Consider the following 41,849-nt stretch of genomic DNA (forward strand, 5'->3'; position numbering starts at 1 on the left):
ATTGCGTCGAAGCGTGCGCTTCTCGAGCATTCTCTCAGGGAAAATCGCGCTCTGCTTCGCGATTTTATTATCAGTGTGGTGTACGCCGATTTCGGTGAACGCAATTTCATTGGCAATTTGATCAAGGCGCTAAATCGTTCGAATCTCGTACTGCCATTTGAGCTTGATTTTCGTTGAGGCATTGCGTTTCGGCTACTTCGGGAATTGCGTAGTTCTGGTCAGCAGCGAAGCAGATTGCTCATCTCTGCCTTAGTGTCGAAGCGTTTGACGAGTTACCGCGCTTCCTGATTGGACTTTGAGTCGCAAGTCCCCACTTGCGGCAAGCTGCAAGCCCCTCCACGGAATCATGGGTAACGTCTATGTGAGATCTCCCCAGCAACGTGTATGCGACCTCATCAAGGAATTGCCTATGCGCCTGAAAGAACGCCAGCTGTTTGGCCGCAAAAGCCCCTAAAACCCAGTTTACCGCCGTGTTAATTCTGCGCTGAATGCGGGGCTTGTCATGGCAAAAAGGTATAATGACCTTGGAAAATACTAGGCGGTATGGAGGATTACCACATGGCTGGAAGCATGGATGTCATCGAGTTCGTGGCGCGTGAAGCGCTTACGAACGAGGACAAGTTCAAACGATTGGTCGCGCAGCTGGGCGACTCTTCGCGTCGTAATCGACAGAATGCTGCGGGATCGCTCGCGTACATTGCGAAGGTCAGCCCCGAGCTACTCGTTCCCTATGCATCCGATCTGATTGATGCCCTTAACCGCCCTGAGGCTCAAACCCGTTGGGAAAGCCTTGATGCGCTCACCGCGCTCGTTCCTGTGGAGTCGCGCTGCACGGATAAGGCGCTTGCCGGCGCCGAGAATGCGCTGTTCGACGAGGAGAACGGGTTCGTTCGTCTTGCCGCCATGCGCTTCTTCTGCGCGTACGGCGCAACCACCGAAAAGCGCAGCGAGCACGTATGGCCGCTTATCGATGAAGCTATCCAGTGCTATCACGGCGATGTCGAGTTCAACGACATGCTGAACGCTGTTGCGGAGTTCGCCACTGGCAAGCTCTCGGAGCACGTTAAGGAAGCACTTGTTGAACGTATGTCGTTTGATGCGCATAATGGCAGGGGTGCCTTGAAGCGCAAGGCGCAAACCATCATTGACAACGTTCAAGGCCAATAAGCTTGGAACCTCGGGCTGTGCCGCGTTGCGGTGCAGCCTGTTTCTTTCAACCCGTATGCGCCGCGGCGCAGGACAGAAGGAGTGGCAATGGCACAGCATACTGTAACCTTGATTCCGGGTGACGGCATCGGCTTGGAAACGTCTGCTGCGATGCAGCAAGTCGTGGAAGCCGCAGGTGCGGACATCATCTGGGAAGTCGCTGAGGCCGGTGCGGCATGCGCCGAGAAAACGGGCACTCCGCTGCCCGATGCAACCATCGAGGCCGTGAAGCGTAACAAGGTCGCTATCAAGGGTCCGTGCACCACTCCGGTTGGAACCGGTTTCCGCAGCGTCAACGTTGCGCTGCGCAAGACGCTTGACCTGTATGTGTGCCTGCGCCCGGTGCTGTCCATGCCCGGTGCCGGCGGTCGTTATGACGACGTCGACCTGGTCATCGTCCGTGAGAACTCCGAGGATCTGTACGCGGGCGTGGAATTCGAAGAGGGCTCCGAGGCTGCTTCGAAGCTCATCAAGTTCTGCGAGGACGAGGGTGCGGGCGTTATCCGTCCCGATTCCGGCATCTCCATCAAGCCCATCTCCATCACGGCTACCCAAAACATCGTGCGCTATGCCTTCGAGTATGCGCTGAAGCATGGCCGCAAAAAGGTCACCGCAGCTCATAAGGCCAATATCATGAAGTACTCCGACGGCCTGTTCCTGCGTACGGCGCGCGAGGTGGCGAAGGAATACGAGGGCCGCGTTGAGTTCGACGACCGCATCATCGACGCCTTCTGCATGAACATGGTCATCGACCCGGCGCAGTTCGATGTGGTGGTGTTCCCCAACCTGTACGGCGACATCGCCAGCGACCTGGCTGCGGGCCTGGTCGGCGGCTTGGGCATCGCCCCGGGTGCGAACATCGGCAAGGAGTACGCCGTGTTCGAGGCCGTGCACGGCTCCGCTCCCGACATTGCGGGACAGAACAAGGCGAACCCCACTGCGGAGATCATGTCCGCGGCCATGATGCTCGACCATCTTGGGGAGCTGGAAATCGCCGAGCGTATCCGTCGCGGCGTTCGTGCCGTGTACGCCGACGGTTCCGTGTTGACGGGCGATATCCGCAAGGCTACCGGCAGCAGCGCCCCCGCGGCTAGCTGCACTGAGTTTACCGAGGCGCTCATCGCTGCCATCAAGGCTCAGGCGTAATCGTGTGGTAATCGCCGGCCGGTAATCTGCGTGAAGCGGGATGCCGGCCGGCGCCGATTGTCGGGTTTGCTCCCGCCGACGAGCGCGACTACCGGCTGCCGGCGATTTTCGAGTAGGTTTCAACTGGCACGTATGGTTGCCGGTAGGCGCCGATTTGCGACAGGGCTTCTGCTGGTAAGCGCGACCGAAGGTTAATGCCTGCAACTAAGCGGGTTTCGGCCGGCGTATATTTGTTGTCGGTAGTTGCCGACTCCCGATAGAGCTTTTACCGGTAAGCACGATGACCGGTTGAATCATGTTCGGCAAGATCGATGTCAGGGTGCGACACGCACCAAGAGGGGACGATATGAAGAACGAGAAGTTCGCCGCTACCCTTTCCGTGGGCGACGCGGCTTATACCTACTATCCGGTTGAGCAGATCGAGGGCTCCGAGAAGCTTCCCTATGCGCTGAAGGTGCTGCTCGAAAACGTGCTGCGCAACGCTGAGAGCCCTGAGGCGGCTGCCGACCTGGCCAAACGCGTGATCGAGGCCGGTTGCGCGGGCGAAGTGGGCAGCGAGGTCGAGTTCAGCCCCGCGCGCGTGCTGTTCCAGGACTTCACGGGCGTGCCGGTGTTCGTGGACTTCGCCGTGATGCGCGAGGCCTGCGCGAACCTGGGTGGCGACCCGGCGAAGATCAACCCGCAGATCCCGTGCGACCTGGTCATCGACCATTCGGTCATCGCCGACGTGGCGGGCTGCTCTTGCGCCATGGAGAAGAACATGGAGCTGGAGTTCCAGCGTAACGGCGAGCGTTACAACTTCCTGAAGTGGGCGCAGGAGTCGTTTCAGAACGTGCGCATCGTCCCGCCGGGAGCGGGTATCTGCCATCAGCTGAACATCGAGCAGTTCGCGCAGGTCGCCATGACCTCCACGGCTGCCGGCGTGGAAACGCCTGAGGGCAAGAACCCCACGGTGTACTTCGACACGCTGGTGGGCACGGACAGCCATACGCCTACCGCCAACGGCATTGGCGTGCTGGGCTGGGGCGTCGGCGGCATCGAGGCCGAGGCGGCGGCACTGGGCCAGCCGATCACCACGCTGGTTCCCAAGGTCGTGGGCGTGCGTCTGACGGGCAAGTTGTCCGAGGGCGTGGCTGCCATGGATGTGGCGCTGACGTTCGCGAAGATGCTGCGCGAGAAGGGCGTCGTCGGCTGCTTCGTCGAGTGCTTCGGCCCCGGCCTGGACAGCCTGAACGCCACGCAGCGTACCTGCATCTCGAATATGACGCCGGAATACGGCAGCACCTGCACGCTGTTCCCCGTTGACGACCAGACGCTGGCGTACCTGCGTCTGACCGGTCGCAGCGAACAGCAGGTGGCGCTGGTCGAGCAGTATGCGAAGGCACAGGGCTTCTGGAACGATTCGCAGGCGCCTGAGCGCGTGTACGCCGACGTGGTCGAGCTTGATCTGGGCAGCGTGAAGTGCAGCATCGCCGGCCCGTCGCGCCCGCATGACCGCATCTTCCTTGAGCAGGCGCAGGAGCGCTTCCATGAGATTTGCGCCGATCGCGGCCTTGACCTGGGCAAGAAGGAAACGGTCGACGTGAACGGCCAGGCACGCGAGCTGGGTCACGGCGCGCTTGCCATCGCCGCGGTGACCAGCTGCACCACCGCCACCGATCCGTCCATGATGCTGACCGCCGGCTTGGTGGCCAAGAAGGCCGCAGAAGCAGGATTGAAGCCCAAGCCGTGGGTGAAGTGCATCCTGGCACCGGGCAGTCACGCCACCGAGCTGTTGCTTGAGCGTGCTGGCCTGATGGACGGCTTGCGTGACCTGGGATTTTGCACGTGCGGATTCGGCTGCATGAGCTGCATCGGCAACTCCGGCCCCATTATGCCGGCGCTGCATGACATCGCCGACGACCTGGAGCTTGCAAGCGTGCTTTCGGGCAACCGCAACTTCGAGGGCCGCATCTCGCCCGACGTGTCGCAGAACTACCTGGGTGCGCCGGCAACGGTGATCGCCTACTCGCTGGCAGGCACCATGGACGTGGACCTGCCCAACGCCGTGCTGGGCGAGCGCGCCGACGGCACGCCGGTTAAGCTTGCCGACATCTGGCCGACCGATGCCGAGGTGGCGGACCTGCTTGAGCGTTTCGCCACGAAGGAGCTCTACGAAGAGGGCTCGCGCGGCCTGTACGACGGCGATGCCGCCTGGCAACAGCTTGGCAGCGAGCCGTCCGACACGTTCGCGTGGGACGAAGCCTCCACGTACGTGCGCCGCGCGCCGTACTTCGACGGCATGGGCGCGCAGCCTGCGCCGGCCGAGCCCATCAAGGATGCGCGTGCGCTGGCGTTCCTGGGCGACTTCATCACCACCGACCACATCTCGCCCGCGGGCAGCATCGCGCTGGACTCCCCGGCGGCGAAGTACCTGGAGGAGCGCGGCGTCGGCCCGGCGGACTTCAACACCTACGGCGCCCGCCGCGGCAACCACGAGGTCATGATGCGCGGCACGTTCGCCAACGTGAAGCTGTCCAACAAGCTTGCGGAAGGCAAGAAGGGCGGCTGGACGCGCGACTTCATCAAGGACGAGATCGTCCCGCTGTTCGATGCGGCCATGGGCTACGAGCAGGCCGACGTGCCGCTGGTCGTGGTTGCCGGCAAGATGTACGGCAGCGGCAGCTCCCGTGACTGGGCGGCGAAGGGCCCCATGCTGCTGGGCATCCGCGCGGCGTTTGCGGAAAGCTTCGAGCGCATCCATCGCTCGAACCTCATCGGCATGGGCGTGATGCCGCTGCAGTTCGAAGAGGGCGAAAGCGCCGATAGCCTGGGCCTGGACGGCTCCGAGCAGTACACGGTCGGCGCTGTGGACTTCTCGAAGGGCCTGCCCGAGCCGCGCGTGGTGGACGTGACGGCGAAGAAGGCCGACGGAACCGAGATCGCCTTCAAGGCGACGGTCCGCGTGGATACGCCTACCGAGGGCAAGTACTTCGAGCACGGCGGCATCCTGCAGTACGTCCTTCGCCAGCTGGCGAAATAGGGGCGGTGGCCAAACGCGGAGCATCGCCAGGGGAGCGCCGCGCTTCCTGGAAGGGCGCGGCGTTGACCGGCCGTCATCGCAACGAATATCAAAGGTAACGGAACGCGTTCGGTTTCAAGGGAAGCTGGACGCGTTCCGCTACAATGTGGAACATCGTTCGTTTATCAATGGAGAAAGGGATGCCGTGAAACAGACATCCGGTTTTGAGTCGCTCATCGATGCCCTGAAGCAATCGGGCTTCGACATGGGCGCAGGTTTTGGGGGGCCCGCAGGCGGTGCCTCCGGCGAGGGGGGCGCCGGCAGTTCGTCGGGCAACGGCTCCGGCGGACAGGGTTCCGAAAACCCGTTCACCGCGTTCAGCGGCGGTCGCGGCAACAAGGGCGGCAACGGCGGGGGCATCCCCGAGTTCTCGTTCGGCGACAAGATGGGGCAGATGGGCAAGAAGGCGCTCATCATCGCCGCGGTGCTGGTGCTGCTGATCGTGGCGGCGGCCTACTGGTGGTTCCATCCGCCCATCAACATCCACAGCGTGGACACGTGGATGTTCGTGGTCGTGTTCATCCTGCTGCCGCTGTTCCTGCTGTGGAACGTGAAGTCGCGCACGTATGAGACGGGCAACAGCAAGGTGGATCCGAACCGCACGAAGGCGAAGGCGTTCAAGGTAGCGTCGTGGATTCCCGTGGCCATCACGCTGGTCGGCGTGCTGGGCGCCGTGGCATCGTTGTCGGTGTTCCCGGGCAACGCCGCCAAGTACGCCAGCGTGCTGGATACGCAGGACGCCGACTTCGCGCAGGACATCCAGCAGGTCGACTACTCCGAGATTCCCATCATCGACCGCGATTCGGCGGCGTTGCTGGGCAATCGCGCCATGGGCAACATACCCGAGTACGTCAGCCAGTTCGAGATTGCTAACACGTATAGCCAGATCAACTACCAGGGCACGCCCGTGCGCGTGAGCCCGCTGGGCTATGCCGACCTGTTCAAGTGGCTGACGAACCGTGCCGAGGGCATCCCGGCGTACGCGCTGGTGGACATGACCACGCAGGATGCGCAGATTGTGAAGCTGGGCGACCGCGCCATCTTCTATTCGCGCTCCGAGCCTTTGGCGCGCAACATCGACCGTTACGTGCAGCTGAAGTACCCCTTCTATATGTTCGATGAGAAGTCGTTCGAGATCGACGAGGACGGCCAGCCCTGGTGGATCTGCCCGGTGCAGACGCGTACCATCGGCCTGTTCGGCGGCACCACCATCGAGCGCGTGGTCATGGTGAACGCCACCACGGGCGAGTGCACGGACCTGGCCATCGGCGACGTGCCCCAGTGGGTCGACCGTGCCTATCCGGCCGAGCTGCTCATCCAGCAGTACAACTGGTCGGGCAAGTATCAGGACGGCTGGCTGAACAGCTGGTTGGGCCAGAAGAACGTGGTGCAGACCACGCCGGGCACTGATGGCAACGTGGGCTACAACTACATCGCCAAGGACGATGACGTGTGGGTGTACACGGGCGTGACGTCTGCCACGGCAGACAACTCCATCGTGGGCTTCGTGCTGGTGAACCAGCGCACGGCGGAATCCCATTACTATCCGGTGGCGGGCGCTACCGAGGAGTCGGCCATGCAGTCGGCCGAGGGCGCGGTGCAGAACCTGCGCTACTCCGCAACGTTCCCCATCTTGATCAACGTGTCCGAGCAGCCGACGTACTTCATGGCGCTGAAGGATAACGCGGGCACTGTGAAGAAGTTCGCGATGGTGGACATCCAGCATTACCAGAACGTGGCAACGGGCGACACGGTCGCGGAAACGCAGAAGTCCTACCAAGCCATGCTGGCAACCAGCGGAACGCTTTCCGGCGATGCCGCGGAGGCCAACACGCAGGAGCAGACGGGCGCGATCCGCAGCATGACGCAGGCGGTCCTGGACGGCAACTCCCACTTCTACGTGACGCTGGAAGGCGTTGACGGCATCTATGATTTCGCCTTGCCCGCGCAGCTCGGCATCGTGGGCTATAGGGAAGGCGATACCATCACCTTCAAGTACATCGTCGGCGATACCACGAATTCCGTCCAAGAACTTGTTGACACGCAGAATAAATCTGATACTATAGATAAGTCATCTTCTGAGCAGGCCGCAAAGACGGTTGAGCAAACCGCGGAAACGGCCGACCAGCAGAAGACGGAGCAACAACAATAGTTCCGCTGCCCGAGACAGCAGGCACCGAAAGGTTCAATCGCAAGTAATTGCGGCCCGCCGAGGTGGTTGTTAAGTATCGCACTTCAACGACCCCTGTGTCTTAGGACGGCAGGGGTCGTTCTTTTTCTCAAGCGCGACTCCACCCGCATGGGGCGGAACCCGAGTTTGAGAAGAAGGAGGTGTAACAATGCCGAACGCAAAGAACCAATCCATGCTGTCCGCGATCAAGGAAGATCTGGAGGGTGCGGGTGCTGTGTGGGTCGTCGACGCCTGCGGTCTGACCGTCAAGGAGGTCGAGGCTCTGCGCAACGCAGTCCGCGAGTCCGGTGCCTGCATGAAGGTGTACAAGAACACCGTTATGCGCATCGCTCTGTCCGAGTCCGAGCTGCCTACGCTGGATGACATGCTGCATGGCCCGAGCGCATTCGTGTTCGCCGGTTCCGATGTGGCTGCTGCCGCGAAGGCCGTCAAGGAATTCGCCAAGTCCAACGAGAACCTGCAGATCAAGGGTGGCTTGATGGAGGGTGCTGCAGTCAGCGCCGCAGAGGTGGAGGCCATTGCTTCCCTGCCCTCTCGCGAGGAGCTGTACGCTCACATCGCCGCTGCCATCAACGGTGTGGCTCAGGGTCTGGCAACCGCTATCAACGGTGTGCCGCGTGGCCTGGCACAGGTCGCAAAGGCCGTTGCCGATCAGAAGGTTGCGTAAGCAAGCTTCTTGCGGCATAAGACGTGCCGCGTAATACATTTGAAATTTCGGCTGGAACATAAGGATGGTCCAGCCCCTTTGAAAGGAAACTAACATGGCTGTTTCTCGCGAAGAGATCATCGAGGCTCTGAAGGAAATGTCCCTGCTCGAGGCTTCTGAGCTGGTCAAGGACATCGAGGAGACCTTTGGCGTGTCCGCTGCTGCTCCGGTTGCCGTTGCTGCTGCTCCGGCTGCTGGCGCTGCTGCCGCTGAGGAGAAGTCCGAGTTCGACGTCGTGCTCGAGGGCTTCGGCGACAACAAGATCGCTGTCATCAAGGCTGTCCGTGAGATCACCGGCCAGGGCCTGAAGGAAGCTAAGGAGACCGTCGAGGGTGCTCCTTCCACCATCCAGGAGGGTGTGGCCAAGGACAAGGCTGAGGAGATCAAGAAGGCTCTGGAAGAGGCCGGCGCCGCTGTGACCCTGAAGTAAATTCAGTCTTCCGACTGCTTTTACAGGACCCGCTGCTTGCAGCGGGTCCTTTTTTGTTTGGGCATATGCTGCAAAGGGGTGCGTCAGAATGCTCGGGTTCGATTGTGGGCTGTAACTGGGAGGGGTTGTTGTCGGCCTGAGTGGCGGTCGGGCTTTGGGGCCCCGGCATGTGTCCAGGACAGAGTGGGCATGCGCGCGCAGAGTCGGTCGTGTGAACAGGGGGGCGTGAACAGGCGACGCGTTTCTGCTTCGGAACGCAACAGAATGGTTACGGATGCGGCGTTGCCTGCGTAGGGCGTGTAACGTTCCGGGATGACGATTAGGGTAGATAGCGTGAACAGCTACGACGGGAAGGATGCGCCATGCAGACAGGGTATTTCAGCGCCGCATGGAACGATGTGAAGAGCTCGCAAGGATGGCTGGGCAAGATGTTCTTGCTGGGCCTGATCGCGTTCATCCCGGTATTCGGTCCGGTGGTGCTGTTGGGCTACGCGTTTGGCTGGGCGCGCGATATCGCATGGGGCGTGCATATGCCCATGCCGGCGCGCATCTTCGGGAATGAGGATGGCTTGCTGTATCGCCGCGGGCTGATCGTGCTCGCCATCTGCATCGTCTGCTGCGTGGTGATTCCTGCTGCGCTTGAGGGTTGTTGGGACGCGCTTGCGGGGCGCGGTCTGAGCAACGTTTCGCATGCCGTCTGGGGCGGTGCCGGCGGTGCTGCGATAGTGAACCCGGTGTATTCCCTGTTCAGCCTTGCGGTCTCGCTTGCGTCCGTCATGTTCTTCCTGGTGGCCTCCATGCGTGCGAGCATTTACGGCAGGTTGGGGCCTGGCTTTCAGGTTCCTCGCTTGTGGGCTATGATGCGCCACGATGCGAAGGGCTTGCTGCGGGTTCTCGGGCTTTCCATTGTGCTTGCCATCGTGCCTGCGGTGGTGACGGGGATCGTCGGATCGCTTTTGGTTGGAGCCGCTATCAGCGTGGGGGCGTATGGGTTGTTCTCGAACGCTGCTGCGCCTGACATGATGTTTGTCGTTACCGCGGGTATGTGCCTAGTCGTCGTCTGCCTTGCCTTGGCTGTGGTGGTTTCGGCGGCATCGGCGTTCGCGGTGGTGATGCAGGCGCGCGCCGTGGGATACTGGACACGGCAATTCGACGTTCCGGCATGGCGCGGTCAGGATGACCCCATGCCGTTCGAGATGGCGTCCAACGGGGCGCCGAGATAGGCGGTTCCGTGAAACAAGGGAATAGAAGCCAAGGGTCGCGCGGCGTATCCGGTGGGCAAACCGGCAATCGAAGCGGCAAGCCGTCGCGTCGCGGCGGCGCGAAAGGCGGCGCGGCTCATCGCGGCTCGGAGAAACAGGTAAAGCAGGCGAAGCCTCAAGCTTCTCTGCCGCCGCGTAGCGCGTTTTTGCCGGTGAGCCGTTCCGATATGGAGGAGCGCGGTTGGGACTGCTGCGACTTTGTGTTCGTGTGCGGAGATGCGTATGTCGACCATCCCTCGTTCGGCATGGCCATCATCACGCGTTTGCTTGAAGCAAACCACTATAAGGTGGGCGTGATCTGCCAGCCCGATTGGCGCGACCCTGAAAGCATCACGGTTCTGGGGAAACCCCGGCTGGGGTTCCTGGTTTCCGCCGGCAATATGGACTCGATGGTGAACCACTATACAGTGGCAAAGAAGCACCGCAGCACCGATGCGTTCTCGCCCGGCGGCGAGATGGGGCTTCGGCCCGATCGCGCGGCGGTGGTCTACGGCAACCTGATTCGCCGCACGTATAAGGATGTCCCCATCGTGCTGGGCGGTATCGAGGCATCGCTTCGCCGTTTGGCTCATTATGATTACTGGTCGGACAAGTTGAAGCGTTCGATCCTGCTCGACTCCGGCGCCGACCTGGTCAGCTATGGCATGGGCGAGCGCTCCATCGTTGAAATCGCCGATGCGCTGGCGGCCGGCCTTGACGTGTCCGACATCACGTTCATCGACGGCACGGTGTATCGCGCGAAAACGCTTGAGCACGTGTACGATTACGAGCTGCTGCCCTCGTTCGACAGCATGCAGAAGGACCACCTCGAATACGCCCGCAGCTTCAACGTGCAATACGGCAACAGCGATCCCTTCATGGGAAAACGCCTGGTGGAACCCTATTCCGACCATGAGTTCGTGGTGCAGAACCCGCCGAGCAAACCGCTGACCACCTCGGAGATGGATGCGGTGTACCGCCTGCCGTATGCGCGCGCGTACCACCCCATGTACGAGGAGGCAGGCGGCATCCCGGCCATCCGCGAGGTGAAGTTCAGCCTGACCAGCAACCGCGGATGCTTCGGCGAGTGCGCGTTTTGCGCGCTGACGTTCCATCAGGGGCGCATCGTGCAGGTGCGCAGCCACGAGTCCATCGTGGAAGAGGCGAAGCAGATGATCGCCGACCCGGAGTTCAAGGGCTACATCCACGACGTGGGCGGCCCTACGGCGGACTATCGCCAGCCTGCGTGCGATGCGCAGCTGCGCCGCGGCGCGTGCCGCAACAAGCACTGCCTCTCGCCGCAGCCGTGCCGCAAGCTGAACGCCGACCACACGGACTATCTGCAGCTTTTGCGCGAACTGCGCGAGCTGCCGGGTGTGAAGAAGGTGTTCGTGCGCTCGGGCATCCGCTTCGATTACGTGCTGGCCGATTGCAACAAGGGTGAGGCGTTCGTGCGCGAGCTGTGCGAGCACCACGTGAGCGGGCAGCTGCGCGTGGCTCCCGAGCACGTTTCCAACGCGGTGCTCGGCGTGATGGGCAAGCCGCAACATCAGGTGTACGAGAAGTTCGTGAAGCTGTTCCAGCAGGCCAACGATGCCTGCGGGCTGAAACAGTTCGTGGTGCCGTACCTGATGTCCTCGCACCCTGGAAGCACGCTCGACGAGGCCATCGAGCTGGCGGAATACGTGCGCGACATGGGGTTCAACCCCGAGCAGGTGCAGGACTTCTACCCCACGCCGTCCACCATGTCCACGGCCATGTACTTCACGGGCGTCGATCCGCGCACCATGGAGCGCGTGTTCGTGCCGAAAAGTCCGCATGAGAAGGCGTTGCAACGCGCGCTCATCCAATATCGCGATCCGAAGAACCATGAACTGGTGATGGAGGCGCTGCGCAAGGCTGGCCGTACCGACCTGATCGGATTCGGGCCAAAATGCCTGATCAGGCCCTATAAGGGCGAAGGCGGGAACGGCGCCGGCGCGAAGAAGGGCGTGGCGGGTGCGAAGAACGCGACGCGCGGGGCGAAGGGCCGCGAAGGCGGCCAGGGCCAGGGCGGCAGGAACGCTTCCGGCTGCCGTGGCGCGGCTGGCGACGGTAAGCGCGGCGGCGCTGCGGGCGGGTCCGGCGCACGCGGTCACGGCGCAAGCGGAGCTGGCGCTCGAGGTGGTGCAGCGGGCGGCACGAACGCCGGCAAGCGCGGCGGTTCCCCGAACGGCGGACGTGGCGGCAAAAGCGGCGGCGCGCGCGGGAAAGCGCCCCGGCGCTAGCTGAATCACAGCATATTCCCTAGGCGGAGAGGGTATAATGTAAGGGTTGCAATCAACGGCGTCGGCGTCTAGGCCGCTGGCGCTTTGCCTCTGTGGAAGAAAGGCGGCAGCGCGCATGAAAATCTCAACGAAGGGCCTGTACGCGGTTCGCTTGATGCTGTATCTGGCGGAGCACGACGGCGGTGGCCCCGTGTCGCTGAAGGAAGTGTCCGAGTCGCTGGGCATCTCGAAGAAGTACCTTGAGCAGATCGTGTCGAACGTGGTCACGGCGAAGCTGGTGCGCTCGGTGCGCGGTGCCGCCGGCGGCTATCAGCTGGCCAAGCCCGCAAGCGTGATCACCGTGCTGGATGTGCTGCGGGTAACCGAAGGCTCGCTTGCGCCGGCGTCGTGCCTGGAGGATGACACCTTCGACTGCAATATGCCGGTTCCCTGCATGGAGCTGGGCGTATGGCGCGGGCTGTACAAGGTTATCAACGAGTATCTGGGCGGTATCACGCTGCAAAGCATCATCGACGAGCATTCAGCGGTGGCGGCGGACAGCTATTCGATCTAAGGGAAGGGCGTGAGCTTTCGAGCTTGCGCCCTTTTCTCTATTCACCTGGGGAAACGGTATATAACCCACCAATCCGCCGGAAATACGGGATAATATTTCGAAATAGATATTGACATTGCCTAGAGACATAGTAGGATAACAGGCATGAAAACGGCGTTCCGCACGTGGCAATCAACGGCGGACAAGCGAGAGAGGAACATCATGGCCATCTACAAGAGCGTGTCCGAGTTGATCGGCGGCACCCCGCTGGTGGAGCTGTCCAACTACGAGAAGAACCATAACCTTGAGGCCACCATCGTGGGCAAGGTGGAGCTGTTCAACCCGGCAGGGTCGGTGAAGGACCGTATCGCGAAGGCGATGCTCGACCAGGCCGAGGCCGAGGGCAAGCTGGATGCCGACACCGTCATCATCGAGCCGACCTCCGGCAACACCGGCATCGGCCTGTGCTCGCTGGCCGCCGCTCGCGGTAATCGCATCATCATCACCATGCCGGAAACCATGTCGGTCGAGCGTCGCAACCTCATGAAGGCCTACGGCGCCGAGCTAGTGCTCACTGACGGCAGCAAGGGCATGAAGGGCGCCATCGCCCGCGCATCCGAGCTGGCCGAGGAGATTCCCAACTCGTTCATCCCCAGCCAGTTCACGAACCCGGCGAACCCCGCCGTCCATGAGCGCACCACCGGCCCCGAGATCTGGGCTGACACCGACGGCAAGGTGGATATCCTGGTCGCCGGCGTGGGCACCGGCGGCACGCTTTCCGGCACGGGCAAGTACCTGAAGTCGCAGAACCCCGACATCAAGGTGGTCGCCGTCGAGCCCGCCGGCTCCCCGGTGCTGAGCGAGGGTCATGGCGGCGCGCACAAGATCCAGGGCATCGGCGCAGGCTTCGTGCCCGATACGCTGGACCAGTCGGTCTACGACGAGGTGCTGCCCATCACCGATGAGGAGGCGTTCCAGGCCGGTCGCGAGCTGGCGGGCAAAGATGGCCTGCTGGTGGGCATCTCCTCCGGCGCCGCGGTTGCCGCCGCAACGAAGCTGGCGCAGCGCCCCGAGAACAAGGGCAAGCTGATCGTGGCGGTGCTCCCCGACACCGGCGAGCGTTACCTGTCCACGGCGATGTTCAACTTCTAGGGAAGGCAAAACGCCTGTTTTGCGGCGAAAGGCCGCGGGCTGGCGAACATGAGAACTCGGCGAAGGCGCCCCGCTCCAGGTGGAACGGGGCGTTTTGCGCGTTAGGCGAGCTTTTGCGGCGCTGTGGGCTACGGTCCTGTTACAGTTCGCCCGCCGATTGCCGCTGCCGCGCGACCTTGGGTACAATAAAGGAAAGCGTGGGGGCGGGGGAACCCGTTCAACACGAGAGGGACGGGAGAAGCCCGTTCAGCGTGAAAAGGGCGGGAAAGCTCGCCTGGTGCGATATCGGCGGGAACGCCCGTCTCGCACGAAAGGTTATATGGAAAGGGGCGCATCATGAGCGCGAGCAAGCATGATTGGGGATTGATCTTCGCGGGCGTCGCCTTGGCGGCTGCCGGATTCTTCTGCATGGTGGCACCGGGGCTGACCATCGTGACCATTGCGGCCGTGGTGGGCGCGTTCTTCCTGGTGGCGGGCGTGTTCGACATCATCAGCTACATCAGGCTGCGCAACATCTTGCCGCGCAGCGGATGGGAGCTCGCCTATGCCATCATCGATGTGCTGCTGGGCCTGATCTTCTTGCTGCATCCGCTTGCGTTCTCCGCGGTGGTGCCGTGGCTGGTGGGCGTGTGCTTCGTAGCGTTCGGCGTGTTCGAGATCTTCGCATCGGTGAAGGCGCACGGCTGGGGCGTTCCGATGTGGGGATGGGCCCTGTTCAGCGGCGTGCTGAACGTGCTGTGTGGCATCGCGTTCTTCGTCATGCCCCAGATGCTCAGCATCTTCCTGGCCGTTATCCTGCTGGTGCGCGCCGCAACCCTGATGGTATACGGCTGGAACGCGGGCCGCTATATCACGATGTAGCGTGTAAGCTGCGTCGGATTTAGGCCGGCGTTGTGCGCGCGTGATAAAATCGCAACGGAAAAATGGGCCTCGGGCATGTGCCCGAGGCTTTCTTGTCGGCGGGCATCGTGCGGTTGCGCGGCGTCGTGCCGGACGAAGTGGCGGATGGAGCTGCGAACGGGGCGGCGGACGGAGCTGCGAACGAAGCAGCGGGCGAAAGGGCTTGAGATGGCGAACGAGCAGGTGGGCGGCCAGATGGACGACCAGGCGAATGGGCGACCGGACGACAAGGCGGGCAGCCAGGCAAGCGGCCAGGCGAACGACCAGGTCATCGAGCAGCAGTCCCTGTTGAGCGGGGAGGCGCTGGCGGAGGCGACCGGCGATTCGGCGGCGCGCATCGAGGCGCTGCGTCGCGAGATCGAGCACAACAGCTACCTGTATTATGCCAAGGACGCGCCCGCCATCAGCGACGCCGCGTTCGACTCGCTGATGCACGAGCTGCGAGCGCTCGAGGCGGCGCACCCCGAGCTCATCGACCCGTCCAGCCCCACGCAGCGCGTGGGCGGTTACGTGGGCGAGCAGTTCGCGCCGATCCAGCACGAGCGCCGCATGTACTCGCTCGACGATGCCATGGGCGCCGAGGAGCTCGACGAATGGCTGGCGCGCGTCAAGGAGTTCTTCGGCACCATCCCCGAGCTGGTGTGCGAGCTGAAGATCGACGGCTCGTCGGTGGCGTTCACCTACGAGGGCGGTCGTCTGATCCGCGCGGCCACGCGCGGCGACGGAACCACGGGCGAGGACATCACGGTGAACGTGCGCACGGTGAAGGACGTGCCGCTGCGCCTGCGCGACGGCGCCATGGCCGGCATCCGCGACGTCGATGCCTCCATCGAGCTGCGCGGCGAATGCTACATGCCCAAGACCAGCTTCGAGTCGCTCAACGCCGCCGCCGAGGCCAACGGCAAGCAGCCGTTCGCCAACCCGCGCAACGCCGCCGCCGGCAGCCTTCGCCAGAAGGACCCGCAGATCACGGCGCATCGCGACCTGTCCACGTTTGTGTACGCCGTGGGCGATGAGCGCAAGCTGGTGGCGGAAACGCAGTGGGACCTGCTCAAATGGCTTGGCGAGGCGGGATTCCACGTGAACCCCGACATCGCGCTGGTGAGCAGCGTGGAAGAGGTGCACGAGTTCTGCCGCAAAAGCCTGGAACGCCGCGACGCGCTGCCTTACGACATCGACGGCGTGGTGGTGAAGGTGAACTCGTTCGCGCAGCAGGAGGCCATGGGCTACACGGCGCGCGCGCCGCGCTGGGCCATCGCGTTCAAGTTCCCACCTGAGGAGAAGACCACGCTTTTGCGCGACATCACCGTGCAGGTGGGGCGCACGGGCAAGCTGACGCCGGTGGCGGAGATGGACCCGGTGCTGGTGGCGGGTTCGACCGTGGCCCGTGCCACGCTGCACAACGAGGACGAGGTGCTGCGCAAGGACGTGCGCGTGGGCGACACGGTCATCGTGCGCAAGGCCGGCGACGTGATCCCCGAGGTGCTGGGCCCCGTGCTCAGCCTGCGCCCGGCCGACGCGCAGCCCTGGAGCATGCCCAAGGAGTGCCCGAGCTGCGGCAGCCCCGTGGTCCGCGAGGATGGCGAGGCCGACTACCGCTGCATTTCCATCGATTGCCCTGCTCAGGCGCTTGAACGCCTGCTGCATTGGGCTAGCCGCGGCGCCATGGACATCGATGGCATGGGCGAGGAGATCGTGCGCCGGCTGGTGGAATCCGGCCGCGTGAGCGACGTGGCGGACTATTACACGCTCGACGAGGTGGAGCTGGCTCAGCTGCAAACGGGCCGCACGAACAAGGAGGGCGAGCCCATCTGCTTGGGGCAGACCATCGCGAAGAAGCTGGTGGCGGCCATCGACGAGTCGCGCACGCGTCCGTTCGCCCGCCCGCTGTTCGGCCTGGGAATGCGCCACGTGGGCAAAACCATGGCCGAAACGCTGGCGCGCGCGTTCCCGAGCATGGATGCGCTGATGGCGGCCACCGAGGAGCAGCTGGCGGCGGTGGACGGCGTGGGCCCGAAGATCGCGCATTCCACGTACCTGTTCCTGCGCACGCCCGACAACGTGCAGGTCATCGAGCGGTTGGCGAAGCACGGCGTGCGCCTGGCCGACGACGCAGACGCGGAAGCCGCCGACGCGCTGCCGCAGACGCTCGAGGGGCTGACGTTCGTGCTGACCGGCAGCCTGACGCAAAGCGGCATGAAGCGCGACGAGGCCGGTGCGGCGCTGAAGGCCCGCGGTGCGAAGGTGTCGGGCAGCGTGTCGAAGAAGACGAGTTTCGTGGTAGCCGGCGAGGCGGCGGGCAGCAAGTACGACAAGGCCGTGGCGCTGGGCGTTCCCGTGCTGGACGAGGCGGCGCTGCTGCACATCATCGAGACGGGCGAGGCGCCGGAAGCGGACGGGGAATAGGGCGCGGCCGCTTCTCGGGACGCTTCGCCGGGTGTTGCCGGTGCGCGCTGCTTGCGAGCGCTATTCGCGAAGTTTGCCCGAACGAGAATCGACCGGTTGCGGCGCGCGTCTGCCAGCGGCCGTCCCACCTGGGCGTTCCGCTGGGTGGGGCGGCGGCGCAAATCTACCGGATGCCGGAGTTTCGGGGCCGTTCGCATGAAGGAGTTACGAATTTGGCATTCGTAACATCGAATCAGCGGCCGCGCCTGCTATAGTGTGTTACGGATTAACACCTCGTAACACCAGGCAGGCGCGCAATGAAATCGCAGACGTCGCGCGCCTTCGCCTGGTCGATGAAAGGAATTCTTGATGAAGAGCTTCTCCAGGCGTACGTTTTTGCAGGTGGCGGGCGTAAGCGCCGCTGCAGTGGGCTTCGGCGGCGTGCTGAGCGCCTGCGCCGGCGGCTCCGATGCGGGCTCCGGTACCGCCGCTAGCGGGGAGCACGCCTCTCAGGTTACCGTTTCCATGCCGGTGAGCAGCGAGCCTGCTGCTGGTTTCGATCCGTTCGTTGCCTGGGGCTGCGGCGAGCATGTGCATGAGCCGCTTATCCAGTCCACGCTTCTGACCACGAAGGCCGACATGGGCTTCGAGAACGATCTGGCAACGGCCTATGCTTGCAGCGACGACGGCCTGACCTGGACGTTCGCCATCCGCACCGACGCCAAGTTCACCAACGGCAAGCCGGTTACCGCCCATGATGTGGCCTACACCATCAACGGCGTGGCCAACAACGAGGCCAGCGAGTGCGATCTGACCATGGTTGACAACGCCGTCGCCGTTGATGACGAGACCTGCGAGATCCACTTGAACAAGCCGTTCAACGCGCTGCTGTACACGCTGGCGGTCATCGGCATCGTGCCTGATGGCGGCCATGGTGCCGACTACGGCAGCAACCCGGTGGGCAGCGGCCGTTACATGCTCGAGCAGTGGGATCGCGGCCAGCAGGTCATCCTGAAGGCCAACCCCGACTACTACGGCGAGGCGCCGAAGATCGAGCGCGTCGTGGTGGTGTTCATGGAAGAGGACGCCAGCCTGGCCGCCGCCCGTTCCGGCCAGGTGGACGTTGCGTTCACGTCGGCCACCTTCGCCAACCAGCAGCCGAAGGGCTATGACCTGCTGAACTGCGCTTCCGTCGATTCGCGCGGCATCTCCCTGCCCACCATCGCTCCGGGCGCTACCAAGAAGCAGACGGGCGAGGAGTATCCCGCCGGCAACGCGGTCACGCAGGACCTGGCGCTGCGCCGCGCCATCAACTACGGCGTGAAGCGCCAGACGCTCATCGACAACGTGTTGAACGGTTACGGCCAGATCGCCTATAGCGTGGGCGACAACATGCCCTGGTCGTCCGATGCCATGAAGTGCGAAGAGGACCTTGCGCGCGCAAAGGCCCTGCTCGACGAGGCGGGTTGGGTGCCCGGCGCCGACGGCGTGCGCGCCAAGGACGGCGTGACGGCCGCGTTCGACCTGTACTATTCGTCCTCCGACTCGGTGCGCCAGGCTATCGCCATGGAGTTCGCCAACCAGATGAACGAGCTGGGTATCAAGGTGTCGCCGAAGGGCGCAAGCTGGGACGACATCTACCAGCACCAGTTCAGCGACCCGGTCGTGTGGGGTTGGGGCTCCAACAGCCCGATCGAGGTGTACAACCTGAACTACTCCACGGGCAACGGCAACTATTCCTGCTACGAGAACGCTGCGGTGGATGCGCACCTGAACGCTGCGCTGACAAACCCCGTGGTCGCCGATTCGTATGACGAATGGAAGCTGGCCGTGTGGGACGGCGAGAACGGCGTGGCGCCGCAGGGTGATGCCACGTGGGTGTGGTTCGCCAACGTCGACCACCTGTACTTCGTGGCCGAGGGTCTGAAGGTTGCCGAGCAGAAGCCGCATCCGCATGGTCACGGCTGGTCGATTGTGAACAACGTCGATAAGTGGAGCTGGTAGCAACCGGCTGAACGCCGCAGGGGCGGGGTGCGTGAACGCACCTCCGTCCCCTGTTCGCTGTTCACCGGTGGGGGCGGGGCTTGCCGTAGGGCTTGCCCCGCTTTTGCGGTTCTTGCGGCTTGGTTTCGGGCGGCGCTTGCGTCTGCCGGAAGGCGGGCCGGCATCAGGCCGCAGGCCTCTTCGGCGACCGGGGGGTTTGGGCTCGGGGGCAGAAGGGATTCCGGGCGGCCGTTTGCCTGCTCGAAAGTGGGCCGGCAGCAGGTCGTAGGCCTCTTCGGCAGCCGAAGGGGTTTTGAGCTCGGGAGTCGAAGAGCTTCCGGGGTAGGTTTCGAGATTTGGGACATAAGTAGGTATGACGAAGTATCTTGCTCGACATATCGTGCGGTTCGCGCTGCTCATGTTGGCGGTGGGGCTGGTGGTGTTCGCGCTGGTGAGCGCCTCGCCCATCGATCCCGTCCAAGCCAACGTGGGGCAGGCCGCATATGTGAACATGTCGGAGGCCAAGCGCGCGCAGCTGGCCAGCTATTGGGGCGGCGACGTGCCGTTTTGGGAGCGTTTCGCCAACTGGGCGGGCGCGCTTTTGCATGGCGACATGGGAACGTCGCTCAGGTTCAATGCGCCGGTGTCCGAGGTGATCGCGCATCGCGCTGCTAACTCGCTGGCGCTCATGGGCATCGCGTGGCTGGTCAGCGGCGTGCTGGGCTTCGTGCTGGGCGTCGTCGCCGGTGCGCGTCGCGGCGGCGCGGTCGACCGTATGGTTCGCTGCTATTGCTTCCTGCTGGCGTCCACGCCCACGTTTTGGCTGGGTTTGCTCATCCTGATGATCTTCGCCGTGCAGCTGGGGTGGTTCCCCATCGGATTCTCCGTGCCCATCGGCGTGTCGGCTGCCGACGTGACGCTGGCCGACGCGGCGCACCACCTGGTGCTTCCCGCGCTCACGCTTTCGGTGACGGGCGTGGCGAACATCGCGCTGCACACGCGCGAGAAGGTGGTCGACGTGCTGGAAAGCGATTACGTGCGCTTCGCGCGCGCCCGCGGCGAATCCGATCTGAGCGTGGTTTTGCACCATTGCCTGCGCAACGTGGCGCTGCCGGCGGTCACGCTGCAGTGCGCGTTCATCTCCGAGATCTTCGGCGGCTCGGTGCTGGTCGAGCAGGTGTTCTCGTATCCGGGCCTGGGGCAGGCGGCCGTCACCGCCGGCCTGGGCGGCGACGTGGCGCTTCTGGCCGGAATCGCCCTGGTCAGCGCCGCGTTGGTGTTCGGCGGCAATTTGCTGGCGAATATCCTCTACGGCGTTTTGGATCCGCGCATGCGCGTGAGCGAAGGGAGAGCGTAATGGAAAACGTGCTCCATGCTCCCGCCCAGCGCAGGGCAGGCAACCGCATGGCCACGCTGGCAGCGTGCGTTTTGGCGGCTTTTGCGCTGCTGGCCGTGGTCGCGGCGGGCATTGCTCTGTACGGCCAGGCAACGGTCACCGATTTCACCGCGAAGAACCTGGCGCCCTCGCTTGAGCACCCCTTCGGCACCGACTGGATGGGCCGCGACATGCTGGCGCGCACGCTGGCGGGCCTTTCCACTAGCGTGCTGGTGGGCTTGCTGGCGGCAACCGTGTCGTCGGTGATCGCGCTGATCCTCGGATGCGCCGCCGCGCTTGGCGGCAAGCGCGTGGACGCCGTGATCAGCTGGGCGATCGACCTGATGATGGGCGTTCCTCACATCGTGCTTTTGGTGCTCATCTCGTTCGCGCTGGGGAAGGGCTTTTGGGGCGTGACCATCGGCGTTGCCGTGACGCACTGGGCCAGCCTTGCCCGCGTGGTGCGCGCCGAGGTGCTGCAATGCCGCCAATCGAAGTTCGTGGAGGTCGCGCGCAAGCTGGGGCAAAGCCCGGCGCGCATCGCGCTTCGCCATATGGTTCCGTATGTGCTGCCGCAGTTCGTGGTGGGTTTGATCTTGCTGTTCCCGCATGCCATCCTGCATGAGGCATCCATCACGTTTTTGGGCTTCGGCCTGCCGCCCGAGCAGCCGGCCATCGGCGTGATTTTGAGTGAATCGATGAGCTATCTGTCCACGGGCGCCTGGTGGCTGGCGGTGTTCCCCGGCCTGGCGCTTATGGCAACGGTGCTGTTGTTCGACGTGACCGGGCAGAACCTGCGCAAGTTGGTCGACCCGCATACCGCGCAAAAGTAGGTAGGGAAGATGATGACGAAAACGAACGGCGGTGCGCCTATGGAGGCGTCGTCGGCGGGTAAGGCCGCCGAGCTGGCGCACGAGCGCACCGCGCACGAGGGTGCGCAGCTGCACCATCATCATGCGCATGCGGCAACGTCGAGCCACGGCGGCGGGCACCATCTGCTGCAGGTGGAGGACCTGAGCGTGAGCTTTCGCATGTACGACGAGGACGCGCCGTATTTCCAGGCGAAACAGCACGATGTGCAGGTGCTTCACGAGCTGAGCATTGCCGTGCACGCGGGCGAGATCGTGGCCGTGGTGGGCGCGTCGGGTTCGGGTAAGACGCTTCTGGCCGATGCGGTTTTGGGCCTGTTCGAGCCCAACGCCACGGTGACGGGGCGCATCTGGTTCGACGGCGAGCGCATGGATGCGGCGGGTTTGCGCGCGCTGCGCGGGCATGGGCTGTCCCTTGTGCCGCAAAGCGTGAGCCATCTGGATCCCATGATGCGCGTGGGCAAGCAGGTCGAGGGTTTTGCGAACGACCTGTCGAAGGCTGAGCGCAAAACGCGCCGCGAGCAGCTGTTCGCCCGCTATGGGCTGGGGCCCGAGGTCGCGCGCCTGTACCCGCACGAGCTGTCGGGCGGCATGGCGCGCCGCGTGCTTCTGTGCTGCGCGCTCATGGATTCGCCGCGCGTGATCGTGGCCGACGAGCCCACGCCCGGCCTTGACCTTGACCTGGCGGTTCGCGCGCTCGACGACTTCCGCGCCTTCGCCAACGAGGGCAACGGTGTGCTGCTGATCACGCACGATATCGAGCTGGCGCTGCGCGTGGCCGACCGCGTGGCGGTGTTCAAGGACGGAACCGTGGTGGAGGAGACGGCTGTGGCGAGCTTCGCCGACCCCAGCTTGCTGCGCCATCCGTTCACTCGCCAGCTGTGGCATGCCCTCCCCGAGCACGATTTCGCCGTGGGCGAAAGCGTGGGTGGGAAGGCACCGGAGTCGTCGCCGGTGCGCGATGGCGAGGAGATGCCGACGCAGGTTCGCGAAGGCGAGGAGACGTCGACCTCAGCACGCGCGTGCGCGGGCGGTTCGGACGGGAAGGAAGGTGGCGCGTGCTAGAGGCCAGAGACATCACGTTCGGGTACCCGGGCGCAAAACCCCTGTACAGCGGATTCAGCCTGCAGGTGGAGCCTGGCGAGCGCGTGGCGTTGCAGGCGCCCTCGGGGTTCGGCAAAACCACGCTGTGTCGCGTGCTTGCCGGGTTTGAGCGCCCGCAAACCGGTCAGGTGCTGATGGATGGGCAGCCGCTCCCGCGTCGCGGCGTGTGCCCGGTGCAGCTGATCCAACAGCATCCCGAGCAGGCGGTGGACCCGCGCCTGCGCATGCGCAAAACGCTGGCGGAGGCGGGCGAGGTGCCGCAGAAGCTGCTTGACGACCTCGGGATCCGCGACGAATGGCTGCAGCGTTATCCGCACGAGCTGTCCGGCGGCGAGCTGCAGCGCTTCTGCATCGCCCGCGCGCTGGCCACGAGCCCGCGCTACCTGATTTGCGACGAGGTGTCCACCATGCTCGACGCGGTCACCCAAGCGCACATCTGGCACGTGCTGCTCGACTACGCCGCGCGCGAAAACGTCGGCATGCTGCTGGTGTCCCACACCCCCGCGCTAACCGCCCGGATCGCAACCCGAGAAGTCGCGCTAGCGTAACGTAAACGCAAACCCGGACATTTCGGGGACGTAGCCCTAAGTGTCCGGGTTCGCGTCGGGCGCGCGGGATGCCGATTGCGGTCGCTCCGCCGAACGTTTAACCCTGCGCTTCCGAAGCGTCTTGCGCATTCGGGGCTTTTTGTAGGCGCAACGTGAGAACCGCTCCGCTTTCGGGGCGGTTCTCCGCTTGCAAGGTGCCGTGCATCTGCTCGGCGGCGGCGCGTGCGATCGCCAGGCCGATGCCGAACTGGCCACCGGCCCCCTTATAGCAGCGCTCGAAAATGTGCGGAAGATCGTCTGCCGCTATGCCGTCGCCGTCGTCGGCCACGCTGATGGCGACGAGCGCTCCTTCTTCGCGGGCGGAAACCGTGACGAAGGTGCGTCCGTAGCGGATGGCGTTGCCGATCAAGTTGTCGAGCACGCTGGCCAGCAAGCCGGCATCGCCCAATGCGGTCAGGTCCTTGTCCATGTCGGCGGAAAGCCTCAGCCCTTTCATGTCGGCGACCCCTTTTGCGCGGGCGAGGGATGCCGCTGCGGCGTCGATGACGGACAGCTGCGTCAGGGGTCTTTCAGGCTGGGCTCCTTCAATCCGTGAGAGCTCGATCAACCCGTTCACCGCCTGCTCGAGCCGTTTGCTTTCGTCCATGATGACGCGGGCGGCTTTTGCGGGCGGTTGGAACAGGCCCTGCTCGATGCCCTGAGCGTAGCCGCCGATGGACATGAGAGGGCTTCGCAGCTCGTGCGAGACGTTCTGAAAGAAACGCCGCTGCGTCTGCTCGGCGCGATCGAGCTGGACGGACATGCCGTTCATCGCTTTGCGCAGCTCTTCGAGTTCTCGCAGGGTGAACGCGGGCTCGATGGCATCGAAGTTTCCGGAACCGATGCGCTCGGCTTCCCGACATAGGCGGCGCAGCGGGCGCGTTATGGATCGCACGGCGAACCAGAGCGCGCAGAACGCCAGCGCGGCCAAGACCGACGCGACGCCCAACACGAGCACGGCGGCTTTCACCACCCAGTCGTCGATGCGCGAAGTCGGGCAGTAGGTGATGACGTATCGAATCCGCTGCGATTGAACGGGCACTTCGGATATGTTCGCTAGATAGGTTTCCCCATCGCTCCCCTTAAGCTCGACCGTCTCCCCCTGGGCGGCTTGGAGGGCGTCGCCGCCTTGGATGAAGGCGGCGAAATCATCGGCAAGGGGTTGTGCGGCTTGCCGAAGCTGGTCGTTGCGCGGGTAGACCACCTGCATTTCGCTCGCAAGGATCATCAGCCGCGCGTTCCCGCCCATCTGCGATGCGGTGACGCCGGCGGCTTCGAGAAACGACGAGACGGCATCCGCGCCGTTTTCGGGCGCGCCCCGATTCGCTCCACGTGCTCCGGGTTTTTGGCCGTCGGTGCGCGCGGGCGCATCTCCCGCGTCGTCGGGGAAGCAGCCGTCTAGCAGCGGCGATATCTGCGTTTGCAGCGCGTCGAGCTCTTGGGCTGCGGCATCGTAGGCGTATTGCTGCGCGCACGCGTGGAAAACCAGGCAGGCGAGCGGGGGCAGCAATGCCAGGGCGATAGCCGTCGGGATGACTATGCGGGTGAAGATGCGCCGCGGCCGTCGAGGCGTTACGGCGGCGCGGGCGCTCACTTTCCCTCCTGAAGCGAGATTCGGAACCCGAATCCCCAGACGGTTTCGATGCAAATAGGGCATGCGGCGTCGCAAAGCTTGCGTCGCAGGCGTTTGACCAGGTCATCTGTTGCGCGCGTATCTGCTTTCCAGTCGATCTCCCACAAGGTCCGCAAAAGCTCTTCGCGGCTGACGGCGCGATCTTGGCGTTGCACCATATAGACGAGGAAATCGAACTCCGTGGGCGTGAGCGGGAACGGCTTGCCGTCGAGCGTGGCTTGGCGGCGCTTTGGCCACAGGCGCAGCGGCCCGAACGCCAGGCAGTCCGCGGATGCCTGCGCCGCGCCTCCCTCGCCCGCATCGCCTACGGCGCCCATTTGCGCGCGCCGTAGCAGCGCGTGCACGCGAGCGACCAGCTCAAGCGGCAGGAACGGTTTCACCAGGTAGTCGTCGCCGCCAAGCGTCAAGCCCGTGACGCGATCGTAGGGGCTGTCCTTGGCCGACACGATGATGATGGGCAGCTCGGGAAATGAGCGGCGCAGCGTCGAGCAGATGCTCAACCCATCGGTTCCCGGCATCATGATGTCGATGATGGCCAGGTCGGGGAGCTTCTGCTCGCATGCTTTCCGTAGGTCGTCGCCGTTCTCGAACGCCGTGACGGCGAAGCCGTCCTGCGTGAGGAAGGCCGTTATAAGGTCGCGGATGTTCTTCTCGTCGTCCGCCAGATAGATCGTCTGCGTCATCGCCGTATCGCTTCCCTGCGCTTGCCGTTACATCGTCGTCTATCTTCATGATAGTCGGCAGGATTCGGCTTTCCCAGACAGTTGCCCCGATATTGCCGCAATTGCGCCATGGATGCGCCTTGCGGGCGCGCCTTACCATGGGCTGATGAAAGCGGGCTGCGTCGCGTCTGGTTCCCGCAGGCGACGCATCGGCTCCCATCACCGTAGCGTAGGCGACGCTAAGGGTGTAGTTTTCGCCTTCGATGCACGCTCGCTTTCTTTATCCGCATTGTCGCAGATTGGAGCCTTGTATGAGACGATCGTCCCTTATCGCGGGCGTTGCGTTGACGTCGCTGCTCGCCTTTTCCGTGTCGCCTTGCGTTGGATTGGACGCCTATGCGGCGAACTCGTTCGCGCACAGCGATTTCGTGGAGACCGAGCAGCCGGAGCTGACGCAGGAAACCAAAGACCTTATCTCGGCGTACCAGAAAGATCCGTCTGAGGAAAACTACCTGGCGCTGCGCGACATGGTCATCGCCAACTACGATGCCGTGCTCGATCGCAAGGAGCAGAAGCTGGCCGAGCTGAAGGTCGAGACCGCCGGCAAGCCGGGCGGGGACGAGACGGTGGCCGAGATGGAGGACATCGTCCAAGACATGTACGCCACCTATTGGAACCGCATCAACAGCAGCATGTTGCGTTTCACCGATTCCCGCTTGCTGAAGTGGAAAACGGCCGACGCTGCGAACTTCGATTTCATTCCCGTGATGGGCGCAGGCGAGAGCGTGTATGTGAGCCGCACTCCCGTCACCAACGCGCAATACGCCGAATATGTGCAGGCCACGGGCGCAGCAGCTCCGCAGGGCTGGGATGGCGGCGAGTATCCCGCCGGGGAGGGAGATTTCCCGGTGAACTACGTGAGCTACGATGACGCGCAGGCATATTGCGCGTGGTTGACCGGCAAGGATGGCGCGAACACGTACCGTCTGCCCAACGAAAGCGAGTGGGAGCTGGCGGCGGGCCATATGCCCAAGGACGCGGACTTCAACTGCGGCGTGACGGATGGCCGCGTTTCGGTGTACGAATACGACGGCGTGACGCGCGGCGCGCATGGGGCGGTCGACTTCTGGGGGAACGTGTGGGAGTGGACGTCGACCTCGCGAGCGAGCGAGGACGGGACGGATGTCCGTGCGGTGAAGGGCGGCGCATGGGACTCCGAGCGAACGGATTGCCGCACGGAATACCGCGGCGAAGGCCGCGACTCCTCTCAGGCATACGAGGACACAGGTTTTCGCGTGATCCAGGTGCTGGGTGGCGAAGAGCCTGCTCAGAAGGTGGAGCTTGCAACGCTTGATGCCCCGATCGTGACGGCGCGCTCGGCCGGATCCGATGGCATAGAGCTCTCGTGGCAGGCAGTGGACGGCGCGACGGCATACCAGCTTTTCGAGTATTTCGAGGATACGGGGCTGGTCCAGATGCTGGATTGCGTGCAGGGCACCTCGACGGTGATAAGCGGTCTCGAGCCGGGCAGCGAGCATAGCTACATCGTGCAGCCGATTTCCTATGTCGAGATCGCCGACGACGTTTCCGCGGAGTATCGCGTGCGCGCGACGTGCGGGATGGAAGGCGAAAGCGTGAGCGGCAACGCCGCCGATGGCTCAATCGGCGATGCGGCGGGCGATGGCGGCGCGACGCCGGATTCCGACGTCGAAGGCCCCGACTCGGACGTCTCATCGACGCTCGAGCTGGTGAGCGCCGGCGGCTTGAACTGCTGGCTGTATACGCCGGCAGACGCCGAGGGCGATATGCCGCTGGTGGTGTACCTGCATGGCGTCACCGGTAAAGGCGACGACCCGAACGCGCTTTTGACTTCGGATGATTTCGCAAGCTGGTTGTCTGAAGGCGAGTTCGGCGATGTGCGTGCCCGCATTTTGATGCCTCAGCTGCCCTCCGGCTGCAAGGACTGGACGTCGGCGCAGGACGCCGTTTTTGATGCGATTGCGCAGATCGAGGAGCGCGGCGGCGTCGATGCGGGAAACGTCAGCTTGACCGGGTTCAGCATGGGCGGAACCGGGGCGTGGTCGATCGCGGCAGCGAATCCCGATTTGTTCAGCCGCGTGGCGCCGGTTGCCGGCGGCGTTCGTGCGAAGCGCACTGCGCTTGAGGCGTTGGGCGCCATGCCCGTATGGGCGTTCGTCGGCGCGGACGACCAGGTGGTCAGCCCGCAGTCGGCGACGAGCTTCATGGATCGGCTTTCGGAGGGTAACGATCAGGCGAAGTTGACCGTGTTCGACGGGGCCGGTCATACCGACGTGCCCGCTTTGGCATATCGCGGGGAAGGGCTCGACCTGCTCGGGTGGCTCATCGCCGGCGAATAAGGAGCGTTTGAAAGGCGCCGCCCGCCAGGCGGCGCCTTGTTGCGTGCTCGCCTTCCAGGTGAATCCGGACGCCTGGTTTTGCGTTCCCGAGTCGTTGCGCTCTGTTTGCAATCGCCCTAAAACGCCTGGTCTTTGGGGAGTGGGGGACAAAATGGCGGGCCCCCGGCAATTTTGGGTCTCCTCTTTGCCGCCGACGATCGCGCGTGTAGTATGGGCGCATCGTTTATGCTGCCGATCGTTTGGAGGGGAAGCAGATGAAGAAGTTCCTGAACGAGTTCAAGGAGTTCATCAATCGCGGCAACGTGATGGATCTGGCCGTCGGCGTCATCATCGGCGGCGCGTTCACGTCCATCGTCACCGCGCTGACCACCAGCATCATCAACCCGCTCATCTCGGTGGTGGCCGGCGGCGGTGCGGACACCATCTCCGGGCTGGTCGTGCCGGGCACCGACATCGACTTCGGCGCGTTCATCAGCGCCTGCATCAACTTCCTTATCGTCGCGTTCGTGGTGTTCCTGCTGGTGAAGGCCGTGAACAAGGCGCAGAACCTGGGCGAGAAGCTCGCGGGCAAGGAAGAGGAGGCCCCCGCGGCCGTTCCCACGTGCCCGTTCTGCTTGGAAGAGGTCAAGGAAGGCGCCACGCGCTGCCCGCACTGCGCCGGCCAGTTCGACGCCCCCATCAAGGCGGAATAGCGGAATCGGGCTCAAACGGGAAACAACCGCGCGAAAAGCGTCTGGGTGACCGGGCGCTTTTTTGGTTGTCGTGCCGGTGCTTGCTTCAATCAGCGAACAGGTGTACGATGTTTTTGCCGTGATGTTGCTGCGGGGCGGGCGAACCTTGTGGTAACTTGCGGTAGACACACACCACAAGGGGAATACGAGAAGCGAAAGAACGGTATGGCAAAAAGCACGGTCAATTACGGTAACGACAGCATCCGCCAGTTGAAGGATGAGGAGCGCGTACGCCTTCGTCCGGCGGTCATTTTCGGCTCCGACGGCCTGGATGGCTGCGCTCATGCCGCGTTCGAGATCCTGTCGAACTCGGTCGACGAGGCGCGCCAGGGCTACGGCAACCTGATCACCCTCACCGCCTTCGCCGACGGCTCCATCCAGGTGGAGGACAACGGCCGCGGCTGCCCGCTGGACTGGAACCCCACCGAAAAGCGCTTCAACTGGGAGCTGGTGTTCTGCGAGCTGTACGCGGGCGGCAAATACGACAACAACCAGGGCGGCGACTACGACTTCTCGCTGGGCACCAACGGCCTGGGTTCGTGCGCCACGCAGTACGCCTCCGAGTACATGGACGTCACCGTTTGGCGTGACGGCAACAAGTACCAGCTGCACTTCAAGAAGGGCAAGGTGGTCGGCGCCAAGAAGAAGGCGCTGCAGGTCGAGCCCACCGATGAGGCGCGTACCGGCACCACCATCAAATGGCGTCCTGACCTGGAGGTCTTCACCGCCATCGACATTCCTGACGACTGGTATCGCGAAACCATGCGCCGCCAGGCGGTGGTCAACGCCAACGTCACGTTCCGCCTGCGCATCGAGGGGGAGGAAGGCGTCTTCTCCGAAGAGGAGTTCTGCTACCCCAAGGGCATCGAGGACTACGTGATGGAGAAGGTGGGCCACGACTATCTGACCGAGCCTTTCTTCATCCAGGCAGACCGCCGTGGCCGCGACCGCGACGACCTGCCCGACTACAACGTGAAGATCACCGCGTGCCTGTGCTTCTCGCGCACGTTCCAGATGCAGGAGTACTACCACAACTCGTCGTGGCTGGAAAACGGCGGCTCGCCGGAGAAGGCCGCGCGCAGCGCCCTGACCAGCGCAATCGATGCCTATATCAAGCAACAGGGCAAATATAACAAAAACGAGAGCGCCATCAAGTGGCAGGACGTTCAGGACTGCCTGGTGCTCGTGACCAACTGCTTCTCCACGCAGACGTCCTACGAGAACCAGACGAAGAAGGCCATCAACAACCGCTTCATCCAGCAGGCCATGACGGCGTTTTTCAAGGAGCGCCTGGGCACGTACCTGATCGAGAACAAAGAGTCCGCCGACAAGATCATGGAGCAGGTGCTCATCAACAAGCGCTCGCGTGAGAACGCGGAGAAGACGCGCCAGAGCATCAAGACCAACCTGCAACAGAAGACCGACATGGCCAACCGCGTGCAGAAGTTCATCGACTGCCGCTCCAAGGACAAGGGTCGCCGCGAGGTCTACATCGTAGAGGGCGACTCGGCAGCAGGCGCCATCCGCACGTCGCGCGACGCCGAGTTCCAAGGCGTCATGCCGGTGCGCGGTAAGATCCTCAACTGCTTGAAGGAAGACTATCCGCGCATCTTCAAGTCCGAGATCATCATGGACCTGCTGCGCGTGCTCGGCTGCGGCGTTGAGGTCAACGACCGCCGCATGAAGAATCTGGGCACCTTCGATCTGGACAACCTGAACTGGAGCAAGGTCATCATCTGCACCGACGCCGACGTCGACGGCTACCATATCCGCACGCTTATCCTGGCCATGCTCTATCGTCTGGTGCCCACGCTCATCCGCGAGGGGTTCGTCTACATCGCCGAATCACCGTTGTACGAGATCAATTGCAAGGAGAAGACCTACTTCGCCTACACCGATCTTGAGAAGAACAACATCCTGAAGGAAATCGACGGGCAAAAGTGCTCCATCAACCGTTCCAAGGGTCTTGGTGAGAACGATCCCGACATGATGTGGCTCACCACCATGAACCCCGAGACGCGCCGCCTGATCAAGGTGGAGCCCGAGGATGTCGAGCAAATGGAAACCATGTTCAACCTGCTGCTGGGCAACGACGACGAGGGCCGCAAGCGCCACATCGCCGAGCACGGCAGGGAATACCTCGACCAGCTTGACCTGCAATAAGGAGCCTTTCGCAAGGCTGTTGAAGATCTAAACCGGCGGGCGCGCGCAAAATGGCGCCCGCCCATTCGCATCAAGGGGAGACCGTGGCAAGAAAGACCAAAGCACAACCGAAGAAGAAGCATGTGGACAACCCCAACGTGATCGGCCTGCACTCCGAGGTTTTGGAGCAGCCTATCACGCAAACCCTCGAAGTGAACTACATGCCCTACGCCATGAGCACCAACGTGTCCCGCGCGTTCCCGGAGATCGACGGGTTCAAGCCGTCGCACCGCAAGCTTCTGTACACCATGTACAAGATGGGCCTGCTCAACGGTGCGCGCCAGAAGAGCGCCAACATCGTCGGCCAGACCATGAAGCTCAACCCCCACGGCGACTCGGCCATCTACGAGACCATGGTGCGCCTTGCCACGGGCAACGAGGCCCTGCTCACGCCCTTCGTGGAATCCAAGGGCAACTTCGGCAAGTACTACTCCGGCGACCTGAGCTACGCCGCTTCGCGTTATACCGAGGCCAAGCTTTCCCCCATCTGCGCCGAGATCTTCAAGGATATCGACAAGGATCCGGTCGACTTCATGGACAGCTACGACGGCGCCATGAAGGAGCCGCGCTTGCTGCCCACCACGTTCCCCAACATCCTGGTGTCGGCGAACAAGGGCATCGGCGTTGCCATGGCCTCCGACATCTGCGGCTTCAACCTGAACGAAGTGTGCGAAGCTACCATGCACTTCCTTGAGGACCCGGACTGCGACCTGCAAAAATACATGCCCGCGCCCGATTTCTCCACCGGCGGCGAGATCATCTACCGTCGCGAGGAGATGGACCGTATCTACAACACGGGCCTGGGCAGCTTCCAAATCCGCTCGCGTTGGCGCTACCTGCCTGACGAGCGCATCATCGAGGTGTACGAGATCCCCTACACCACGAAAACCGACATCATCATCGAGCGCATCGTCAAGCTGGCGAAAGAGGGGAAGGTGCGCGAGATAGCCGACATCCGCGACGAGACCGACCTTTCCGGCCTGCGTATCGCCATCGACCTGAAGCGCGGCGTTGACCCTGAGCTGCTCATGGCGAAGCTGTTCCGCTCCACCACTCTGCAGGATTCGTTCTCCTGCAACTTCAACGTGCTGGTGGACGGGTACCCGCGCGTCATGGGCGTGCGTCAGATCCTGCAGGAGTGGGTTGCGTGGCGCGTGGATTCCACGCGACGCCGCATGAGCTTCGACCTGGGGAAGAAAAGCGACCGGTTGCACCTGTTGCACGGCCTTGAGGCCATTTTGCTGGACATCGACAAGGCCATCGCCATCATCCGCAACACCAAGCTGGAGGCCGAGGTCGTGCCGAACCTGATGAAGGGCTTCGGCATCGACGAGGTGCAGGCCGAGTTCGTGGCCGAGTTGAAGCTGCGCAACATCAACGAGGAGTACATTCTCAACCGCACGAAGGACATCGCGAAGCTGGAAGGCGACATCGCCGAGCTGAAGGAGGTCCTGGCCAGCGAGCAGAAGATCAAGCAGGTCATCGGCGACGAGCTGGCTGCGGTGAATAAGAAGCACGTCACGCCGCGCAAAACCGGCCTGGTTGAACCGGGCGACATCGTGGAGGTTAGCCTGGAGCCCGAGGTGGAGGAATATCCCGTCACCATGATGCTCTCGCGCGACGGCTACCTGAAGAAGATGACCGAGCGCGTGCTGCGCAAGGCCACCACGCTGAAGTACAAGGACGGCGACGAGCCCTTCATCGAGTTCCCGTCGTCGAACACCCACGAGCTGCTCGTGTTCACCGACCAGCGTCAGGTGTACAAGTGCAAGGTGGCGCAGTTCGAGGACACCAAGTCGGCGCAGCTGGGATCATATCTGCCCACTGACCTGGGGATGGATCCCGACGAGAGTGTGACCTGGGTAATCGATCCCGAGGACTACAAGGCAGACGTGTTGTTCGTATTCGAGAACGGCCGCGTGGCGCGCGTGGCCCTGGCTGGCTACGTCACGAAGACCAACCGCAAGCGCTTGAAGAACGCCATCTACGGCGGTAGCAAGCTGCTGTTCGCATGCGTGCTGAAAGAGGACCGCGATCTGGCTCTGGTGTCAAGCGACCAGCGCCTGATCAACTTCAATACCTCACTGCTGAAGACCAAGACCACCAACAGCACGCAGGGCATCCAGGTGTTCACCGCGAAGAACGGCCGCATCGTGACCATGGTGGGCACGGCAGAGGAGTTCCTGGGCGGCACCGCCAGCGTGGAGAAGTTCCGCGCGGCAAGCCTGCCGTCCTCCGGCGCGCCCATGAAGGAAACGGATATGAAGAGCCTGTTCGACCTGGAAGAGTAGCAGCCGGCGAAGCAGGGCGGACGCGCCGGGTACGTTGACATGCCCGGCGCGTCGTGCATTGGGCGTGCTCGGTTGGGACCGTTGTTGTGCTGTCCGCGTGTTTGCCGACAGGATTGACTGGCGGTCGATAGTTGCCCATTGATCGCGTGTTTGTCGGTGGGGTCTATCGGAGGCTGGTGGCTATCGCCTGCGTCCGCCGATTAGCTGTCGATGATGTACAGATGCTCAAAATTGTGCATTTCGTAGGATTTTTGGCTTTAGAAATTCCGTATTTCGTCGGAATTAGGGCTGTGAAAATCCTGCATTTCGTAGATAATAGTGCAAAGTAAATCCTGCATTTCGGAGGATATCCGGTAAAATCGCCAGGTAGGTGAGCTATATGCTGAAGCGTAAAATCACGGCAAAGCTTGAAGCATGGAAAACGATTGCGCGCGAAAAGGCGCTGCTGATCGTCGGTGCGCGTCAGGTGGGCAAAAGCTTCGCCATCCGCGAATTCGGCAAGGCGAACTACGCGCGCTACATCGAGATCAACTTGTTTGAGGACAAGCGTGCTCGCGAGGCTTTAAGCGCGGCTTCCGACGCTAATGACTTCATCTCGCGCGTCACTGTGCTCTCCGGTCAGGCTATCGTTCCCGGTGACACGCTTGTGTTCATCGACGAGATTCAGGAAGCTCCCGACATTGTGACCATGGCGAAGTTCCTAGTGGAAGACGGGCGCTGCGACTGGGTGTTTTCCGGGTCCATGTTGGGAACGGAATTTAAGGGCGTGCGTTCGTATCCGGTGGGATCGGTTCACGAGCTGCCTATGTATCCGCTGGATTTCGAGGAGTTTTGCTGGGCTATCGGCGTGAGAGACAAGACGCTTGAAACGGTGCGTCGTTGCTGCCAAGACGAAATGCCGGTTGAGGAATACATTCACGAAGCGCTTATGGCGAATTTCCGCACGTACGTCGTGTCGGGCGGTATGCCGGAGGCTGTGCAGCGGCTTGTCGATTCCGATGGCGATCTCGCCTCCGTTCGGCAAGTGCTCGAGGGTCTGAACAGGCAATATCGTCGCGATATCTCGAAGTATTCCGCTGCGCGGTCGCTGCAGGTGCAAAGTATCTTCGACCAGCTTCCCGTTCAGCTGGAGGGCGAAACGCGGCGATTCGTGTTGAACTCGGTCGATCCGCAGGCGCGTTACGAGAAGTACCAGCGCGATTTCGTATGGCTGACGAATGCGGGCGTGGCGCTGAAAACCGATCTGGTGGATGAGCCGAAATCGCCGCTTCTGAAGACCGCAAACCCCATGAAGTTCAAGCTGTACCAGTCCGATACCGGCATGTTGATGGCGCGTTATCCCGTTTCGTTGGCGCAGGCGGCGTATTTGGATGAAAAGGATCCGAACCTTGGTGGCGTGTACGAGAACGTTGTGGCGCAGCAGCTGACGGCGCAGGGCCATCGGCTCTTCTATTACCAAACGCGCAAACGTGGCGAAGTCGATTTCGTTGTGGATGCGGGTAACGGCAAAGCGGTGCCCATCGAGGTGAAGTCCGGGCGCTACTATCACGCGCACGCAGCGCTCGATCATGTGTTGGAAACCGAAGGGTACAACGTTGACCTGGGCATTGTCTTGTCGCGCGGGAATGTTGAGCGTCGCGACAAGGTGCTGTACCTGCCCCTGTACGCATTGCCGTTCTTGCCGCTGTACTTGGAGGCTTGCGTTCCCAAGGGGTTCAAAATGCAGGTTCGGAAGGTATAACGGACGCTATGGTGCCGCGCCGCGGTTGCTTGCGTCGGTTGGGGCGTCACGTCGATGTCGCCCGAAAACGGCGTTGTCGAGGGTTTTCTCTTGCCGTATGGGCTCCTCCGCTTTCGCTAAGGCGGAAGCGGGGTTTGCCCGGTAGCTTGCAGTCGCGGAAAGCGGAAGGCGTTTTGTACAGGTGCTTTATCGGCGTGATGGGATGATTCGGGCGTTTTGGCTCGGGGGAAGGCGGCGGTATGAAGGTGCTGCATGTTTCCGATTTGCATATCGGGAAGCGCGTTAACGGCATGTCGATGCTGGACGATCAGCGCTATATTCTGCGACAGATACTGGATATTGCAGAAAAGCACCAGGTCAGCGTGCTGCTGATTGCCGGAGATGTGTACGACAAGGCATCGCCGAGCGCTGAGGCGGTCACCGTGTTCGACGCGTTTTTGACCGATGCGGTGGCGGCGGGTTTGCGCGTGCTGGCTATTCCCGGCAACCATGATTCCGCCGAGCGGCTCGCGTATGCGCAGGGGCTGCTGGAAAAGCAGGGCGTGTGCCTGTCTCCGGTGTATGCGGGCGAAGTCGAGCGGGTGGAGCTTGAGGACGAGCATGGGCCGGTGGAGTTCTGGCTGCTGCCGTTTTTGAAGCCCGGCGACGTGCGCAGATTCTTCCCCGATAAGGAAATCGGCGACGACTATTCGGCCGCATTGCGTGCGGTGTTGGGTTCGTGCGCTATTGACCAGGGGAAACGTAACGTTGTGCTGTCGCATCAGCTGGTTACGGCGTACGGCACGGCGCCCGATCGCGCCGAAGACGAGATCAAGCTGGGCGGCATGGACAACGTGGACGTGTCGGTGTACGACGCGTTCGACTATGTGGCGCTCGGGCACGTGCATCGCCCGCAGCGTGTAGGGCGCGATACCGTGCGCTATTCGGGTTCGCCGCTGAAGTATTCGTTTGGCGAAGCGCGCTACGGGAAAAGCGTTGCGCTGGTGGAGCTAGGGGAGAAGAAACCGGGCGATGACGTGGGGAAATGCGTGTCGTTCGAGTTGATTTCGCTGGTGCCGCTGCATGATGTGCGCGAGGTGTGCGGCACGCTGGCTGACGTTTTGGCGATGGGGGCCGCGGCGGGCCGTGTCGATGACGGGGCGGCGCCGACCGATGGCGTATGCGACGAGGTTGCGTTGGGCAACGGGTCGCGCGATGGTGCCGCGTCCGCCGCCGCGGTGCGTGATGCCTCGCAGGACTACCTGCACATCACGCTGTCCGATGAGCATCCGCAGCTGGACGCCATGGCGAAGATCCACGAGGTGTTCCCCAACGCCATGATGCTGGACTACGACAACGTGACGGTGCTGATCGACCGCCCGCAAACCCAGCTTACGGCGGACCCCGACAGCATGGATACGCTGGATCTGTTCGGCGCGTTCTACGAAAGTCAGGTGGGCAATCCGCTGGATGATGAGCAGCGCGATTTCGCGCGCAAGCTGATAGCAAAGGTTGAAGACTCGGCCGCAAAAGGCCCCGATGGGCAGGAAGAGGGTGCGAAATGAAGCCGCTGAAGCTGACCATGTCCGCGTTCGGACCGTATTCCGGCGAGACGGAAATCGACTTCCAGGCGCTCGGGCGCTCGGGCGTATACCTGGTGTGTGGCGACACGGGCGCGGGCAAAACCATGATCTTCGACGCCATCTGCTTCGCGCTGTTCGGCGAGGCCAGCGGCGACAGTCGAAATGGCGCCCGCTCTTCTGCGAGTTTGCGCAGCGATTTCGCCGACCCGGCAAGCAAAACGTTCGTTGAGCTGGAGTTCTCCTATCGCGGGCAAACCTACCGAGTAAAGCGCAATCCCGACTATGAGCGCGCTAAGAAGCGCGGCGAAGGCACCACGAAAGAGCCGGCAAACGCCGAGAACGAGTTGCCCGACGGGCGCTGCATCAGCGGCGTCCGCAAGGTGAACATGCAGGTGGAAGAGCTGCTGGGCATCGATGCGAACCAGTTCAAGCAGATCGTCATGTTGGCGCAGGGCGAATTCCGCAAACTGCTGACGGCCGACACGGCAACGCGCGAGGGCATCTTCCGTAAACTGTTCGCTACGCAAAAGTACGAGATGCTGCAAGATCGTCTGGGCGAGGAGTGCCGTAAGATCGAGCGCGAGAATGAGAAGCTGAAAAGCGAGGTTTTGCGTTGTGCGCAAACCGTCCGTTTCGCCGCGCAGGATGCGCGCGAGGAAGAGCTTGACGATCGCCGTCGCGGCGGAGCGCCTATGGGCGCGTGGCTGGTCGAGCTGCTCGAGGGGCTTTTGGCGGGCGACAAGGCGGAGTCCGAGCAGCTGAGCAAGCAGGTTGAGGAGCTGCGCCGCAAATGGGCGGATGCCAATGCGCTGGTGAAGCAGGTGGAGAACCGCCCGCGTTACGAGCAGGAACGCGCGGCGCTTGCCGAGGAAGTCGCTCAGCACGAGGCGCGCACGGAAGGTTTGCAGGCGGCGCTGCAGCAGGAATGCGCGCATGACGCCGAGCGCCTGGAGGCCACCGAGCGCGCGGCGGTGATCGAGGGGACGTTTGCGAAATACCAGGCACTGCAGCGCGCTGACCAGGGGGTCTCTGCTGCAAAGGAAGCGTTGCTGCAGGCCGAGCAGGCTTCCAAGGCGGCACAGGCTGCTGCCGGCAGGGCGGAAGAGCAGCGGGTGCAGGCGGCGCAGGCCGTGGAGAAACTTGCGGGCTCGGACGTTCGCCAGGCGCAGGCGAAGGCTGCCTTCGATGCGGCGCAGCTGCGTGTGGGCGCCGCAGACGAGGCGCTTACGGGCGCAAAGGACCTTGCGGCTAAGATTGCGACGGCGCAAAAGGCCCAAAAGCAGGTGCAAACCCTGCTGGAACAGGAAGAGTCGCTGGTTGCCGCCGAGCGCAAAGCGCAGGATGCGGTTGCGCAGGCGAAGGCGGCAAGCGAGTCGTTCGCAGGTGCGGACGTTGCGCTGAGCGAAGCGGGCGCCGCGCTCGAGCGCGCCATGCGGGCCGAGCAGGATGCTTCCCAGGCAGCGCAACGCCGCAGCGAATTGCAGCAGGCCGTGCAGGCTGCTGCGGAGCCGCACCGTCGGGCCATCGAGCAGCTTAAAGCAGCGGAGGTTGTTCACGACAAGGACCTGGCGCAGGTGCAGCAGCTGCAAAAGGCCCAGCGTGCGGGCCGTGCGGGGCTGCTTGCGGCGGATTTGCGGGACGGCTCGCCCTGCCCCGTGTGCGGCTCGGTGCATCATCCGGCGCCGGCGCAGGCGGAGGGCAACATCCCGAGCGACGATCAGATAGACAAGGCGACGGCCGTCGAGGCTGCGTCGAAGAAGGCCGTTGATCAGGCCGCACGCGAAGCCGAGGGCGCGAAGGCCCACTGCGAGGCTGCGCAGCTTGCGCTCGACGAGTTCGACAAGGCGCACGGCGGCGAGCAGAGCCTCGCGCAGGCCCTTGCGCAAGCGCGGGATGGCGTTGCGGCCGCAAAGCGCGTGAAGGCCGATGCGCAGCTGCGCTGCGACGAGGCGGCGCACGCCGCGAAGGCGCTTGCCGACGCCGAGGCGGCGCACGAGCGTTCCGTGACCGCATTGTCGCAGGTCAAGGACGCGCGCCAGGCCGCAGAACGTGATCACGCGTCGGCCGATGCCGAAGCACGCGCCCTGAAGGGGCGCCTGTCGGTCGTTTCCGTTGACGAGGCTCAGCGTGCATTCGAAAACGCGCAACATGATGCGAGCGTCGCGCAAACCGAGCTGAACAACGCCGAGCGCGCGGTTTCCGCATTCGCTGCCGCGCAGCGCGGCCAGCAAGCTGCGGAAGAAGCCGAAAAGCAGGCGGCGGAGCAGGCGTGCAAGGCCGAGGAAGCGGTGCAAAGCCAAGCGCAGGCGCAGCAGCTTGCCGAGCAGGAGGCGAAGCATCTGCGCGCCGACCTGGATTTCCCCTCGCTCGAGGTGGCGCAAACCGAGGCCACGCGGCTGCGCCAGCAGGCAGAGGCGCTCAAACGCAAGCGCGACGCGGCCCAACAGGCGGTCGAGCAGAACGCGCAGCAGCTTGCCACCAAACGCGAGCTGCTGGCGGCGAAGGACAAGCAGCTGGCCGAGCTGCCCGCCGGCGATGCCGCCGCAGCGGCGAAGGAGCGCAACGACTACGAGGAGCAGGGCAAACTGGCCAACGAGCGCCTTGGCGCCGTGAACCTGCGCGTTTCCGCGAACGGGGAATGCCTTGAGCAGCTGCGCAAAACCCTGAAACGCGCGGGCGACATCGAGGAACGCTACGGCCGGATCAAGCTGATGGCCGACGCCGCGAACGGCAACCTAACCGGGCGCGCAAAAGTCCGCTTTGAGGCGTATGTGCAGGGCATGTACTTCGACAAGGTGATCGCGGCGGCCAACCAGCGCCTGCGCGTGCTGACGGCGGGTCAGTTCGAGCTGGTGCGCTGGTCGGAGTCCACGGGCAATTCAAAGGCTGGCCTGGGGCTATACGTTATCGATAGCTTCACGGGCCGCGCCAGGGACGCGTCGTCGCTTTCGGGTGGCGAATCGTTCCAGGCGTCGTTGTGCCTGGCGCTGGGGCTTTCCGACGTCGTGCAGGCGCATGCCGGCGGCATCGAGTTCGATACCATGTTCGTGGACGAGGGCTTCGGCTCGCTCGACCAGGGCGCGCTGGGCAATGCCATCAGCCTGCTGTCCGACTTGTCGGGCGGCAACAAGCTGGTGGGCATCATCAGCCACGTGGAGGACCTGAAAGCGAACATCCCCAAGCGAATAACCGTGACCAAAACCCAATCCGGCTCCACCGCAAAAGTAGAAGCCTAAGCGCGCGGCGAACGCATCGACAAAACTTGCATCCGCTGCAAGTTTTGACTATGCCATCGACGAGACTTGCAAATCCAACAAGTTTCGTCGATGCATCCAGTTGGCATTGCCTGTGTCCGGCGCGACGAACGGCAAGCGTCAGACCTAATGGCAATGACGGCTTTCCCGTCTCTACCTGTGCAACAGGAAATCGATGATGTTCATGATCTCGATGCCGTCGATGTCCGCGGGGTAGGTTCCTTCCGCGACCACTACGATTTTGCGGTATTCGTCCCCGATGCGCTTGAGGGGCGCGAGTTCGCGCCGCATGGTTTCCTCGTCGCGCATGTCCTCGGTGACCTGAACGTACATTTTCTGGCGAGGCTTTGTGGCAACGAAATCGACTTCCCCGCCCCGCAAATGTCCTACTAGCACGTCGTAATCATCGAAGACAAGCTGGTTGTACACCATGTTCTCAAGAACGCGCCCGATGTCGGTGTTCCGGTAGCTGTCCAGGTAGCTGCGCATGCCCGCGTCCGCAATATAGTACTTGCCGCCAGTTTTCAGCAGCTCGCGTCCTTTAATGTCGTAACGCTGCACGCGGTCGAACAGATAGGCTTCGACCAGCGTAGAAATATAAAACTCCGTGGTGGCTCTGTTGGTCGATTCGCCATCCGCCTTCAAAGTGCCTGCAATTTTGTTCGGAGAGGTTTCGTTGCCGATGTTATCGGCCAAAAACGCGCAAATCCGCTCGAGCACGGAGCGATTGCTCACTGCTCGCAAACCTTTTCGCTGAGCTCGCGTCATGATGTCGCGAACGATGATCGTCTGATAGATGCTGCGCAGGTATTCGCGGTGTTTTGCCTCGTCAGGCTCTTGAAGCGCAAGGAAAGGGAAGCCGCCGAACATGCGGTATTGCTCGAACAAGCTGGAAAGGGTGGCGAAAGAACCGTTCGCGAACAGCGCTATGTCGGAGCCGGTTTTGCCGGCGGGCTGCCACGATGCACCGCGGAAATCCAGGTACTCGGCGAACGTGAGCGGCTGCATGGCGATTTCAACGTAACGGCCGGAAATAAGCGTCGCAAGCTCGCTGGACAGCAAAAAAGCGTTCGATCCGGTGACATAGATGTCGCAATCGGCGTCCACGCGCAGCGCGTTGATTGCCTTTTCCCATCCTTCGACGTTTTGCAGCTCATCGAAGAATAGATAGGTATGCGGCTGGCCTGCGATGCGGCTGACCACAAGATCGTAAAGCTCGCGATAATCGGCGATGCTTGCAAGCTCCATTGACTCCATTTTGAACGCGAGCAGGCGATTTTCCGGAACGCCTTGCGCGGCAAGGTGCTCTCGCATCATGTCAAGCAGGGTCGATTTCCCGCAACGGCGAATGCCCGTGACCACCTTCACCAGGTCGGTGTCTTGGAACGCGATAAGCTTGTCCAGGTATTTTTGCCGAATGATCATGCGGCCCACCTCCCGGTCGATTTCTTGCGCTATGGACACGATAGTCAAAACTTGCATCCGCTGCAAGTTTTGACTATGCCATCGACGAAACTTGCAATTCCAACAAGTTTCGTCGATGCGCAAGAACATCCAAGACGCGGCTTCGCTTCAAATGATGCATCGACAACGGAAGTGAAACGTAATTCACTTCCGCTAATACGCATCTAACGGAAGCGAAACGCGATTCGCTTCCGTTATTCCTTGCGTAATGGAGACGAATCGCAATTCACTTCCGCTAGTTCATGCTTCAAGAAGACAAACCTCCTATCGATTTCCTTAGTTGAAACCGCGAGGGAATCAATGCGGACGCGGTTTTGTGTCGGATGCGTTGGCTGGACGCTTAGTGCTACGTCCCCAAAATGTCTCCGCCGCTCGGCCGCTTGGGCGCCGGACGCTTCGGGGACGTAGCACTAAGCGTCAGGCGGGGTCCGGCGGGCTTCGTGAGTTGCTGAACCGAACGGATTCTGCAAGCCTCGCGAGCCAGCGAACTTGGCGGGCTTGCTAGCTTTGTGGCCCTGTGGGTCCGTCGGCCATGCCGCTCGTCGGCCTCGCGACCCGGCATATCCTCAGCGTTCGCATACCCCCTCACAACCCAGCTTCCCGCGCCCTGCTTGCGTCAATACCCGAAAGCGGGTGATTCCTTTCACCTGGTGTTTTACCGTATGATAGGCGAAACGAAGGGGGGGATCATGATCGATGAGTTGAAAGCGAACGCCCGCTGCCTGGGATGGGGATTCCTGCTTGCTTGGGTGTTTTGCGCGTTTTATTCCGGGTCCATGGACGGGCTGTCCATGGT

At 62.8% G+C, this 41,849-nt stretch carries 27 protein-coding genes; 24 read left to right on the plus strand and 3 right to left on the minus strand.

Features of this window, described 5'->3' with window-relative positions; genetic code table 11:
- Positions 1 to 558 precede the first annotated feature (558 nt).
- From Q0H50_RS00950 to Q0H50_RS01030, 17 genes are all read left to right on the plus strand, one after another.
- The gene (locus Q0H50_RS00950; RefSeq protein ID WP_294418376.1) at positions 559 to 1,167 is read left to right on the plus strand and encodes a hypothetical protein; all 609 of its coding nucleotides are present in this window, start codon (positions 559 to 561) and stop codon (positions 1,165 to 1,167) included.
- A gap of 87 nt (positions 1,168 to 1,254) precedes the next feature.
- Positions 1,255 to 2,352, plus strand: coding sequence for an isocitrate/isopropylmalate dehydrogenase family protein (locus Q0H50_RS00955; protein ID WP_294418378.1), 1,098 nt, complete (start codon positions 1,255 to 1,257; stop codon positions 2,350 to 2,352).
- A 346-nt stretch (positions 2,353 to 2,698) separates the two neighbouring features.
- Positions 2,699 to 5,374 (plus strand): aconitate hydratase AcnA, encoded by a 2,676-nt coding sequence (acnA, locus tag Q0H50_RS00960; RefSeq protein ID WP_294418380.1) that lies wholly within the window; start codon positions 2,699 to 2,701, stop codon positions 5,372 to 5,374.
- A 184-nt stretch (positions 5,375 to 5,558) separates the two neighbouring features.
- On the plus strand, positions 5,559 to 7,565 hold the full coding sequence (locus Q0H50_RS00965; protein ID WP_294418383.1) for a Tat pathway signal sequence: 2,007 nt from the start codon (positions 5,559 to 5,561) through the stop codon (positions 7,563 to 7,565).
- Between the two features lie 187 nt (positions 7,566 to 7,752).
- Entirely contained in the window at positions 7,753 to 8,271 is a 519-nt protein-coding gene (gene rplJ / locus Q0H50_RS00970; RefSeq protein WP_114620067.1) for a 50S ribosomal protein L10, read from the plus strand.
- Positions 8,272 to 8,365: 94 nt separating this feature from the next.
- Positions 8,366 to 8,740, plus strand: a complete 375-nt coding sequence (gene rplL / locus Q0H50_RS00975) for a 50S ribosomal protein L7/L12 (RefSeq protein ID WP_294416537.1) — start codon at positions 8,366 to 8,368, stop codon at positions 8,738 to 8,740.
- 362 nt (positions 8,741 to 9,102) lie between these two features.
- Positions 9,103 to 9,963, plus strand: a complete 861-nt coding sequence (locus Q0H50_RS00980; protein ID WP_294418385.1) for a DUF4013 domain-containing protein — start codon at positions 9,103 to 9,105, stop codon at positions 9,961 to 9,963.
- Positions 9,964 to 9,971: 8 nt separating this feature from the next.
- Positions 9,972 to 12,248 carry a YgiQ family radical SAM protein gene (locus tag Q0H50_RS00985; RefSeq protein ID WP_294418388.1) on the plus strand — a complete coding sequence of 759 codons (2,277 nt, stop codon included), beginning with the start codon at positions 9,972 to 9,974 and terminating at the stop codon, positions 12,246 to 12,248.
- 115 nt (positions 12,249 to 12,363) lie between these two features.
- Positions 12,364 to 12,801, plus strand: coding sequence for an Rrf2 family transcriptional regulator (locus Q0H50_RS00990; protein WP_042435389.1), 438 nt, complete (start codon positions 12,364 to 12,366; stop codon positions 12,799 to 12,801).
- Between the two features lie 198 nt (positions 12,802 to 12,999).
- Positions 13,000 to 13,932, plus strand: a complete 933-nt coding sequence (gene cysK / locus Q0H50_RS00995; RefSeq protein WP_294416544.1) for a cysteine synthase A — start codon at positions 13,000 to 13,002, stop codon at positions 13,930 to 13,932.
- Positions 13,933 to 14,268: 336 nt separating this feature from the next.
- Complete coding sequence (locus Q0H50_RS01000; protein ID WP_294418390.1) at positions 14,269 to 14,793, plus strand: HdeD family acid-resistance protein; 525 nt, start codon at positions 14,269 to 14,271, stop codon at positions 14,791 to 14,793.
- Positions 14,794 to 15,000: 207 nt separating this feature from the next.
- Complete coding sequence (gene ligA, locus Q0H50_RS01005; RefSeq protein WP_294418392.1) at positions 15,001 to 17,238, plus strand: NAD-dependent DNA ligase LigA; 2,238 nt, start codon at positions 15,001 to 15,003, stop codon at positions 17,236 to 17,238.
- Positions 17,239 to 17,586: 348 nt separating this feature from the next.
- A complete protein-coding gene (locus tag Q0H50_RS01010; protein ID WP_294418393.1) occupies positions 17,587 to 19,221 on the plus strand; it encodes an ABC transporter substrate-binding protein in 1,635 nt (544 codons plus the stop codon).
- A gap of 352 nt (positions 19,222 to 19,573) precedes the next feature.
- Entirely contained in the window at positions 19,574 to 20,557 is a 984-nt protein-coding gene (locus Q0H50_RS01015) for an ABC transporter permease (protein ID WP_294418395.1), read from the plus strand.
- Positions 20,557 to 21,408, plus strand: coding sequence for an ABC transporter permease (locus Q0H50_RS01020; protein WP_294418397.1), 852 nt, complete (start codon positions 20,557 to 20,559; stop codon positions 21,406 to 21,408). The genes Q0H50_RS01015 and Q0H50_RS01020 overlap by 1 nt, the downstream gene beginning before the upstream one ends.
- Before the next feature lie 9 nt (positions 21,409 to 21,417).
- The gene (locus Q0H50_RS01025) at positions 21,418 to 22,509 is read left to right on the plus strand and encodes an ATP-binding cassette domain-containing protein (protein WP_294418400.1); all 1,092 of its coding nucleotides are present in this window, start codon (positions 21,418 to 21,420) and stop codon (positions 22,507 to 22,509) included.
- The gene (locus Q0H50_RS01030) at positions 22,503 to 23,096 is read left to right on the plus strand and encodes an ATP-binding cassette domain-containing protein (RefSeq protein WP_294418401.1); all 594 of its coding nucleotides are present in this window, start codon (positions 22,503 to 22,505) and stop codon (positions 23,094 to 23,096) included. Before Q0H50_RS01025 ends, Q0H50_RS01030 begins: the two co-directional genes overlap by 7 nt.
- Before the next feature lie 97 nt (positions 23,097 to 23,193).
- On the opposite strand, the gene Q0H50_RS01035 is transcribed toward Q0H50_RS01030, so the two are convergent.
- Together Q0H50_RS01035 and Q0H50_RS01040 are read right to left on the minus strand one after the other, a co-directional pair.
- Positions 23,194 to 24,729 carry an ATP-binding protein gene (locus Q0H50_RS01035; protein WP_294418403.1) on the minus strand — a complete coding sequence of 512 codons (1,536 nt, stop codon included), beginning with the start codon at positions 24,727 to 24,729 and terminating at the stop codon, positions 23,194 to 23,196.
- Entirely contained in the window at positions 24,726 to 25,451 is a 726-nt protein-coding gene (locus Q0H50_RS01040; protein WP_294418405.1) for a response regulator transcription factor, read from the minus strand. Before Q0H50_RS01040 ends, Q0H50_RS01035 begins: the two co-directional genes overlap by 4 nt.
- Positions 25,452 to 25,741: 290 nt before the next feature.
- On the opposite strand from Q0H50_RS01040, the gene Q0H50_RS01045 reads away from it, so the two are divergent.
- The 7 genes from Q0H50_RS01045 (at position 25,742) to Q0H50_RS01075 (ending at position 39,571) form a co-directional block, all read left to right on the plus strand.
- Positions 25,742 to 27,808, plus strand: coding sequence for an SUMF1/EgtB/PvdO family nonheme iron enzyme (locus tag Q0H50_RS01045; RefSeq protein WP_294418407.1), 2,067 nt, complete (start codon positions 25,742 to 25,744; stop codon positions 27,806 to 27,808).
- 254 nt (positions 27,809 to 28,062) lie between these two features.
- Entirely contained in the window at positions 28,063 to 28,500 is a 438-nt protein-coding gene (mscL, locus tag Q0H50_RS01050; protein ID WP_294418408.1) for a large conductance mechanosensitive channel protein MscL, read from the plus strand.
- Positions 28,501 to 28,704: 204 nt separating this feature from the next.
- On the plus strand, positions 28,705 to 30,702 hold the full coding sequence (locus tag Q0H50_RS01055; protein WP_294418409.1) for a toprim domain-containing protein: 1,998 nt from the start codon (positions 28,705 to 28,707) through the stop codon (positions 30,700 to 30,702).
- A gap of 83 nt (positions 30,703 to 30,785) precedes the next feature.
- A complete protein-coding gene (locus Q0H50_RS01060) occupies positions 30,786 to 33,032 on the plus strand; it encodes a DNA gyrase subunit A (RefSeq protein ID WP_294418410.1) in 2,247 nt (748 codons plus the stop codon).
- 379 nt (positions 33,033 to 33,411) lie between these two features.
- Positions 33,412 to 34,773, plus strand: coding sequence for an ATP-binding protein (locus Q0H50_RS01065; RefSeq protein WP_294418412.1), 1,362 nt, complete (start codon positions 33,412 to 33,414; stop codon positions 34,771 to 34,773).
- A 239-nt stretch (positions 34,774 to 35,012) separates the two neighbouring features.
- Complete coding sequence (locus tag Q0H50_RS01070; RefSeq protein ID WP_294418414.1) at positions 35,013 to 36,317, plus strand: exonuclease SbcCD subunit D; 1,305 nt, start codon at positions 35,013 to 35,015, stop codon at positions 36,315 to 36,317.
- Positions 36,314 to 39,571 carry an AAA family ATPase gene (locus Q0H50_RS01075; RefSeq protein ID WP_294418416.1) on the plus strand — a complete coding sequence of 1,086 codons (3,258 nt, stop codon included), beginning with the start codon at positions 36,314 to 36,316 and terminating at the stop codon, positions 39,569 to 39,571. Before Q0H50_RS01070 ends, Q0H50_RS01075 begins: the two co-directional genes overlap by 4 nt.
- Positions 39,572 to 39,742: 171 nt before the next feature.
- On the opposite strand, the gene Q0H50_RS01080 is transcribed toward Q0H50_RS01075, so the two are convergent.
- Positions 39,743 to 41,014 carry an ATP-binding protein gene (locus tag Q0H50_RS01080; RefSeq protein ID WP_294418418.1) on the minus strand — a complete coding sequence of 424 codons (1,272 nt, stop codon included), beginning with the start codon at positions 41,012 to 41,014 and terminating at the stop codon, positions 39,743 to 39,745.
- Between the last annotated feature and the right edge of the window lie 835 nt (positions 41,015 to 41,849).

Origin of the sequence: uncultured Senegalimassilia sp. (assembly GCF_934632265.1) — a bacterium.
Taxonomy (GTDB): domain Bacteria; phylum Actinomycetota; class Coriobacteriia; order Coriobacteriales; family Eggerthellaceae; genus Senegalimassilia.

Coding starts and splice junctions, on each gene's coding strand:
- Q0H50_RS01025 (WP_294418400.1), top strand. CDS start 21,418: ATGATGACGAAAACGAACGGCGGTGCGCCTATGGAGGCGTCGTCGGCG.
- Q0H50_RS01055 (WP_294418409.1), top strand. CDS start 28,705: ATGGCAAAAAGCACGGTCAATTACGGTAACGACAGCATCCGCCAGTTG.
- Q0H50_RS01070 (WP_294418414.1), top strand. CDS start 35,013: ATGAAGGTGCTGCATGTTTCCGATTTGCATATCGGGAAGCGCGTTAAC.
- Q0H50_RS00980 (WP_294418385.1), top strand. CDS start 9,103: ATGCAGACAGGGTATTTCAGCGCCGCATGGAACGATGTGAAGAGCTCG.
- Q0H50_RS01075 (WP_294418416.1), top strand. CDS start 36,314: ATGAAGCCGCTGAAGCTGACCATGTCCGCGTTCGGACCGTATTCCGGC.
- Q0H50_RS00955 (WP_294418378.1), top strand. CDS start 1,255: ATGGCACAGCATACTGTAACCTTGATTCCGGGTGACGGCATCGGCTTG.
- Q0H50_RS00990 (WP_042435389.1), top strand. CDS start 12,364: ATGAAAATCTCAACGAAGGGCCTGTACGCGGTTCGCTTGATGCTGTAT.
- rplJ (WP_114620067.1), top strand. CDS start 7,753: ATGCCGAACGCAAAGAACCAATCCATGCTGTCCGCGATCAAGGAAGAT.
- Q0H50_RS01045 (WP_294418407.1), top strand. CDS start 25,742: ATGAGACGATCGTCCCTTATCGCGGGCGTTGCGTTGACGTCGCTGCTC.
- Q0H50_RS01040 (WP_294418405.1), bottom strand. CDS start 25,451: ATGACGCAGACGATCTATCTGGCGGACGACGAGAAGAACATCCGCGAC.
- Q0H50_RS01020 (WP_294418397.1), top strand. CDS start 20,557: ATGGAAAACGTGCTCCATGCTCCCGCCCAGCGCAGGGCAGGCAACCGC.
- Q0H50_RS01015 (WP_294418395.1), top strand. CDS start 19,574: ATGACGAAGTATCTTGCTCGACATATCGTGCGGTTCGCGCTGCTCATG.
- mscL (WP_294418408.1), top strand. CDS start 28,063: ATGAAGAAGTTCCTGAACGAGTTCAAGGAGTTCATCAATCGCGGCAAC.
- Q0H50_RS01080 (WP_294418418.1), bottom strand. CDS start 41,014: ATGATCATTCGGCAAAAATACCTGGACAAGCTTATCGCGTTCCAAGAC.
- Q0H50_RS00950 (WP_294418376.1), top strand. CDS start 559: ATGGCTGGAAGCATGGATGTCATCGAGTTCGTGGCGCGTGAAGCGCTT.
- Q0H50_RS01000 (WP_294418390.1), top strand. CDS start 14,269: ATGAGCGCGAGCAAGCATGATTGGGGATTGATCTTCGCGGGCGTCGCC.
- ligA (WP_294418392.1), top strand. CDS start 15,001: ATGGCGAACGAGCAGGTGGGCGGCCAGATGGACGACCAGGCGAATGGG.
- rplL (WP_294416537.1), top strand. CDS start 8,366: ATGGCTGTTTCTCGCGAAGAGATCATCGAGGCTCTGAAGGAAATGTCC.
- acnA (WP_294418380.1), top strand. CDS start 2,699: ATGAAGAACGAGAAGTTCGCCGCTACCCTTTCCGTGGGCGACGCGGCT.
- Q0H50_RS01065 (WP_294418412.1), top strand. CDS start 33,412: ATGCTGAAGCGTAAAATCACGGCAAAGCTTGAAGCATGGAAAACGATT.
- Q0H50_RS01010 (WP_294418393.1), top strand. CDS start 17,587: ATGAAGAGCTTCTCCAGGCGTACGTTTTTGCAGGTGGCGGGCGTAAGC.